Source organism: Mucilaginibacter sp., assembly GCF_964263795.1.
GTDB lineage: Bacteria > Bacteroidota > Bacteroidia > Sphingobacteriales > Sphingobacteriaceae > Mucilaginibacter.
In genome coordinates this window covers 1-41192 of the sequence record NZ_CAXVWK010000118.1, presented here as the reverse complement: position 1 = coordinate 41192, position 41192 = coordinate 1, and the positions used below count along the sequence as shown (strand labels likewise).

The 41192-nt window shown below is 44.9% G+C and carries 39 protein-coding genes; 25 read left to right on the top strand and 14 right to left on the bottom strand.

Annotated features, from left to right (window positions below):
- Positions 1-456: 456 nt before the first annotated feature.
- Positions 457-924: a DUF4293 domain-containing protein gene (locus ACE5CV_RS18640; protein WP_374951710.1), complete on the bottom strand. Its 468-nt coding sequence runs from the start codon at positions 922-924 to the stop codon at positions 457-459.
- Between the two features lie 122 nt (positions 925-1046).
- Between ACE5CV_RS18640 and truA the strand changes: the two genes are divergently transcribed.
- Positions 1047-1799, top strand: a complete 753-nt coding sequence (gene truA / locus ACE5CV_RS18635; RefSeq protein ID WP_374951709.1) for a tRNA pseudouridine(38-40) synthase TruA — start codon at positions 1047-1049, stop codon at positions 1797-1799.
- A 93-nt stretch (positions 1800-1892) separates the two neighbouring features.
- Positions 1893-3701: an ABC transporter ATP-binding protein gene (locus ACE5CV_RS18630; RefSeq protein ID WP_374951708.1), complete on the top strand. Its 1809-nt coding sequence runs from the start codon at positions 1893-1895 to the stop codon at positions 3699-3701.
- On the opposite strand, the gene ACE5CV_RS18625 is transcribed toward ACE5CV_RS18630, so the two are convergent.
- Positions 3702-3953: a hypothetical protein gene (locus ACE5CV_RS18625; protein ID WP_374951707.1), complete on the bottom strand. Its 252-nt coding sequence runs from the start codon at positions 3951-3953 to the stop codon at positions 3702-3704.
- A gap of 385 nt (positions 3954-4338) precedes the next feature.
- On the opposite strand from ACE5CV_RS18625, the gene ACE5CV_RS18620 reads away from it, so the two are divergent.
- From ACE5CV_RS18620 to ACE5CV_RS18595, 6 genes are all read left to right on the top strand, one after another.
- Positions 4339-5217 carry a cell division protein FtsX gene (locus ACE5CV_RS18620; RefSeq protein WP_374951706.1) on the top strand — a complete coding sequence of 293 codons (879 nt, stop codon included), beginning with the start codon at positions 4339-4341 and terminating at the stop codon, positions 5215-5217.
- 55 nt (positions 5218-5272) lie between these two features.
- A complete protein-coding gene (locus ACE5CV_RS18615; protein ID WP_374951705.1) occupies positions 5273-5530 on the top strand; it encodes a DUF3098 domain-containing protein in 258 nt (85 codons plus the stop codon).
- Positions 5527-6321 carry an undecaprenyl-diphosphate phosphatase gene (locus ACE5CV_RS18610; protein WP_374951704.1) on the top strand — a complete coding sequence of 265 codons (795 nt, stop codon included), beginning with the start codon at positions 5527-5529 and terminating at the stop codon, positions 6319-6321. Before ACE5CV_RS18615 ends, ACE5CV_RS18610 begins: the two co-directional genes overlap by 4 nt.
- 94 nt (positions 6322-6415) lie before the next feature.
- Positions 6416-7132 (top strand): tRNA pseudouridine(55) synthase TruB, encoded by a 717-nt coding sequence (gene truB / locus ACE5CV_RS18605; RefSeq protein WP_374951703.1) that lies wholly within the window; start codon positions 6416-6418, stop codon positions 7130-7132.
- Positions 7133-7198: 66 nt separating this feature from the next.
- Positions 7199-8149 (top strand): bifunctional riboflavin kinase/FAD synthetase, encoded by a 951-nt coding sequence (locus tag ACE5CV_RS18600; RefSeq protein WP_374951702.1) that lies wholly within the window; start codon positions 7199-7201, stop codon positions 8147-8149.
- Between the two features lie 113 nt (positions 8150-8262).
- A complete protein-coding gene (locus ACE5CV_RS18595; protein ID WP_374951701.1) occupies positions 8263-9321 on the top strand; it encodes a DUF2157 domain-containing protein in 1059 nt (352 codons plus the stop codon).
- A gap of 67 nt (positions 9322-9388) precedes the next feature.
- Here ACE5CV_RS18595 and ACE5CV_RS18590 read toward each other — a convergent pair whose 3' ends face one another.
- A complete protein-coding gene (locus ACE5CV_RS18590; protein ID WP_374951700.1) occupies positions 9389-10015 on the bottom strand; it encodes a LysE family translocator in 627 nt (208 codons plus the stop codon).
- Between the two features lie 209 nt (positions 10016-10224).
- Here ACE5CV_RS18590 and ACE5CV_RS18585 point away from each other — a divergent pair, with 209 nt between their 5' ends.
- The gene (locus ACE5CV_RS18585; RefSeq protein WP_374951699.1) at positions 10225-11151 is read left to right on the top strand and encodes a cobalamin-binding protein; all 927 of its coding nucleotides are present in this window, start codon (positions 10225-10227) and stop codon (positions 11149-11151) included.
- Between the two features lie 22 nt (positions 11152-11173).
- Here the strand turns inward: ACE5CV_RS18585 and ACE5CV_RS18580 are convergent, their stop codons facing one another.
- A complete protein-coding gene (locus tag ACE5CV_RS18580) occupies positions 11174-13258 on the bottom strand; it encodes a TonB-dependent receptor (RefSeq protein ID WP_374951698.1) in 2085 nt (694 codons plus the stop codon).
- Between the two features lie 73 nt (positions 13259-13331).
- Positions 13332-14645 carry a PQQ-dependent sugar dehydrogenase gene (locus ACE5CV_RS18575; protein ID WP_374951697.1) on the bottom strand — a complete coding sequence of 438 codons (1314 nt, stop codon included), beginning with the start codon at positions 14643-14645 and terminating at the stop codon, positions 13332-13334.
- Positions 14646-14770: 125 nt separating this feature from the next.
- Between ACE5CV_RS18575 and ACE5CV_RS18570 the strand changes: the two genes are divergently transcribed.
- On the top strand, positions 14771-16717 hold the full coding sequence (locus tag ACE5CV_RS18570; protein ID WP_374951696.1) for a gliding motility-associated C-terminal domain-containing protein: 1947 nt from the start codon (positions 14771-14773) through the stop codon (positions 16715-16717).
- A gap of 6 nt (positions 16718-16723) precedes the next feature.
- On the opposite strand, the gene ACE5CV_RS18565 is transcribed toward ACE5CV_RS18570, so the two are convergent.
- Positions 16724-17977: a hypothetical protein gene (locus tag ACE5CV_RS18565; RefSeq protein ID WP_374951695.1), complete on the bottom strand. Its 1254-nt coding sequence runs from the start codon at positions 17975-17977 to the stop codon at positions 16724-16726.
- 35 nt (positions 17978-18012) lie between these two features.
- Positions 18013-18534 (bottom strand): NADPH-dependent FMN reductase, encoded by a 522-nt coding sequence (locus tag ACE5CV_RS18560; RefSeq protein WP_374951694.1) that lies wholly within the window; start codon positions 18532-18534, stop codon positions 18013-18015.
- 256 nt (positions 18535-18790) lie between these two features.
- On the opposite strand from ACE5CV_RS18560, the gene ACE5CV_RS18555 reads away from it, so the two are divergent.
- The 5 genes from ACE5CV_RS18555 to lepB are packed head-to-tail and all read left to right on the top strand — an operon-like array spanning position 18791 to position 23181.
- Complete coding sequence (locus ACE5CV_RS18555) at positions 18791-19594, top strand: ParA family protein (RefSeq protein ID WP_374951693.1); 804 nt, start codon at positions 18791-18793, stop codon at positions 19592-19594.
- Between the two features lie 6 nt (positions 19595-19600).
- The gene (locus ACE5CV_RS18550) at positions 19601-20527 is read left to right on the top strand and encodes a ParB/RepB/Spo0J family partition protein (RefSeq protein ID WP_374951692.1); all 927 of its coding nucleotides are present in this window, start codon (positions 19601-19603) and stop codon (positions 20525-20527) included.
- Between the two features lie 2 nt (positions 20528-20529).
- Positions 20530-21246, top strand: a complete 717-nt coding sequence (locus ACE5CV_RS18545; protein WP_374951691.1) for a DUF5683 domain-containing protein — start codon at positions 20530-20532, stop codon at positions 21244-21246.
- Positions 21247-21269: 23 nt separating this feature from the next.
- Entirely contained in the window at positions 21270-22019 is a 750-nt protein-coding gene (dapB, locus tag ACE5CV_RS18540) for a 4-hydroxy-tetrahydrodipicolinate reductase (protein WP_374951690.1), read from the top strand.
- Between the two features lie 28 nt (positions 22020-22047).
- On the top strand, positions 22048-23181 hold the full coding sequence (gene lepB, locus ACE5CV_RS18535; RefSeq protein WP_374951689.1) for a signal peptidase I: 1134 nt from the start codon (positions 22048-22050) through the stop codon (positions 23179-23181).
- 136 nt (positions 23182-23317) lie between these two features.
- Here the strand turns inward: lepB and ACE5CV_RS18530 are convergent, their stop codons facing one another.
- The 5 genes from ACE5CV_RS18530 to ACE5CV_RS18510 form a co-directional block, all read right to left on the bottom strand.
- Positions 23318-24313, bottom strand: a complete 996-nt coding sequence (locus tag ACE5CV_RS18530; protein ID WP_374951688.1) for a Gfo/Idh/MocA family protein — start codon at positions 24311-24313, stop codon at positions 23318-23320.
- A gap of 121 nt (positions 24314-24434) precedes the next feature.
- Positions 24435-25502: a hypothetical protein gene (locus ACE5CV_RS18525; protein WP_374951687.1), complete on the bottom strand. Its 1068-nt coding sequence runs from the start codon at positions 25500-25502 to the stop codon at positions 24435-24437.
- Between the two features lie 99 nt (positions 25503-25601).
- Complete coding sequence (locus ACE5CV_RS18520) at positions 25602-26489, bottom strand: class I SAM-dependent methyltransferase (RefSeq protein WP_374951686.1); 888 nt, start codon at positions 26487-26489, stop codon at positions 25602-25604.
- 209 nt (positions 26490-26698) lie between these two features.
- Complete coding sequence (locus ACE5CV_RS18515; protein WP_374951685.1) at positions 26699-27451, bottom strand: ABC transporter ATP-binding protein; 753 nt, start codon at positions 27449-27451, stop codon at positions 26699-26701.
- On the bottom strand, positions 27448-28179 hold the full coding sequence (locus ACE5CV_RS18510) for an MlaE family ABC transporter permease (protein ID WP_374951684.1): 732 nt from the start codon (positions 28177-28179) through the stop codon (positions 27448-27450). Before ACE5CV_RS18510 ends, ACE5CV_RS18515 begins: the two co-directional genes overlap by 4 nt.
- Positions 28180-28340: 161 nt before the next feature.
- Here ACE5CV_RS18510 and ACE5CV_RS18505 point away from each other — a divergent pair, with 161 nt between their 5' ends.
- The 4 genes from ACE5CV_RS18505 to ACE5CV_RS18490 all read left to right on the top strand — a co-directional run bounded on the left by ACE5CV_RS18505 (position 28341) and on the right by ACE5CV_RS18490 (position 31532).
- Positions 28341-29045 (top strand): SDR family oxidoreductase, encoded by a 705-nt coding sequence (locus tag ACE5CV_RS18505; RefSeq protein ID WP_374951683.1) that lies wholly within the window; start codon positions 28341-28343, stop codon positions 29043-29045.
- A 103-nt stretch (positions 29046-29148) separates the two neighbouring features.
- Positions 29149-29775, top strand: coding sequence for a PspC domain-containing protein (locus tag ACE5CV_RS18500; protein ID WP_374951682.1), 627 nt, complete (start codon positions 29149-29151; stop codon positions 29773-29775).
- Positions 29776-29801: 26 nt separating this feature from the next.
- A complete protein-coding gene (locus ACE5CV_RS18495) occupies positions 29802-30818 on the top strand; it encodes a LiaI-LiaF-like domain-containing protein (protein WP_374951681.1) in 1017 nt (338 codons plus the stop codon).
- A 51-nt stretch (positions 30819-30869) separates the two neighbouring features.
- Positions 30870-31532, top strand: a complete 663-nt coding sequence (locus tag ACE5CV_RS18490; protein WP_374951680.1) for an RDD family protein — start codon at positions 30870-30872, stop codon at positions 31530-31532.
- Positions 31533-31720: 188 nt separating this feature from the next.
- Here ACE5CV_RS18490 and ACE5CV_RS18485 read toward each other — a convergent pair whose 3' ends face one another.
- Both ACE5CV_RS18485 and ACE5CV_RS18480 read right to left on the bottom strand, forming a co-directional pair.
- Positions 31721-32356 carry an RDD family protein gene (locus ACE5CV_RS18485; protein WP_374951679.1) on the bottom strand — a complete coding sequence of 212 codons (636 nt, stop codon included), beginning with the start codon at positions 32354-32356 and terminating at the stop codon, positions 31721-31723.
- A 41-nt stretch (positions 32357-32397) separates the two neighbouring features.
- Positions 32398-33024 (bottom strand): DUF4159 domain-containing protein, encoded by a 627-nt coding sequence (locus tag ACE5CV_RS18480; protein ID WP_374951678.1) that lies wholly within the window; start codon positions 33022-33024, stop codon positions 32398-32400.
- A gap of 184 nt (positions 33025-33208) precedes the next feature.
- Between ACE5CV_RS18480 and ACE5CV_RS18475 the strand changes: the two genes are divergently transcribed.
- The 6 genes from ACE5CV_RS18475 to ACE5CV_RS18450 all read left to right on the top strand — a co-directional run.
- A complete protein-coding gene (locus ACE5CV_RS18475) occupies positions 33209-34210 on the top strand; it encodes an AAA family ATPase (protein WP_374951711.1) in 1002 nt (333 codons plus the stop codon).
- Between the two features lie 63 nt (positions 34211-34273).
- Positions 34274-35149, top strand: a complete 876-nt coding sequence (locus ACE5CV_RS18470; protein WP_374951677.1) for a DUF58 domain-containing protein — start codon at positions 34274-34276, stop codon at positions 35147-35149.
- A gap of 5 nt (positions 35150-35154) precedes the next feature.
- The gene (locus ACE5CV_RS18465) at positions 35155-36657 is read left to right on the top strand and encodes a BatA domain-containing protein (protein WP_374951676.1); all 1503 of its coding nucleotides are present in this window, start codon (positions 35155-35157) and stop codon (positions 36655-36657) included.
- The gene (locus tag ACE5CV_RS18460; protein ID WP_374951675.1) at positions 36650-38770 is read left to right on the top strand and encodes a hypothetical protein; all 2121 of its coding nucleotides are present in this window, start codon (positions 36650-36652) and stop codon (positions 38768-38770) included. Before ACE5CV_RS18465 ends, ACE5CV_RS18460 begins: the two co-directional genes overlap by 8 nt.
- Positions 38770-40518, top strand: a complete 1749-nt coding sequence (locus ACE5CV_RS18455) for a hypothetical protein (RefSeq protein WP_374951674.1) — start codon at positions 38770-38772, stop codon at positions 40516-40518. Before ACE5CV_RS18460 ends, ACE5CV_RS18455 begins: the two co-directional genes overlap by 1 nt.
- A 222-nt stretch (positions 40519-40740) precedes the next feature.
- Positions 40741-41192, top strand: a 452-nt coding sequence (locus ACE5CV_RS18450) for a PmbA/TldA family metallopeptidase (protein ID WP_374951673.1), incomplete at its 3' end; no start/stop codon positions are given.

Below are 41192 nucleotides of genomic sequence, written 5' to 3'. Positions count from 1 at the left end.
ACCGGTCCCTGTTTGGGCTAATCCGACAAAATCGTTGCTGCCTGTTAACAATACCGGAATTGACTGTTCCTGGATTGGCGTAGGATTTTCAAATCCTAACTCAGAGATGGCATTAACAATATCATGACGGATTCCCAGATTAATAAATGGGTTCATGAATTAAAATAACGTATTTGACTACATCGTCAAATCGGCTGCAAAGGTAGCACTAATTCGCACAAAATCAAATACCTGTTTTCAATTTTATGATAATGGCAAATTTATGACAGTTTTTAAAGTTAAACGGCTGAAAATCAATGCAGGTTTAAACTTGAGTTATGATAATGGAATAAAGGGGAATGTAAGCCAAAGGCTGTTGCAGATATTTACAGTAGCAAAGAAAACCGTGGGTATAAATCATTTAATTAATCAAAAAAGGCGAATTAGATAATCCGCTGCTTAAAGTTAAACGTTGACTTACCTCAACCGATCCGCCGATCGTACCAGTTTCTCATCGCGCTGAATAGCTTTTACGGCGAAAATAATAAGCACAATGCTTAACGAGGTCAAGAACAATCCTATCCCCATGTTTTTGTATTCCAGTTTAATGTCTCCAACAACTTTTTTAACGGTCTGGGCCATCCAGAAGCTGTAACCTATTAACAATAAAATAGCGCCGTAGCATAGAGCGATCTGCTGCTTGCGGTTTTTATAAAGAAATATAATGATAAGGGGGATGATAGCGGCTACTACTGTTAAGATAGCCAGGGCCATAAAATCCTGCAGTTGTTTATCCTGGCCGTTGACGTTTTCGTAAACGCCGGTTATAGATACGTTCACCAATTTGCCATCTACATAAATATTATGCGCCAGCGGGAAAGCAAATAAACCGAAAAGTACTAATGAGGCAAACAGCAGGTATATGGATTGTATTCGTTGTAGCATAACTTGTTTGTAAAGGTTGCGGGTGTTAGTTAACCATGTAATTCGCCGTAAAAATAATCTTTATAACCTTTATAACAATAAAACCTTTAAAGCCTTTATAAAACAAAACTTAACTTTGCGCCGTGTTTGCAGCCAGCCGTTATTTTATTGAACTAAGCTACGATGGTACCAACTACCACGGCTGGCAGGTGCAGCCCAATGCCGTAACGGTACAGGAATTGCTTGATAAAGCTTTGACCACCTTGTTGCGGCAACCTATTGAAACTACCGGCTGCGGCCGCACAGATACGGGCGTTCATGCGAAAGAGTTTTTTGCACATGCAGATGTAGCAAGCATAGACGATAGACCATTGGACATAGACAAGCGCAGCCTAAACGCCCTGCTGCCGAATGATATCGCCGTCAAAAATATCATACTTGTTCAGCCTGATGCGCATGCACGATTTGATGCAACGTTGCGCTCTTACGAATACCATATCCATTTTGATAAGGATCCGTTTAAGCATGGGTACTCCTGGTTGCTGCGCGACTTGCCCAATCTGGAGTTAATGAACCAGGCGGCGGCAATTATCATGGAATATACAGATTTTAGCTGTTTTAGTAAATCTAATACGCAGGTTAAGACCAATAATTGTAAAATTGTAAATGCCGTGTGGGAGCAGACCCAAAACGGAATCGTTTTCAAGATCTCGGCCGACAGGTTTTTGCGCAATATGGTACGGGCCATAGTAGGCACCTTACTGGCAGTTGGCAAAGGCGAGATGCCGCCCGAAGCAATAAGGAAGATAATAGCAAGTAAAAACCGCAGCAAGGCAGGTACCAGTGTCCCGGCTTGCGGGTTGTATTTAACAGAGGTGAAGTATTCGTATTTGTAGTGGTTTAAATAATCAATTATACATTTAAGATCACCGCATTAACAAAGTAAAAGTAATTCCGAATTTTAACCTTCAGAATTCAAATAAAGAAGAATGGCAGAAGTAACAGGTAAAGCGCTCGATTGGAAACTGCTTGGCAGGGTTATGCATTACGTAAAGCCCTACAACCGCACTTTTATAGTGGCCGCATTCCTGACCATATTTTTAGCGGCAATAGCCGTGGCGCAGCCTATACTAATACAACTTACCCTGGATAAATACATCCTTGCAAATGATTACCATGGCCTGGTATTTATGGTTGAGCTGATGATAGGCCAGCTTATAATTGCTACGGTGGCCCAGTACTACCAAACTTACCTTACCAATTCATTAGGCCAATCGGTAATTAAGGATCTGCGGATAGATATTTTTAACCACATTACCAGCCTTCGTTTAAAATATTTTGACCGTACGCCTATAGGTATGCTCATTACCCGTACGGTATCTGACCTGGAAACCATTGCAGATATTTTTTCTGAAGGGTTGATCTCCATAATGGGCGATCTGCTACTGGTTGTGGCCGTTATTGGTATTATGCTTTACCAGGATTGGAAACTGGCGCTGATCACACTGATACCGATGCCCTTACTTTTCGCATCTACTTACGTGTTTAAAGAGGCGATCAAGTCATCCTTCCAGGAGGTGCGTACGCAGGTTGCCCAATTGAATACTTTTTTGGCCGAGCACATCAGCGGGATCAGCATCATACAATACTTTGCCCGCGAAGAGCAGGAAATGCGCAAATTCCGGTCGGTAAATCAGAAATACCGTGATGCCAATATCCGCTCTAATTGGTATTACTCCATTTTTTTCCCGGTTGTAGAAATCCTGTTTGCCATTTGTATGGCCCTGCTGGTTTGGTATGGTTGTAAACGCATCCTAAGCGATCAGCAAATGCACAGCATATCGGCCTCGCCGGGTGGCGTTACGCCGGGTGTTATTACCGGGTTCATTGTACTGTTGAATATGCTGTTTCGCCCAATACGGCAGCTGGCCGATAAATTCAATACCCTGCAAATGGGCATGGTAGGGGCCGACCGCATCTTTAAGGTACTGGATACCGACGAAGTTGCTATAGACCAGGGTACACTTGCACCTGCCGCTTTACAGGGCGATATCCAGTTCAACGACGTTTGGTTTGCCTATAATGAAGAGAATTGGGTATTAAAGGATATAAACTTCCACATCAAGCCCGGCGAAACGCTTGCTTTGGTAGGGGCAACAGGTGCCGGAAAATCATCTACTATTAATATCCTTAACCGTTTTTACGATATCGGAAAGGGCGAAGTTAAGGTAGATGGCGTTGACATCCGGCAGTATAAGACGGATTACCTGCGGTCGCGAATTGCCACCGTAATACAGGATGTATTTTTATTTACAGATACCATTGCCAATAACATCAGCCTCAATAATCCGGCTATCACCCGCGAAGAAATTATTAAAGCCGCCAAAGATGTTGGCGCGCATGATTTTATTGAGCGCTTACCGGGCGGTTACGATTATAACGTAATGGAACGCGGCGCAACCCTGTCTGCCGGGCAGGCGCAACTGATCTCTTTTATCCGCGCGCTGGTTTACAACCCTGCCATATTGGTGTTAGATGAGGCCACCTCGTCGGTTGATACTGAAACGGAATTGCTGATCCAGAACGCTATAAATAAACTGATGCAAGGCCGTACGGCTATTGTAATAGCACACAGGCTATCAACCATACAAAACGCCAACAAGATCATCGTATTGGATCATGGCGAAATAATGGAAAGCGGCACCCACCAGGAATTATTAAAAATTGAGGGCGGCTATTACCGCAAGCTGTACGATCTGCAGTTTAACTCGGCCGGTATAGCCAAGCCGATAGCCTAACTATTTAGATTCCAGGCGGCGGCTGTCGTCATCGCTCACATCAGGCTGATCCTCTTTTGGCGGATTTTTAATCGGGTTCACCGGCTGTTCCACGTTTTCGTAATAACCGGCTACATTTTCCTGCTGCGGTTCGTCGGCGTGGTATTGATTGTCCTCGCGTTTGGTAACACTTTCATGGCCGTTATCTGCAGGCCTGTTGGTAGGCGTATCAGATGGTGATGGTTTATCGTGATCGTTTGCTGGCTTTGTCATGTTTAGTTAACAGGCCACAGAACGATTTTGTTTCCTGTGGCAGGCGCCTTTCTAAATTAACAAAGCCTAAAATTGCACTATGAGAAACAACTAAAGTATTAGTTTTTATGTTAACCCGCATTTTGCACAAATAATTGACTGATAGTGATTTAAGCTGTTTTTTAACGAAAAAGTGTTAACCTTTGTTAACCTTTGTTCGTTTTTTTGGATTAATAAACGGTGGCTGTCAACCATTAAGGTATTGTGCCGATGATCGTATTGATACATTCGGTGAAGCAGACATCCGTTAATTATTGTTAATTATACAGCATAAACTTTTACCTTTAGGGCGGGTTTGTTAATTTCGCAAATTGATAATGCGTTAAGTATCTCATATCTACAATAAATGGAAGAATTTGAAGCAAGCGAATCGGTAAAAAAGGTAAAGACCATTTATATATCAACCGTTTTTGGTATTGCTATGGTATTGTTGATGATAGGCCTTTTAGGGTTAATACTGGTTCATGCCAATAACCTTTCGCGCTACGTGAAAGAAAATATCGTGTTAAATATTTTCATGGACGATTCGGCCCATGAAACGGATGTATTGCAACTGCAAAAGCAGCTGGACGGTAATGTGATGGTAAAGCAAACCACTTATGTAAGTAAGGAACTTGCCGCCCGCAACCTGCAGAAGGACCTGGGCGAAGACTTTGTGAAGTTTTTAGGTTACAACCCGCTATCGCAATCGCTGGATGTATACCTAAAGGCCGATTATGCCAATAACGCCGGCATTGATAAATTCAAGGCCGAACTGTTAAAGAACCCTTTGGTTAAAGAGGTAAAATATCAGCAATCGCTGGTAGACCAAATGAACTCCAACCTTACCTCTATCAGTTTGATCATACTGGCCTTCGCAGGTATCTTTGTTGTGTTATCGGTAGCATTAATCAACAATACTATCAGGCTGGCTATTTACTCGCAACGGTTCCTGATCAAGTCGATGCAGCTGGTTGGGGCAACAAAAGGGTTTATTCGCAAGCCGTTTTTGTTGTACGGTATATGGCACGGTTTACTTGGCGGCTTAATAGCGGTAGTTATTTTAATAGGTACCTTGTACCTGGCAAATAACCAGATACCCGACCTGGTAATTTTGCAAACCCGTACCGAATTTGCAGTTGTATTTTTAGGAGTAATAGGCCTGGGCATATTTATATCGGCCTTTAGCACCTTCCTGGCGGTTAACAAGTTTTTACGTTTAAAAATATACGATCTGTACAGATAGTAATCAATATTCACTATCCCGATAGCAATCGGGACAACAAATTATTAATCAAGACATGGCACAACAACCAATAAGACCGGCAGCCGCCACTAAAACGCAGCCAACTGCAGCACCGGTGCAATTTATATTCGGTAAAGAAAATTATCGCATCCTTATCATCAGTATTGCTATTGTGGCATTAGGCTTTTTTTTAATGAGCGGTACTACAGATATTTATAGCAATACAAAAATCGTGTTAGCACCCATAGTAGTATTGGCAGGTTTCGGATTAGGCTTTTACGCTATATTTAAAAAGCCGGCAGCTAACTCATGAATCTAATACACGTTATTGTCCTTGCTATTATCGAGGGCATCACCGAATTTTTGCCGGTATCATCAACCGGGCATATGATCATTGCATCATCTGTAATGGGTATTGCCAGCAACGATTTTGTTAAGCTGTTTACTATCGCCATACAGTTAGGCGCCATCCTATCGGTAGTGGTGCTTTACTTCAAACGCTTTTTCCAGACATTAGATTTTTACTTCAAGCTGGTAGTGGCTTTTATCCCCGCAGCGGTTTTCGGGTTGCTGTTCAGTAAGAAGATCGATGCTTTACTGGAGAGTGCATTAACTGTTGGTATCACCTTATTTGTGGGCGGTATCATTTTGCTGTTTGTTGACAAATGGTTTAACCAGCCGGATGTTAAGGAAGAAAAAGAGATCAGCTACTTAACCGCGCTGAAGATCGGTTTCTTTCAATGCCTGGCCATGATTCCCGGTACATCGCGTTCGGCCGCTACCATTGTTGGTGGTATGAGCCAGAAGCTAAGCCGCAAGGCCGCCGCCGAATTCTCTTTCTTTCTAGCGGTGCCAACCATGTTTGCAGCAACAGCAAAAAAGCTTTACGATTTTTATAAAGAAGGTCATGTTTTCACCGGTGAAGAGATCAAGCTGTTAGCCATCGGCAATGTAATTGCTTTTGTGGTAGCTTTGTTGGCTATTAAAACTTTCATCACCTTTTTAGAAAAACGCGGTTTTCAGCTTTTTGGCTGGTACCGTATTGTAGTAGGTGGGATCATTATTATCCTAATAGTTTCTGGCCATAATTTACAGGTCATCTAATACACGATTGATGGATTTAAGGATCGAATCCCGGATCTTCCAAAATCATTCCTGATTATCAGTAAATCCTTTAATCCAGTTATAACCACGGTTCATGTTCAATTCCATTCAAGATTTTGCCGACGGTCAGTTACTACTGGTTAACAAACCCTACGAGTGGACCAGCTTTGATGTGGTGGGCAAGATCCGTAATTCATTTAAGCCTCTAAAACTTAAAGTTGGCCACGCAGGCACGCTTGACCCTTTGGCTACCGGCCTGCTGATTATCTGTACCGGTAAAATGACCAAACAGATAGATACTTTTCAGGCGGAAGAGAAGGAATATACAGGTACCATGGTTTTAGGCGCTACCACGCCAACCTATGACCTGGAGAGCGAACCGGAAACCAAGTTTGAAACAAGTCATTTAACCGACGAACAGATAAAAGCCGCCACCGCCCGGTTTACCGGCGATATTCAGCAATATCCTCCCGCGCACTCCGCTATAAAGGTTGACGGCGAACGCCTGTACGAAAAAGCCCGCCGCGGCGAAGAGGTAGAGTTGAAGCTACGCAATGTTACGATCTCTGAATTTGAGATCACCCGCATCGAATTGCCCGAGGTAGACTTTAGGGTGGTTTGCAGCAAAGGCACTTACATCCGCTCGCTGGTAAACGATTTTGGCGCGGCTTTAAATAACGGTGCCTACATGTCGGCCTTGCGCCGTACGCGTAGCGGTAACTATAGTATCCGGGATGCCCATGAGGTAATGGAACTGGTAAACATCATCCGCTCGCTAAAAGAGCAACCTGCCCAACAAACCGACAGGTAATTTTACACAGCAATTAGCAAAACCTTTCGGCATTGTCCTTTGTCATCTTACCTTTGTGCCGTTACCATGAAGATATACAATAGTTTAGAAGACTTTACTCCCGTGGCTAATGCCGTGGTTACAATCGGTACCTTTGATGGCGTACACATTGGCCACCGTAAAATTATCGCCCGCATCGAAGAACTCGCGGAAGCATCGGGTGGGGAAACCGTTATCTTAACTTTTTTTCCGCATCCGCGGATGATCTTACACCCCGAAGACGAAAACATCAAGCTGATCACCACGATAGACGAAAAAGCGCAGCTGCTGTCCCAACTGGGTGTCGACCACCTGATCATCACCCCGTTTTCAAGAGATTTTTCCAATCAATCAGCAGAGGCCTATATCCGTGATGTTCTGGTGAATAAAATAGGCACCAAAAAAATTGTAATAGGGTACGATCACCGCTTTGGTAAAGACCGTAAGGGGGGGCTGCAGGACCTGCTTGCCCATGCACCACTTTACGCCTTTGAAGTGATAGAGATACCGGAGCAGGATATTAACGATGTTGCGATCAGCTCTACCCGTATCCGTAAGGCGCTTTTGGATGGCGATATTGAGATAGCCAACGAATGTCTTGGTTACCCGTTTTTTATTACCGGAAGCGTGATCCGTGGCGATCAATTAGGCCGTACACTGGGATACCCCACTGCCAACCTGATGGTGGGCGAGCAGTACAAACTTATCCCGTCGGACGGGATCTACGCCGTAAAGGTTAAAGTAGAGGGCCAGCAGCATAATGGCATGGCCTACATCGGTCACCGACCAACCGTTAACGGCATGACACGCAATATCGAAGTGAATATTTTTGATTTTAGCGCTGATATTTACAACAAAGAGTTACGTATGGAATTCCTGCATTTTGTAAGGGCAGATATCAAATTCGCGTCTCTTGATGAATTAGTTGTGCAACTGGGTAAAGACAAACAGGATGTACAGGCGCTGCTGGTAATAGACTCTCCGCAATTCAACACCTGATTAGTAACAGTTGGCTAAGTCAATGTTGCCAATGACGCGATGTATTTTTCCTGTTCTGCTTTTTACTTTTCATATAAATCAATAGATTTGATTAGACAGCTACTTATTAACCAATGGCTAAACTAAACCTGGACAGGCAGGAAAGCGAATTTCTTAATAATACCATTTCCCACTGGGAGAAACATAATTTAATTGAAGCGGCGCAGGCCGAGCAATTGCGCAACTCCTATAATGTAAAAGGTTTCGACTGGATGCGGCTGGCCAAGTATTCATTTTGGATAGCACTGATCTGTGGTGTAGTGGCTGTAGGCTCGCTAATAGTTGACGACGCCGTTATCAGATGGTTGCAAAAGCTTTACTACACGCCTGATATTGTTATCAGTATCCTATCGGGTGCTATGGCTGCAGGTTTGTTCTATATTGGCAGCCGTCGCCAAAAGCGCTTCCCCGAGCAGGTTTTCAGCAACGAGGCCGTTATATTTACCGGGGTGCTATTTACTGCCTGCTGCATTGCTTATCTGGGCAAAACGTTTGATAACGGCTCGGGGCACTATTCTTTACTATTCCTGGCATCGGTGTTTGTTTACGGCTTCCTGGCCTGGCGAATGAGTTCAAGAATGATCTGGCTGTTTGCATTGGTATCTTTAGGCAGTTGGTTCGGTACCGAAACCGGCTATCAAACCAAGTGGGCGCTATATTTTTTAGGGATGAATTATCCGCTGAGGTTTGTGGTTTTTGGCCTGGTACTGGTAGGTGCCTGCCACCTGTTGAAAGGCAAAAAGTGGTTTGCTTACTTTTGGGAACTTACCTACGTGGTGGGGATGCTTTACCTGTTTATGTCGCTTTGGCTGTTCAGCATTTTTGGCAATTACGGCAGCATCGATACCTGGTGGCAAATTAAACAGATCAGTTTGTTTTACTGGGGCATTATATCTGCGGTGGTTGCAGGGGCTTTCCTGTTGTATGGCTTAAAAAACAAGGATGTTGTTGCCCGTGAGTTTGGTATTACCTTCCTGATCATCTTTTTATATACCAAGTACTTTGAATTCTTTTGGGATCATACCAACAAAACGCTGTTCTTTTCTATCCTTGCCGCGTCGTTTTGGCTCATTGGCCGCAAAGCCGAGAAGATCTGGAATATTAACACAAAGGTAAGCCCCCCAAATTCCTAAGGTAACAGTTTAGGAGCAGTTATATGATAGGCAATATATCATGTTACCCTTTGCGGAAATCAGATACTTAATGGTGCTTAAAAAATACCAGGTAGATCTGCTTGAAAATATGGTAGGCTGCAAACCCAAAAAATAATACCGCGATACCAACGTTGATGGCCTTCGCGCTCAAAGCAAATCTATCCTGCAGGTATTTGGCAAACTTGGCGTAAAGGAATAAAGCCAGGAATGACCCGCCGGCAGAACCGATGCTGAAGATCACAAGTGCCAAACGGCCGTCCTCTATCCATTGGTGGGTGATCAGGTAAGTGCCCGTCACCATCCAAAACGGAATTTGCATAGGGTTTAAAAACCCCAAAAGGATGCCATATTTAATGCTGGCATGCTGCGAATAGGTGGTTTGCTGGGGCTTGTTACGGTTTAGCCAGGTAATTGTACCGAGCGTACCGAACAGCACTACCATCACCCAATCAATAATGGTATCCAGCTTAACCTGCCCGGATAGCCATTTTGCTGCCAGCATTATTACAAAGGTGAAAATGAACTCAATGCAGCTAAACGCGATAATAAACTGCAGGGCTTGTTTCATCCCACGGTTTATGGTGATCTGTACCAGCGTTAAATTGATATTACCGGGCGGTATATAGCCAATAAAATTAGCTATGATCCCGATAAAGAAGGTTAGGAATATCATCTGCCCAAATATATATTTTACACCGCAGAAAAAACGCAACTCTTCCGGTCTTTGTTTCGTTTATCTGCAAATGCGAGTTTAGTTAGCTAAAGGGCAGGGGTGCTTTTATCGCACAGGCGGCAACAGAGAGATAGCCAATTTACCGCTTTGCTATTTACGCAAGTCATTAATTCGCATATTTGCACATCCAAAATCTGTACGTTTAAACTATGCCTGCTTCTAAAATCATATCGTTGCTGCCCGCCGCTACCGAAATTGTTTGTGCACTTGGTTTGCAGGAAAACCTTGTTGGCCGCTCTCATGAGTGTGATTACCCGGAAGGTGTGCAGCAGCTGCCGGTATGTTCGGAAGCTAATTTCTCTGACGGGATGACTAGCGCCCAGATCGATGTAAAAGTAAAGGAGATTCTTGCAGATGCTTTATCAGTGTACACGGTTAAGCGCGATGTGATAAAAGCTTTGTCGCCCGATGTGGTGATCACCCAGGCCCAGTGCGAGGTTTGCGCGGTATCCCTGACCGAGGTAGAGCAGGCGCTGGATAATTACCTGGAAAAACCAACCAGGATCATCTCCCTACAACCCAACAGCCTGGAGGATATATTTGGCGATATCCAAACCGTAGCAAATGCCTTGAACATAACCGGCGCCGGAGAACGCCTGGTGGAAGACCTTACGGAACGTGTTGACATCATTCGCCATAAGCTAAAATTTATGGAGAACAAACCAACCGTGGCTTGCATAGAGTGGCTGGAGCCGATGATGATATCCGGCAATTGGGTGCCCGAACTGGTTGCCATTGCAGGTGGCATGGCCGTACTTGCCCAGGCGGGTAAGCATTCACCGTACATTGATTGGGCAGGGATAAGGGCGCAGGACCCTGATATTATTTTGCTGATGCCTTGTGGTTTTTCAATAGAGCGCACCATGCGCGAGATCTATATCCTGATACAGCAAGACGGTTTCAATGAACTAAAGGCCGTTCAAAACAACCGCATCTACATTGCCGACGGGAACCAGTATTTTAACCGCCCCGGCCCGCGCATCGTCGATTCAGTTGAGATCCTGGCAGAAATTATCCATCCCAAACAGTTTATCTTCGGGTACGAAGGAAACGGATGGATCAAATTTTCCCTTTAATGTTTATTTCTTATCAGCTAACTCACAACGCTACACTTATCCCTGCAAAGTAATTTCGGGGGGCAGACGGATTGTAATACCGGTTACCAACGGCGTTCAGGTCATTGCCGAGGCTGTATTTTTGATTTAGCAGATTGTCGGCCCCGGCGTAAAGTTCTAACCGCGCTTTGTTGCCCAATTTGTGCTGCCATGACGCTTTGGCTTGTAACAAATGGTATTTGTTAGCATACACCGTGTTACCATCATTAAGCGGTACGGCTGATGTATAATTATGTTGTACAAACACCGATAAATTTGCAGGCACGTTGAGTTGTATTGACGACACTAAAACCTCTTTAGGCACACCCGTGAGCGCGTTGTTTGAGTAGCTGGCACCCGCAACCTGGTAATCCCTGAATTTGAACCGGCTATAGGTAAACGATGTGTTAAATTGTAACCCGCGGATAAAGTTGCTCCTGTTCTGGCGGATCAGCCAATCTGTAAAGGCTATTTCAAAGCCCGGCTGGTTTGTGCCGCCTGCATTAATATAAAATTCTGTTTCATTTGGATTTAGCCGGCGCACAATTGCTTTGTTGAGCCGGTAATAAAATACCGATGCATCCAGCAGCATGCTTTCATCTTTATTGCGCAGGCGAAAACCCGTTTCATAATTCCATCCGTCCTGGGCTTTCAGGCTGGTGTTCACAATATTATCAGTAGGCCTCACCTCAGCAATGGTGGGGGTAGAGTAACCGCGGCTAACGGATGCCCTCCAGATAAAATCGTTGGTAACCTGGTAGGATAGCGCCAGCCTTGGCATTGGTTGTGGTGTGTAATTGCGGGGAGTAAATTGGCCTTCATTTAACGGCGATATGTTTTTGAATTTATACTGGTAATAATTCAGGCTCACAGCCGCCTCGGCATGCAGCCGTTTAAAAATATCCGCAGCATAACGGGTAAAAAAGAAATGCTGATTGGTGTTGATCTTATCTATCTTTTGCACTTTGCCCTTTTCGCCCGCGTTGTTGTCATAATTGCTGATAAGCGAGTTGGTTTGCTGCAATTCGGCCCCAATGTTCAGCTTCCAGTCGAAGTTTTTACGGGGGGTGGCTGCCAGTTCGAAATAGGTGCGGAAGCCGTAAGTATTTTCGCTGCGCTGCTCGTAATTGGTAATGAAAGGATTGGCAAAATCTACGTGGTTGCCAAAAATGGCAGCCACGTTGCGGATCCGGTTGGTGAGCCGCGCCTCATTGACCAGCCCTCCTAAGAGTATTTTGGTATCGATAGCTATCTTTTGCTGTACAGCGCCGGGTAAGGTAGCAGTTGGCAGCCTGGCCGAACGCGGATTAGCCGTTACCTGCGCCAGGTTTAAGCCGCCGGGTGTTTGGTAGTTCAGGTCAGAATACAGGGCGATGGCCCGCAGCTCATTTCCTTTACCGTAGGGTAAAGCATCCGTAGCCTGGATGTAGTTGCGGTGCATCCGGCTGTTTTCGCGGTAGCCATTATAGTTTTGGTAGGATTGGCTCAGATTGAGCCTGTTTTTGCTGTTGCCGATCTGCAGGTTAGCTTTCTGATGAAATAAGCCATACGAGCCACCATTTAACTCCGCGTTGAGGTAGGTGCTGTCGGCTTTTCCGCTAACCGGGTTTATTAAAACTACCCCGCCCGAATTTGCACCGAACAAGCTCCCGTCCGGTCCTTTCAGGATCTCGATATGCTGTATGTTGCCAATGTCCAGTGCGTTCAGATAAGTATTACCTCCCGCGTCCGTTAGGGGGATTTCGTCAAAGTAAACCTTAACATCCCTAACCCCAAACGGCGATCGCAGCAAGCTACCCCTGATAGAGAGCCGGTAACTGCCCGGCGAACGTTCCTCGGCCCGCACGCCGGGAACGGTGTTTAATGCAGATACAAAAGAATTGTCAGGCTGTACCCGCAGCCTCGCTGCCGATAATACGCTTACAGAAGCCGGCACATTTAATACACGCTGTTCGGACAGGTAAGCTTTAACAGTAACTGCCTTAAGCTGCCTCGTAGTATCCGGGCTGGTTTTAGACGGTTGATTTTGGGCAAACGTATCCAGCCCGGCCATCACCATAAAAATTACGTAAAGGAAATGTTTGATCATAAAATTCAATGAAACTAACAATAATAGCCCTTCACATTTAGTAAGGGCTATTATTTAAAAAATGATAAGTAGCTTATTTAGCGCTCACCCGCCAGATGCGGTTGCTGGCATCATCTGCAACCAGCAGCGAGCCGTCTTTGGCTATCGTAACGCCAACCGGGCGTCCGTAAACCTCATTTTTATCTGCATTGGCCACAAAGCCGGTTAAAAAGTCTTCCATTGCATTACCCGGTTTATTGTTGCTGAAGGGCACAAACCCTACTTTATATCCTGATAATTTAGAGCGGTTCCATGAGCCGTGCTGCCCTATAAAAGTACCGTTATCATACTTCGCCGGGAATTTTTTTCCGGTGTAAAAGGCAATCCCCAGGGATGCTGTATGCGCACCTAACGACAGGTCGGGTGTGATAGTTTTCTTAACCATATCCGGGCGTTTTACCTTAAGGCGCGGGTCTTCGTGCTGGCCAAAATACGCCCACGGCCATCCGTAAAAGCCGCCCTCTTTAACACTGGTAAGGTAATCGGGCACTAACTCGTCACCCAGTTCGTCGCGCTCGTTTACCACGGTGTATAAAACGCCTGTGCCAGGCTGTATAGCAATACCTGCGGGGTTACGTAAGCCGCTGGCATAAACACGTTCGCCGCTACCGTCAGGGTTTATTTCTAATACATTGGCGCGGCGTTTCTCCACATCCATTCCATGATCAGCCAGGTTAGTGCCGGATCCTACCGCTATATAAATTTTGGTGCCATTGGCATTACTAATAATGTTGCGCGTCCAGTGATTATTGTAACCGCCGGCAGGCAGCGATACGATCATTTTACCGGGCGTGATAATTTTGGTCTGGCCCGCTTTATAATCGTACTTCCACAAGCCATCAGTATTGGCTACATAAAAGGAGCTACCTAATATCAGCATCCCGTAAGGCTGGTTAAGATCGCTCAAAAATACACCTTGCATTTCGGGTTTACCGTCTCCATCCGCATCCCTGAAAATACTGATGCGGTTAGCGCTTTTACCCAGGTTTTGCGAACCTGCCGCCCCCACGATCTTAGCCCCTATTTTTTTAACACCCTTCATCTCGGTATTTGCTTCTGATACCAGGATGTCGCCGTTAGGGGCGATGTAAATATTACGCGGGTTTTTAAGGCTGTCGGCAAATAGGCTTACTGTAAAACCAGCCGGAGCAACCGGGGTTTTACCAGCGGGCCAGCCAACTACCTTGCTGTAATTTTTAACGGATTTAGTCTCGAAGGGGGCCGGCAGTTTTACATCCTGTTGTGTAGGTGTGCTAACCTCTGCTTTTTTACTTTTGTCAGGTTTATTTTGCGAGCAAGCCGTTGTTACTATGGCAATACATGTTATATAGAGTATTTGCTTAATCATTTTCATAGATGTTTGAACTTATTAAACTTAAACTGATTAGTAATTGTTTCATAAAAAGGGGATGGTTACGCTTAACACGTGTATATTTATATTTTTGATGATAAGCCGTTTATACGGATCAAATAATGCCAGTTAGCCATTTCCGGTTATTGATTTTAGTGTTTATGCTGTTGATAGGCGCCCCGGCGTTTGCACAACTGGCCGGCGGTAGCCTGGGCGATCCGGTGATCAATGAAACCTTTGGCGCGGGTACTACTTACGGTACCGGCCCTGCTTTGCCCGCCACGGTAACCAACTTTAGATACACTGCTGAAATGTGCCCCGGCGATGGTTTTTACACCATTGCCAGCGCGCTTGGCAACTGTTTCGGCGGCACCTGGCAGGTAATACCGCATGACCATACCGGCGACCCCAACGGGTACATGATGATCATCAACTCATCTTACGACCCCGGAATTTTTTACGTTCAAAAGGCCAGGGGAGATTTGCTTTGTCCCAACACTAACTACCAGTTTTCGGCATGGATCATGAACGTGATCCGCGACCAGGCCAGCACCCGTACCCATATCCGGCCTAATATTACCTTTTCTATTGAAACGGCTGATGGAACCGTACTTAAAACCTATAATACCGGCGATATTCCGCAGGGTGATTTTACCACGTTCGTACAGTATGGTACATCATTCACTACGCCATCTAACGGGGCGGATATTGTGGTAAAGATGCGTAACAACGCTCCGGGCGGTAACGGCAACGATCTGGTGCTGGATGATATCACCTTCAGCCCTTACGGCCCTACTATACAAGCCGGTTTCGGCGATGTAACATCAACCGCCGATCGCGACCTTTGCGAAGGCGAAAGCGGCACCTATACGCTAAAGGCATCGCAGGTGGGGTACGATGATCCCTACTATCAATGGCAGGTAAACAAAAACGACGGGAGCGGCTGGAAAGACCTTACCGGGCAAACGGCTACTACACTTAATGTAACACTAACCAACGCTACAGCCGGTAAAAACCAATACCGCATCGGCATCCTGAACGGTTCGGCATCGGCAATAAGCTGCAGGATCTATTCGCAGGCGTTAACAGTAAATGTAAATGCGCTGCCTGTGGTAGGGATTGCCGCTAATATAACCGTTTGCGAAACTCAAGAATTGCGCCTTACCGCAACCGGCGGCACCACCTATAGCTGGACAGGCCCAAACAGCTTTACGTCTACCGAGCAATCGCCGGTGGTAGCTTACCTGGCAGATAATAGTAAGGATGGCCTCTACACCGTAACAGTCAGTACTAAAGGCTGTATTTCTACGGCATCAACCACGGTTAAGGTTTTACCTAAAGTGAGCCCTGCGATCAGCGCCGACGTTACGATTTGCGAAGGCAGCAGCACCGAATTACAGGCCGGGGGCGGCGTAACGTATAAATGGACACCTGCCGCAGGGCTGGACCGTGATGATATTGCAAACCCCGTTGCCACACCCGCAACTACCACTACTTACCATGTGCGGATTGATAACGGCGGCTGTTTTGATGAAAGCAAGCAGGTGACCGTAACGGTTTTAAAAGCCCCGGCTGCAAACGCGGGTGCCGATATAACCATACAGGAGGGGGAATCTGTAACACTTAACGGTATTGTAACCGGTGATAATGTGCGTTACTACTGGACACCGGCAGATCATCTGGACAACCCGGCTTCGCTCACACCCATTGCTAACCCAACAAGTGATGTTACCTATACCCTGCATGCCGAATCGCAGGATAATTGCGGAATTGTTACCGATGATGTTTTTGTGCGGGTGTATAAAAAGATCAGCATCCCCAATGCCTTTTCGCCAAATGGCGATGGCGTTAACGATCTGTGGAATATCGATCAACTGATCACCTATCCGGAGAGCCTTCTTACCATTTTTACCCGCGATGGCAGGCAGGTATTTCGCAGCCGGGGTTATGCAAAAGCATGGAATGGCAATTACAACGGGCAGCCTTTACCGGCCGGCACTTACTACTACACCCTCGATCTGCAAAATAAAACAGCTATCCGCTCGGGGTGGGTATTGCTGGTTAGGTAAACTTTACTACTGGCCTAAAGTGTAGTTTATACCCACTTGAACCATTTTTTGCCTTAAGTCAAAATATTTATCTACAGACAGATCCCCGTTTGCAAGGTAAGTGCCGTAGATCTCAATCTTACGCTTAATTTGCACCCCCGCCTTATACACTGCCGCGCCTGACATTTTGTTAAAGTTTAGCGGCAGAAAACCAGTGCTTGCATCGGCACCATCGGCCTGCCGTATAAACTTTTCGTTCGAATAGAAAGCCGTTCCTAAATCATAACCTAATCCTGCATAGACTTTAAAGTTATCGGTATTATAAAAATTATACTTGATCTGTGGCCGTAATGACACTAAAATCTGATTAAAGGTATAGCTTATAGGTGTGTTAGGTGGCCTGACATTAATATAGTTTGATATATATTTCGCCATACTCACACCGGCTTCTAATGAAAACACCAGCTTACGGGTATTAGGGTTGGCGTAAGCGTTTATTCCGAATAGCACTTTTGGTAAATAGGAAGTGTAGGTTTTACCCCCGGCAGATTGATACTGCCCGTATGGTTTGGTAGTAGTTGCATTTAGTGCAGCACCCACATATACATCAACATCTTTATTGTTATCAACGGTTTTAATTTTCAGGTCCTTATTACTTAATCCGTTCATTTTTGACACAAGGCGCTGCAGCTCAAGTGCATTGTAATCAGCATGGTCCATCATATTTTGTAACTTGTCGTCCATTACGTTCGCCTTTAGGGCAATGGTGGTAAGCTGTTGAATGTAAGTATTCTCGGTAACGGTTTTGTTGCCGTTGGTATAAATCCGGTACACTAACTCATGGATTACATTATCCTCGGGGGCCCGGTAAAAATAACGGGGTTTAATGCCGTCTGTGTAACTAAAAAGGTCAATCACACGGCCGCGTTGCATTACACGTAAAAAAAAGTCGCCTGTTATAAAGCTGGTATCTCGTCCACCAATTACTCTGTCAACCATTGTTTCATCCCTGCTAATGTTGCCGGCATATTTTTGAAAGGATTCCAAATCGTTTATGCTCAGATAACTGACATCGGCAGGCGTTACGGTTTTTGCCGAAGTAGTCCCGGTCTGTTTGAAATTAATTGATTTTGGGTTAAGGTCCCATTCCCGGTAGTCGATAAAACCTTTCAATGTATCACCCTTAATGGTGACAATGTATCCTGGTTTGTAATTGCTTTGCGCAAATGAAACGATGGGGCAAAATATTGCCAGTAACAAGATGGGCTTTAACAGTTTCATTAATAAGGTTTAGAGCCCTAATATAATAAAGTAACTTAAAATTTAATAAATTTATCCATCTGCTCTCCCGTAAATTTCAGGGTATCCTCGGGAGTGATATTGCCGGCCTCATCCATCTCCTTGCGGATAGATGCAATGTGGATTTTTAAGGGCATTACATTCAGGTGCAGGTAATGGCAAACGCCTGTAAAATGGTCTATGCCGCGGATATTGCCGTACTTGCCTGATGACAAGCCCACAAGGGCAACCTTTTTATCATAAAAGCTCTCGGGGAAACTGCATGCATCTATAAAAACCTTCAGCACGCCGGGGAAACTTCCGTTATATTCAGGGATAACAAATAAGAATTTTTGGGTAGCAGTTATCAGCTGCTGTATCTTTTCAAACTCGGGGCTGCGCTGCCCGTAAAGGTCGGTTTTGATCAAATTGTCAGGGAGATCAGTCAACGGCAACAGATTGGTTTCCAACCCCCTTTTTGCTAGTTCCCTTTGATAATACTGCGCCAGTTTTAGGGTAGAGCTGCCGGGTCGGTTGGTTGATGCGATGATAGTTACCATTGTAATTAGCGAATTAAAGATCTATGAATTATTGATTGGTTCAGGAGTTGTTTAAGTGTTCAGATCACTAATTCAGTCGTTCACTAATTCAATAATTGCTCCCAATTATGTTTGTAAGTTGGCCTTTCCTGTGGATTTCGGAATTGTTAAAAACCGTATCTTTAGCGGCGGATAAATAAACATTGCAAACATAGAAATTTCTGTTTTTGTTTTTCGTTGTTATAATTCGCGTTTATAAATTTTTTGAACAGATAGAATGAGTAAAATTATTGCCTTAGCCAATCAAAAAGGTGGCGTCGGAAAAACTACATCATCAATAAACCTGGCCGCAAGTTTAGCCGTACTTGAATATAAAACACTGCTGGTTGATGCCGATCCGCAGGCCAACTCTACATCAGGCATCGGCTTCGATCCGCGTAATATCAAGAACAGTATATACGAGTGTATCATCAATGATATCGATCCGCATGATGCTATCCAAAAAACCGAAACCCCCAACCTCGACCTGCTGCCCGCGCATATCGACCTGGTGGGTGCCGAGATAGAAATGATTAACCTGACCAACCGCGAGTATAAGATGAAAGCGGTGCTGGAAAACATCAGGGATGAGTATGACTTTATTATTATCGACTGCTCTCCATCTTTAGGCTTAATTACCATTAACGCCTTAACCGCGGCCGATTCTGTTATTATCCCGGTACAGTGCGAGTACTTTGCGTTAGAAGGTTTGGGTAAGCTGCTTAATACCATAAAAATTGTACAAAGCAGGTTAAACACCACGCTTGAGATTGAAGGCATTTTGCTAACAATGTATGACGTGCGCCTGCGCTTGTCAAACCAGGTGGTTGATGAGGTAAAAACCCACTTTGAAGATATGGTGTTTGATACCATTATACAGCGCAATACCCGCTTAAGCGAAGCGCCAAGCTTTGGGATATCAGTTATTATGCACGATGCGAACTGTAAAGGCGCCGTAAATTATTTAAACCTTGCCCGCGAGATTATTCGTAAGAATGGTTTGGTAAAGGATGAAGAACTGGCCACTACAGTAACAGCGTAAACTACTATGAGCACAGAGAAAAGAAACGCGCTCGGAAAGGGGTTAAGCGCCCTGTTAAATGATTCTGACAGCGTAAATCATAATAAAGGCAGCTACAGCAATAATAAAGCTAACCGCAACAGCGATGTATCTGAAACCAACTCGCTTGGCTCGGTAAACGAGATCAAGATCAGCGAGATTGTGGTTAATCCCTATCAGCCCCGTACCGGGTTTGATGAGCAGGCCCTTGCCGATTTATCCGCCTCTATTAAATTACAGGGGCTTATACAGCCGATCACCGTTAGGCGTGTTAACGCCCATAGCTACCAGCTGATTTCGGGCGAGCGCAGGCTGCGCGCCAGTAAACTTGCCGGCCTTACGCAGATCCCCGCTTACATCCGTACCGCTAACGACCAGCAGATGCTGGAGATGGCACTGATAGAGAATATTCAGCGTGAAGACCTGAATGCTATTGAGGTTGCTTTAAGCTTTCAGCGGATGATTGAGGAACTGAGCTTGAAACAAGAAGAACTTGGCGACCGCGTAAGCAAAAACCGGTCTACAGTTACCAACTACCTCAGGCTTTTAAAACTGCCGCCAACCATACAGGCCTCCCTGCGCGATGGCGACGTTACCATGGGCCATGCCAAAGCCTTATTAGCGGTTGAAGACCCGGCTACGCAAATCTACATCCACCAGCAAATCATAAAGAACGGGCTATCTGTTCGTAAAACCGAAGAGATGGTGCGCGAAGTGCAGCAATCGCCGGTAAAAAAGGAAGGTAAGCAGCCCGAAACATTGCCCTATCAGATGCAGAAGATACAGGACGACCTGGCAAGTAAGTTCAGTACAAGGGTTAAGCTTAAAGTTAACAGCCAGGGCAATGGATCTATCGAAATACCGTTCTTGTCAGAAGATGATCTGGGCCGTATACTGGAAATGCTGGATTGGTAACTATGCTTAAACAATTTTTGGTTGTTGTAATCTTAATGCTATCCGGTTTTTGTGCCCAGGCGCAAACCCAGGACACAGTGGTACGCAAACCGGCTGATACCGTTATTATTGCACCGCCTAAAAAAGTTAATGATGCCGGCCAGCGCTTTGTACCCAAAGTAAAAAAGGACAAAGAGTACCATCCGGATACTACGCACATACCCAGCCTTGCTGTTAAACGTTCGCTCATCATCCCCGGATGGGGGCAGCTGTATAATAAAAAGGGTGCCTGGTGGAAAATACCTGCCATTTACGGTGGTTTAGGCGCCTTGGGTTATTCAATCGTAGACAGCCAGCGCGGCTACAAAAAATTCCTGGCGTTTTACAACATCAAAAACCTGGGGCGCGTACCCTTACCTACCGATAGGGAATACGAAGCTTATCAGAAGTATAAAGCCGAATATGCTATTTATGCTGGCCAGTCTACCACCTATTTTACAGAGATAGTAAGTAACTATCAGCGTAACTTTCAGATAAGCATTTTAGGTGTAGTAGCTGTATGGGGCATACAGGCAGTAGAGGCTTATGTAGAAGCCAAATTTATCAGCTCGTTTTCTGTGGATAATGACCTTTCTATAAAAGTTAGCCCCGGCTTTATTAATCAGCAGCCTACTTATGCAATGCTTACCTCAACAGATGCGTATATTCCGGGTATAAAAATTACCTTTACGCTTAAATAGTAAAGGCACCAATAAATTTATTCATGAAGATTGCATTGTTAGGTTACGGTAAAATGGGTAAGATCATCGAAAAGATAGCCCTTGACCGTAAACACGAAATTGTATTGACCATAGATCATGATACGCTGCATGAGCTAACTACCGAAAATCTTCAAAAGGCAGATGTAGCTATCGAGTTTAGTACCCCATCAACGGTACTGGGCAACATTGAAGCTTGCTTTGCTGCAGGGATACCCATTGTGGTTGGCACAACCGGTTGGCACCACGAGATGGCTCAGATAAAGGAGCAATGCAGTTATACCAAAAGTTCGCTGCTTTACGCTACCAACTTTAGTGTGGGCGTTAACATCTTTTTTCATGTAAATAAGATGCTAGCCAAGCTCATGAACGGCTACCCTTATTACGATGTACAGGTAGAGGAAATTCACCATACACAAAAGCTCGATTCACCAAGCGGAACCGCCATCACCATTGCCGAGGGCATAATCAACAACCTGGAAAGCAAAGCCGGATGGATTAATGTGCTTACTACCGATGATGCGCCGGATGAGGGTAACGTTCCTGCCGATCAGTTACTGATAGAATCTTTAAGGATAGAAAGCGTACCCGGTACCCACACCGTTATATATGACAGCGAAGTGGATAGCATTGAATTTAAACATACCGCACATAACCGCAATGGCTTTGCCCTTGGTGCCGTACTGGCAGCTGAATGGCTGAAGGACAAAAAGGGTTTTTACTCTGTCGAGGATATGTTCGACTTTAATAAATAATGATCATTACTACCCCAATAAATAACAAATGAACTGGAAATTCTGGAATAAAGATAATAACAAAGAGAAAGCTAAAAAGAAAAGCGCTACCCGCGAATGGACGGATGCGATCATCTTTGCTGTTATTGCCGCCACCCTTATCCGTACGTTGTTCATCGAAGCGTACACCATACCAACGCCTTCTATGGAGCGCTCACTTCTGGTAGGCGATTTTTTGTTTGTAAGCAAAGTCAATTATGGTGCCCGCACTCCAATGACCCCAATCGCCTTTCCGTTTGCCCATCACACCATGCCTATTTTAGGTACCAAAGCATATTGGGATGGCGTTAAATTGCCTTACTACCGCCTGCCCGGTTTAGGTGAGGTGAAAAAAGGGGATGTAGTTGTGTTCAACTACCCAATGGAAGCCGATTCGCCCTTTTATCGCCCGGTAGATAAGCGAGAAAACTATATTAAACGCTGCCAGGGTGCGCCCGGCGATACCTTAAGCCTGGTTGATGCGCAGGTTTATGTAAACGGCAAAGCTGCCCCAAACCCGCCGGGCGAACAAACCGACTATACCGTTACCACTAACGATGTAGATATGAACCCGCAAATATTGGAAGAACTGAATGTATCTAATTACGATAACATCCCTTTTCCAACCATGACCGAGGAAGCGGCAGCTAAACTAAAAGGGTACTCTAACGTGAAATCGATTGTTAAGAACATCAGGCCAAAAGGGATTGCCGATCCGTATAATTCGGTTTTCCCGGCTGCTTACCCTAAGTATAAACTAACGCCTAATAACGGCAATTTTAACTGGAACGTAGATAATTACGGCCCGATAATTATTCCTAAAAAAGGTTGGACAGTTAAGCTGGATAGTTTAACCATGCCTGTTTATGGCCGCGCCATTGAAATATACGAAGGCAACAAAGTACAGATCAACGGATCGGAAGTGATGATCAATGGTGTTAAAGCTGATAGCTATACTTTTAAAATGAACTATTATTGGATGATGGGCGATAACCGTCACGACTCTGCCGATTCACGCTATTGGGGTTTTGTACCCGAAGACCATATCGTGGGTAAGGCCCTGTTTGTTTGGATGAGCTGGGACGATAATGCATCGTTCTTCAGCAAGATCCGCTGGAGCAGGATATTCAGAGGAATAAATTAATAACAAAGGCCGGTATATCCGGCCTTTGTTATTAATAGCGTTTAGAAATATTTAAGCTGTTATTGCAAGTTTAATAGCCGCGTTTACTGCATTTAACCAGGTTCAATAATCTGCCCACGCGTTGGCATTGTTAAAATTACTCGCCGATAAATTTTAACCCAACCTGTTTGCGTGCTTCATCGATCATAGCGATCATCTGGCGCGACATTTCATGCGGAATAATAGGGCTTTCCGTTGCGCAGTTGCGGATAAGGTCGCAAAAATGGATGGTTTCGTAATTCAGCCCACCGGCAATAAAGGGCTCATTGATCTCCACACTGCGGCCATCCAGATAATCGATAGTTGCGCGGCCAGGGTTCCACCAGTTTTTGTGGATAGTAATGTGGCCAAGTGTACCACTGATCAATGCATCACCCTTGCCATGCAGATCGAACCCTGTATAAACCTGCGCATAACCGCCAGAATGTTTGGTTTGAAAGATAGCGAATGTATCAATCCCCGTAGGGCCAAAGTGGCCCATTGCCTGTACCGCCTGCGTGCTGCCCAGCCAGTCTATCGCCAAAAAGGCCTCATAGATGCCTATACCCATCAGGCTGCCGCCGGCCAGTTCGTAGCTAAAATTTGGGTGATCATTACTAATATCCGCAACGGATGAACCGGCCCTAACGTAACCCACATCGCCAATAGGGTCGCTTTTTAAATGCTTTTTCAGTTTTACGTAAAGCGGGTAAAAGGGCGGTTTCATGCCTTCCATAAAAAGCAGGCCGGTCTCTTTAACTACTGCAAGTACCTTGTCCAATTGGGGCAGGTTTATCGTAGCCGGTTTTTCGCAAAGTACGTGCTTCCCCGCATGCAATGCCCTGATGCAGTACTCGGCATGGCTATCAGGCAAGGTGGCCAGGTAAACGGCGTCGATATCGCTGGCCAGCAGTTCATCTAAACTACTGCAGGCAATGCCGCCATATTGCCCGGCAAACGCATTCACGGTTTCTGCCCTGCGCGACCATGAAGCCGCCAGGCTGGCACCCGGCACCTCGGGTAATCCCTGCATAAAACGGTGTGCAATACGCCCGCAACCGATAACGCCGAATTTTATTGGTAAGTGGTGAGTGGTGGGTTGTGAGTAGTTCATAGCGGTAGTCAAAAATGCAATTAAGTTTTAAATCTCCCAATTTAACACATAAAAAAAGCCTTAAGCTGAAACAACTTAAGGCTTGCAAGATTTTAACTCACCACTCACCACTCACTACTCACTACTGATATTGAATGTAAATAGGATAAGGTTTATATCGTGATAAAACTTCTTCGGGCGTTAGCATGTGGTGCGGCGCCTTTTTGATATCGTTTTTGTAGAACAATTTAAAGCCTGTAAATTGTACCGGCTCCTGGTTAATGAAGTAGCGGTAAGTGCCCGTTTTAAGGTCTGGTTCGCCCCATCCGTCCATGTCCATTACTACCTGCACCTCTGGGCGCAGTTTAATGTTCTTGTAGTTAGTAACCATCTTCTTAGTAAAGCGGTGTACGATCAGGATCTTTGGCGGCAAGCCGTTTTTCTTAACAATATTAGCCAGATAGCCGGATACGTAGTTAATGTCGTTAGCATCATAAGTACCTATCTTCCTGCCCGGTTTGCTGCCGTCTTTCATAGAAAATTCCGGATCCATGCCAAAGTGTACCTGTGGCATCGCCAGGTATTTTTCAAATAAAGGTAATTCTGCCTGTATGGTGCTTAGTGCTACCTGTACATCTAAAAAAACAATGGCGTGTGCTTTCTTGGCAAGGGCCAGAACACTATCTATCTGTTTGAACGGCATCCGGTAACGGAACTTGCCGTCTTTACCGCCATCGCCTTGTGCAACAACAGCAATGTAATGTAACGCCGGTTGTACAGGTGTTTTAGGGTCGGCTTTGTTCCAGGCTTTAACTTCGCCTTTTAATTTGGCCAGCATTTCGTTAGGGGGCAATTCGCCTAAGATGCCCATTTTTTTAGAGTAAAGGTTACCGTAAAACGCAACCACGCGTTTGTATGGCAATATAGCACCGCCTAACGGGTAAGGTGTGCCTTTAACAGGCCAGCGGCCGCTGGTATCGCCATGTGCATTAAACTTTAACAGGGAATCGTATTGTGCTTTATCTGTTGGCGGGTAGCTTGATTTTGCTACGCTCAGCGTATCGGGCGCATCTTCTTCAGATTTCGCGGTAGCGGTGCTGTCACCTTTTTTACCGGCTGCCGTTTTGCCGCCGCCCTGGTTGCAATTGGTTAAAAAAACTACCGTGCAAAGTACAAACAGGGCAGAGAAAATTACGCTTTTAAATTTCATAAGGTGTGATGATGTTTGTTAGTAACAGGGATATTATGCCTGCATATTTAATATTTAGCTAAATATAGTTGTTGTAAAGATAGAATTCCGGATAAGTTATCAAGACTTATTTTTATAAAATTTGCCAAATACACCGAGGGGTAGTTTTGGGCCTGCGGTTGCCTGCAAATACAATTCGCCAATTTCCAGGTTTTGTACTTTTGGGAACGCCTGTTTGATCAAATTCTCGATAATTACCGATGAAAAACCCAACGAGTAGGTGTTTAGGATCAGGAAGTGTTCGTCCGGGTCCAGCAGTTGGATCACGTCCGTCATCATTTCGTTGATGTTATCTTCCAGCTTCCATTTTTCGCCGTTGGGCCCGTTGCCATAAGCAGGAGGGTCAAGTATGATGCCGTTATAGGTTTTGCCGCGTTTAACCTCGCGTTTTACAAACTTAAGGGCGTCTTCTACCATCCAGCGGATATCTTTAATACCCGACAGTTCCTGATTTTCGTTAGCCCAGGTAACTACCTGCTTTATCGAATCAACGTGTGTGGTATCTGCACCTGCAGCTTTGGCAATAAGTGATGCGCCGCCGGTATAAGCAAACAGGTTAAGCACTTTCGGATTAGGGGTTTGGAATTTTTTAACATTATCAGAAATGTAATCCCAGTTAACAGCCTGCTCCGGGAAGATACCGAGGTGTTTGAACGATGTTAATCCCAGCCGAAATTTAATTGCAACATCATTGTTTTTATATTCAATGTGCCAGCGGTCGGGCGTTTTCTGGTCTTTCTTAACCCAGTCGCCGGCGGTAGCACTGCGGCCTTTAAATTTAATGTGATGGATCTTTTGCCACTGCGCCTCACTCAAAGCCTTACTCCAGACAGCTTGTGGCTCCGGGCGTATCAGGATCGTATCGCCAAAGCGCTCCAGTTTTTCAAAGTCGCCGCAATCAATCAGCTCGTAATCTTTCCAGTGGGTTGGTGTAAGAAGTTGGATCATTTTGTTAATGTCCGAAAGTCGGGAAGACCGAAAGTCCGGAAGAAGTTTAATGGTTTTAAAAGAAATATAAACGCCGCAAATTTACACAATCTAATTGATCATTTTATTGATGTGCGAAAGTCAATAAAGTTAGTAAGTCCGGAAGATTTTTAACCTGAAACGATAGTAGCTTCTTTCGGACTTTCGGTCATGTCAGCTTCCGACTGAAACTACAATTTCTCCTTAGCCGCCTGCATAAACTTGCTGGCAAATACAAAGTCATTAAGTTCTTTGTTATCGGTGTGGGCAATTTCTTTGTTAGATCCTTCCCAGTTCTTTTGGCCCTGGTGTAAAAATATAATGTGGTCACCAATCCCCATCACCGAGTTCATGTCATGCGTTACAATAACGGTGGTCATATCGTACTCGGTGGTCAGCTCGTTGATCAGTTCATCTATCAGGATAGATGTTTTTGGGTCGAGACCGGAGTTTGGCTCGTCCACAAATAAATATTTCGGCTGCATAGAAATAGCACGGGCAATTCCAACACGCTTTTTCATACCACCGGATAGCTCGGCCGGGTATAGTTTGTTTTTATCTTTCAGGTTTACGCGTTCAAGACAGAAGTTGGCGCGGTCTTGTTTTTCAGATTTGGACTGATCTCTGAACAAATTAAGCGGAAACATGATGTTCTCTTCCACCGTCATTGAGTCGAATAAAGCCGAGTTCTGGAACAGCATACCAATCTGGGTACGAATAGGCACCCGCTGGGTAAAATCCATTTCGGTAAAGTTCTGGTCCTCAAAAAAAACCTGTCCTTTGGTTGGTTCGTGTAAGCCTACAATACATTTGAGTAAGGTAGTTTTACCTGAACCGGAGCCGCCAATAATGAGATTGTTTTTGCCGGTTTGGAAGGTTGCAGAGATGCCTCTTAGTACATCGTTATCACCGAAGGTTTTATAAATATCTTTGATCTCGATCATAACATTAAGCTGGTTACCATTAAATCGGCAAATAAGATCCAAACACAGCTGTAAACCACGCCGGCAGTAGCACTCTGGCCCACTTCAAGCGCGCCGCCACTAGTGTAAAAACCCTGGTAAGAACACACCGACGCAATGATAAAACCGAAAACAAGGGCCTTTACAAGCGCCACGCGAATGGTTAAACCGTCAAAACCATCATTAACACCCATTATATAATCTGCAGGGCTAATAGCGCCGGTAACAAAACAAGCGATGTAGCCACCGGTAATCCCAAGCATAATAGAAATGATCACCAGCATGGGTACCATAGTAATGCCTGCGATAATTTTAGGCGATATCAAATAACCCGGGGCGTTTACGCCCATAATTTCCAACGCATCAATTTGCTCGGTAACGCGCATGGTTCCAATTTGCGATGCGAAGCTGGAGCCTACGCGGCCGGCCAAAACCAATGATGAAATGGTTGGGCTAAACTCCAGGATGTTAGAGTCGCGCGAGATGCTGCCTGCAATACTGCGCGGCACCAGCGGGCTGGATAACTGAAACGCTACCTGGATAGTAGTAGCAGCACCGATGAATAACGAAATGATGCTGATGATGCCCAGTGAGCCGATACCTACAGATACCATTTCCAGCATTACTTCGCGCCAGTAAACGCTGAATTTTTCGGGCTTTCTAAAACTCAACTGCAGTAAGAGTATGTATCTTCCTAAACTTTGAAACATTTTGCTGGTAAAAATCGGTTAAAAATACATTTTTTAATTTAAGCTTTGCAGCCTGTTAACTTCACTCAATTAAAATAAGATACTTATCAAATGAAGCCGGTTGCTGTATTTACGTAAAAACAAATGTGTTGAACGGGCTTTGAAATATAATACATGCTAACATGAAAAATGCATTAATAACCGGTGCCACCAAAGGCATAGGCCGGGCCGTAACTATCGCTTTTGCTAAACAAGGAATAAACGTGGCAATTTGTTCTCGAAACGATAAAGAATTATTTGATTTTAAAGCCGAACTGGAGGCCACGAATCCTAAAATTACTGTTGCTGCTACCGTTGCCGACTGCAGCAAGCGCGACGAATTAAAAAAATTTGCCGAATTCACCGAGAAAAAGCTGGGTTTCGTCGAGATTATTGTAAACAATGTGGGTATGTACAAGTACTCCACTATACTTAATGATAGTGATGATTCTTTCCAAAAACAGGTAGATACTAACCTGATGCCGGCCTATGAACTATACCGTTTCTTCGGTAAAAGTATGGTTTCTGTCGGTAAAGGGCACATCTTCAATATATGCTCTGTAGCAGCTATAAACCCTGTAGTAGAGGCAGGCGTGTATAGTGTAACTAAATATGCACTTTTAGGTCTTAATAAGGTAATGCGGCTCGAAATGCAGGAATACGGTGTTAAAGTAACAGCGATAATTCCGGGATCGACATTGACAGATTCATGGCGCGGCCAGGAGGTTGATGAAACCAAAATGGTAAAGCCTGAAGATATAGCATCGGCAATTGTAACCATCTTGGGAATGAGCACCGGCGCTAACGTTGATGAAATGATCATTAAACCTGCACCGGGCCAGTTATAAGCCCCACCCAACCCTCCCCGGTTGGGGAGGGCTTGAAAAAATTAAGTCTCCCCTAACCGGGGGAGATTTAGAGGGGGCTAAACACACTTAAACACTAAATAAAATGGAAAAGAAACTTTATCGCGACGAACAACGCAAAACAATTGGTGGTGTTTGCGCAGGCCTGGCAGAATATTTTAATGTAGACGTATCTGTGGTACGTGTGGTATTTGTACTATGCCTTTTACTAAAAGGAATAGGCTTTTTACCCTACATTGTTTTATGGATTGTATTGCCAAAAAAACCGTACGGTTTTACCAACCCAAATGCCGGCTTTAACCCGGGTGTAGATTATACCAACTTTAACCCCAACTTTACCAATCCGTTCAACACCGGTAAGGTAGACTATAGCGTGCCGCCGCCCTTGGCAGGCCAGGGCCAACCGTTTGCACCGGCGCCGCCAAAAAAATCTGCCGCAGGCCTTATCTTCGGAGTGGTGCTGATTGTACTGGGTGGGATATTTTTATTGGATGAGTTTGACATTTTCCCGGATTTTGATTTTGAAAAAACCTGGCCTGTTATATTAGTTGCCATTGGTGCCATGCTGATATTTACCGGACAGAAAAAAGAAGCATGCCAAAAACACGGATGGAAAACCCCTGCAGATGCTGATGGCAAAGTAACCGATGCTACAGTTGAAGGCAGCGACGTGGACAAAAAAGACGACCATACTAATTCAACAACTTTATAAGTAAACAACACTTTAAACTTACTAAGATGAGAAGCGATAAAATGATACCGGGTTTAATCCTGGTGGCAATAGGAGCCATATTCCTGCTTAACAATTATAATGTAATTGATTTTCATTGGGGCAACCTGCTCCGCTTATGGCCAATATTTTTGATAATGGGCGGTGTAAACCTGGTGTTTGCAAATAACCGCTCTACCTGGGCAACCGTTTTAAAACTAAGCGTGGTTGTAGCCGGCTTTGCACTGCTGATTTTTGCACACGTAGATAACAACTACTTCTTTCCCCGCTACAGTTGGAACCATAACGGCTGGCACCATAATGATCGTGATAACGATGGCAGTGATGATAATGACGACGACGATGATGATGACAACGGCCGCGACAATAACTCGAGAGGGATTGTCAAGGTAGAAGGCAGCAGTACTTACAGCCAGCCTTACACACCGGCAGCTACATCTGCTATTCTGAATATTAGCGGCGGCGGTACATCATACACCCTTAAAGATACTACCACCGAACTGTTCAGCGCAGTTACCCGCGAGTTTTACAACAAATTTCAGTTTGAGCACAGCATGAATGGCAATGTGCCGGTACTGGGCCTGCACATGAAAAAGAAGAATGGTAACAACTTTAACTGGGATAGCGATAAATCAAACTCGGCAGACATTAAACTTAATACCCGCCCCGAGTGGGAAATGAATGTAGATGCCGGTGCAACCAAGCTTGATTTCGATTTGAGTAAATTAAAAATCAAACAGTTAAAAATAAGCGGCGGCGCAGCATCATTTGATATCAAAATGGGCCAGCCGTTAACTACAACCAATATCGATGTATCTACGGGTGTATCTGAAGTAAATATCAAAGTACCAACCAATGCGGCGGTTCGTATTGAATCGAATTCCGGGTTATCATCTACAGATTATGATGGCTTTGTTAAAAATGGTGATGGCACTTATCAAACCGCGGGTTTTAGTACCGCGCCAAACAAAATGTACATCCATATGAAAGGCGGCGTATCCGACTTTAAAGTAACCCGTTATTAATAATTACATCACCCGGAGGGTTTAATATAATTATCTGTTATTTTTGATGATATGGCGCCCTCCGGTTTAAATGTTCCTCCAGATCAGGATCAATACATATTAGTGGTCGACGGTAAACCCGCCGGCCCTTTTAGCGTTGAAGAGCTCCGCGCAAAAAATATCAAATCCGGCGATTTTGTTAAGACGCCCCAAATGGATGATTATAAAGAGGCGCATGAGCTGGCAGCGTTGCGTGAGCTTTTCGGCTTTGCCAAACGGGCGCTACCTATACAGTATTTTGGTAGTTTTGATCAAAGGGCCATTGCTTCTGTTATCGACTGGCTGATCGTTCTAGGTGTATTTGTCGGTATAGCAATCGCGGTGGCAATAATCGCATCGGTAGTATTTACATCCAATGAAAAGTCTGGCCAGATACTAACTGCTGTTATCAGCTTTGGCGTAATGGCTTTAACGCCAGTTGGAAAGTTAATTTACCATGTGAAAATGGAAACATCAGACAAGCAGGCTACCTACGGCAAACAACTGATGCACGTGAGGGTGACCGACCTTATGGGTGCCCCAATTGACCGGTCTAAAGCTGTCGCCCGTAACCTTGCCAAACTACTGTCAACCGCGCCCTTTTTCTTAGGTTACCTTACCTGTTTCTTTAACAAAAAGCAACAATGCCTGCATGATATGGTAGCCGATACGCTGGTAATAAAGGATAGGTTGTGAAAACCACCAGTTTCATTCCGGGGGAAGCACAGCGGCGAGGAATCTTCTGCGTTGAGAATAATTTTCCTGGACTTTTTGGTGACAGTAGTTTGTCACCATTGATTTTTTAAGGGATTTGATTATCAGTTGTTTACAATTTAAGTGAGCGTTCACGGCAGTGAACGTGAACACTTTGACTAAGTGGCCGCTTACTCAGGCTTCAACACGTAAGTGCGGGCAATCTGGTCATGCCACGCCTGGCGGTGCTCATCCCACAGGATATTCAGGTAACCGATGCACAGCGCTGCTCCCGATATAAATTTAGTTACGTTGCGGATAAATGCCTTGCCTATACTCAGGCGCATGCCGTCGGCATCAACTACCACAATTTTGCAAAGCTTTTTACCAATACTTCCGCGCATAGGTGTAGCTTCAAATATGGTGTTATAAACCACAGAAAGTGCAAAGCCAATTAAATTGAGCTTAAGTTGGGTCATTGAATTTTTGGTGTCTAAGCCTTCCAGGTACTCTTTAAGGCCATCGGTGGGTGCAAACGTAACGATGATCACCATTACAAACGTCAGGATGATGTAGATGGCCACCATATCTAACAGGTAAGCTACGAGGCGCCACCAAAACGTAGCCAAATTATCATCAGTAGGGAAAATATGCCCTTTAGCGTAAAAATATTCGTAAAAATCCGGAACGTCGGACGCGTTCTCCCAGTTACTGCCATTGGCAGGTGTAACCCGGGTGCCGGTATCTAAACCACGATCAATTAATTCCTCGAAGGTAAAAGGGCCGGTTTTTACGCCGTCTATCAGGATGTAGTAGCTGTCTGTCATTCAAAAAGAAAGTAAGGTTGCAAAGGTAACCCCAAAACGCCTTAAGAGTTCATAGCGTATACAATTATGTTTACACCGAATTTAGTGTTATCCTCGGCCAGGAAGCGTTTGTTACGGAAATCGTAATCCCATTCACAACCGTAATCCTTACTGCTGTATAAAACGGCTATTCGGCCGTTTATTTCAATAGCCTTTAAATAATCATGTACCAGGTCATCGCCCCAACCATTTAATTCAAATGCGGTAGTAGGCGGGCCTTTATCGAATTTAAAGAACGAACTGTACAGTTTATGATTATTCGGGATCTTCTTCAACGCCGCCGGCCCGAACAAAGCAGCCATCTGCGCCTCGAAAGATTTGGCGAACAGTCCGTCGATGTCGTGGTTGCAATCGTCAACAAATACAAAACCTCCGTTCTGCACGTATTTTTTAAAGTTAGCTTTCTCGATAGTATCGAACTGCACCAATTTATGGCCGCTCAGGTAAAGAAATGGCGCAGTAAAGATGTCTTCACTACTAAGCGGAATTATTTTTTCATGCGGATCAATAGGTATGGTAGTATACTCAACCAATGAATTAAGCAAATTAGACGGCATCCGCTGGTCGGTATCCCAATCGCCGCTATGGTAGCTTAACCTGGTGAAAGTAAATTTTGCGCCTTGAGCCATTTTCTTATAAACTTTAAAATTAAGACAAATATTTTGTCTGCATTGTCTTAAAACTGCACAACTTGTAAAGTTTTAGATACTTTATTGAATTTTTTATAAAAAAATAACAGAAATAGTTAAAAGGATAATATCTTGTGAAAGGAATATTACAACTAACCGTTACCGTTAAACAGCATTAAAGTATATCGCATTGGAACTTACTGAAGATCAAATAAAGGCGCTGCTTGCCAAACTGCCACAGTTAAAAACCGAGATACAAAAAGTTATTGTGGGGCAAGATCATATTCTGGACGAACTGTTAGTGGCTTTTTTAGCAGGCGGGCATTGCCTGCTGGAGGGGGTACCCGGCCTGGCTAAAACGCTTATTGTTAAAACCATGTCGCAGGCACTGCACCTGGCTTTCAGGCGCATCCAGTTTACACCCGATTTAATGCCGACCGATATTGTTGGCACCGAAATACTGGAAGAAGACCATGTAACTGGTAAGCGCTTTTTTAAGTTTAATAAAGGGCCATTGTTTGCTAATATTATCCTGGCTGATGAGATAAACCGCACGCCGCCAAAAACACAATCGGCTTTATTAGAGGCCATGCAAGAATTTGAGGTGACTTATGGCGGACAAACATATCCGCTGGACAAGCCATTTTTTATCCTGGCTACACAAAACCCTATAGAACAGGCAGGTACTTATCCACTGCCTGAAGCACAACTTGACAGGTTTTTGTTGTTAATAAAAATTGGCTATCCAACCGAGCAGGAGGAATTTGCCATATTGAACCGTACTACCGGAGCCAAAAAGGCCGATGTACAGGCCGTTATAACCGCCGAAGAGATTATCCAGGCGCAGGAGTTGGTAAGGCAGGTGTCTATCAATGAAGATCTGACACGCTATGTGAGCAGTATCATCCGCGCTACCCGGCCCGATACCACCACCGTTAGCTACGTAAAGGAATGGGTTCGCTGGGGCGCCGGCCCGCGCGCGGGCCAGGCGCTTATACTTACTGCTAAAGCCAGGGCGTTGCTAAAAGGCCGATACACCGTGCTAATGGAAGATATTCATGCAATGGCACCGGCTGTTTTAAGGCATCGTATCCTGATGAATTTTAAAGCAGAGGCAGAGGGTATTAATTCTGACCGGGTGACTGAGGAATTGATCAGGGTGATAGAACGAAAAGGCGGCCTGTAGGTATATCCTTGTCTGAAGTAATTACAACTAATCTTTGTTTAACAAATATCTAAACCCTACGCATTGCTGAATCCTAAAGTATTAATGACCATTAAGGATTTGCCGTTACTGGCAAAAACGGTTATTGACGGCTTTATGAACGGGTTTAATAAAAGCACCGTTAAAGGGCCCGGGCTGGAATTTAGTCAGTACCGAAGCTATCAGCCTGGCGACGATCTTCGCTGGCTTGACTGGCGAATGTTTGCCCGCAGCGACCGGTACTACATTCGCGAATCGGAGGTAGAAACCAGTATATCTGTGAGGTTTTTGGTGGACGCCAGCGCATCTATGAACCACGATGATAATGGCATTAAGAAGATAGATTACGCGCGTTTTTTAGGGGCATCACTGGCATACCTCGCTAATCTGCAGGGCGATTCGGTAGCGTTGAATATATTTAAGGATGGCGATTTGTTTTCGCTGCCATCTAAGCCTGATCCCCAGCATTTACAGCGGTTACTGTATCACCTGGCGCATGTTGATCCTGCGGGGACCTTTACCAAACCCGCTCACTATAAAGAATTATTTGCAGGCAATGGCCGAAAAGAACTTTTGGTGTTTATTACCGATTTTTATCAGGCCGATAGCGAGATCAGTAATCTGCTTAATACTCTGGCGGCCCTTGGGCATGAAATAATCGTTTTTCATTTGATGGGCCAAAATGAATTGGATTTTGATTTTAAAGGCTTCGCAACATTGGAAGACCTGGAAACCGGCGAAACCATTCAGGTGAATACCCAGCAGGCCAAAGAAGCCTACCAGCAGCGTTTACAGCAACATTTGGCAGCCATTAAAAGTAATCTGTTGGCCAGGCGCATTTCTTATAAAATGCTCAGCACTGCCCGGCCACTTGATGAAGCACTGCGAGAATTCCTGGTACAACGTAAAAAAGGATTTTGAAGGATATGCACTTTTTAACTCCCGTATGGTTTTTTGCGATGGCAGCGGTAAGCATCCCGGTTGTGATACACCTATGGAATACCCGGCCGGGTAAAAGCCTCAAGATCGGAAGTATTGCGCTAATTACCGAAGCGTCAAAAAGTAATCGCCGTAGTTTTAAACTACTTGATATTTTACTTTTTATTTTACGGTGCTCGTTATTAACGGTGTTAGCTTTTCTTTTAGCAGTCCCTGTTTGGGAGCATGTAAAACCTGCCGAAAAAGTGAAAGGCTGGGTACTCATTTCAAAGGCAAATATGCGGGAGGCCTATGAAATATTTAAACCTAAGATAGACTCTTTGACAAGGGTGGGCTATCAGTTTCACTATTTTAATGCGGGCTTTGCCAAAGGTGATCTGCCTAAGATCCTGGCCGATTCTACCTTAAAAGACGGTCCATCTTCATATAACTACTGGAATTTGGTGCGACAGCTAAACAGCAAAGTATCTTCCGAACTGCCTTTGCAAGTGTTCACCCCGAGTGGAATTAGGCACTTCGTTGGAATTAAACCTGCAAGTCCGTTAAAGTTGGTTTGGAATGTTTACAATCAAGGTGATAGCGTTGCCAGATGGATAGCAGATGCCTCACTCGCCCCTAACGGTGCCGTTAGGGTAATCATAGGCAACAGCAGCCCCGAAGGGGTGGTTTACACTAACCAAGTCATAAGTAATGAGGGGAATGCCGATGTAGCTATTAGCGTAAAAAACGGCCAGCCTATCGCAAATTTAAAAGGAACGGAGTTCAACCTGCCGGTTGATACGACGACTTTAAAGATCGCTATCTATACTGGCAAATACTCGTTGGATGCCGGCTATTTAAAGGCGGCGCTTACTGCTGCTGCAAATTTTACCGGCCGTAAGGTTATTATTAATCAATATCTTAATCCTAATACGATAGCTGAAAATCAAACCTGGTTGTTTTGGTTGTCTGACAAACCGGCGGGCGAAAAGCAGGCCGGCATCAGTCGTAACATATTTCAATATGCGCGGGGAAAAGTAGTTGCTGTAAAATCTTGGATTGATACAGAAAAAGGACTGATCCGTTCGGGGAAAAAAGTGGCTTTAACTAAGATGATCATTGCCACTAACAACGGCGAACCGGTTTGGGTCAACGGATTTGGATCCCCGGTTTTGGAAAAAAAGGTGAATAAAAAAGCTACTTTTTTTAACTTTTATACCCATTTTAATCCAGCTTTTACTGATTTAACATGGAATGAAGCGTTCCCAAAACTACTGCTGGACCTGATGATTGAAAAGCAATATCAGCTGCCATCAAAATTTGACAAACGCATTTTATCCAAGCGCGAAATTCAGCCAGATAAAATAGACGGAACTACCAAAGTGGAAACAATTGCCGGCCCGGCAGAGCAAACAGATTTATCCCGGTATTTTTGGTTATTGCTTGTAATACTATTTGCTGCCGAGCGTTGGCTGTCAAACCAAACTAAAACTGTAACCGCAAATGGCTGATCAGGGCTTAGATAAAATACAAAGCTTGCGCCGCCGGTGGATAACATATCAGCTATTTGCCGATGTAGCGCTTGCCGTGGCTATTGCGTTAAGTGTAGGTGGCGTATTTTATTACGTGCTTCAACTTCCGGCAGTTTGGGTGGTGGTTATTTTTATGATCGCGTTAGTCGGGCTGCTAATTATACACAAACCCTGGTTGGTAACTGATCAGGCCATCGCCGGGTTTTTGAATAAAGAATATCCCGACATGCAGGAAAGTACCGACCTGGTGCTGCTACCATCTGACGGGATGAACACTTTGCAATTGCTTGCGCGGTCAAATGCCGCTGCTACATTAGGTAATTTGCAAGTACGCCATCAGTACTTTGCAAAACCACTTCTCAAGTCGTTACTTTATCTTGCAGGGTCGCTGGCCCTGGTATGGATGTTGAGTAAAACAGTAAAGCACAACAAGGCGGGTGTTATTTGGGCCAACAACACCGAAGCTAGCAGCAGCGCTGCGCCGCCCGAAAAAGTGCTGCCACAAATACAGAAGGTAGCCCTGATCATTACGCCGCCGGCTTATACAGGCAAAGCCAAACACACGCAGGATAGGTTCAATATGATTGTTGAGGAGGGCGCTACCGTTAGCTGGACTATTAAAACAAACATCGCTGTAAAACACACTTATTTAATATTTAACGATAAAGAACGCATCGCATTGCGGAATGTTGAAGATCATACCAAATGGTCTGCGGCGCGAATGTTAAACAAGTCTGGCTTTTACCAGGTGAGTATCGACGATAAACTTTCTGATCTGTACCAGGTACAGGTGGTTAAAGACGCGCCGCCGGTGCTTCATGTGAAAACACCCAAGCAATATACGTACATTGATGCTGGCGAGGCTCAGCGGGTCAATATCAATGCATCATTAAACGACGATTACGGCATTGCCAATGCGCTTATTGTGGCAACTGTTGCGAAGGGCCGCGGCGAAGGAGTGAAATTCACCGAATATAAACTGAACTTTGGCACATCGTTTAGTGAGCACCGTGGGCAGTATAATGTGCAAAAACTGATTGACCTCCCGGCCCTTAAAATGGAGCCTGGCGACGAGTTGTATTTTTACGTGCAGGCGCAGGATACCCACCGGCAGCAAAGCCGTACCGATGTATTCACGGTGTCTATACAGGACACTGCTGAGCTGTTAAGCATGGATGGCGTGCTCTCTGGGGGTAACGTGAAGCCCGAGTTTTTTAGAAGTGAGCGCCAGATCATTATAGATGCCGAGAAGTTACTGAAGGATAAGGACAGTATAACCGTTGAAAAATTCAATGCGCGTAGTAATGATCTGGGCATAGACCAAAAACTGCTACGCCTGCGGTACGGCAAGTTTTTAGGTGAGGAAGACGAAACGCAGGAGGGCCCGAAAGGAAGCGATGAACTAAGCACCCCCGAAGATTTTAGCAACGCCGACAAAATACTGAAAGCGTATACCGACGACCACGACAAGGCTGCCGATGCCCAATTTTTTGAACCGGCCATAAAAGCGCAGCTTAAAGCTACCCTCACCGAGATGTGGAAGGCCGAACTACAACTGCGTTTATACAAACCGCAGGCAGCGTTGCCTTTTGCCTACAAAGCGTTAAGGCTATTGAAAGACCTGCAGCAAAAGTCGCGCTCCTATGTGGCCAAAACATCTTATAACCCGCCCCCGCTTAAGCCAGAGAAACGGCTTGCCGGCGAACTTGACAAGATTATCCAGCCGGTTAATAAACAAGAGATCAAGACCCCTATTGATAACCAATTAATGTTGAAGAATGCCGTTGCTGTGTTAGAGGGATTAAAATTGAAGCCGTTTTTAGCTTCCGCAGATCACCGCACTTTACAGCTGGCCAACCAGCGTTTAAGTGAGATCGCATCGGCACAGCCCGGCGTTTATTTACCTGCTTTAAGCGCCATGCGGCGAATTTTATCTGCGCAAAAAGTAAGCCTGGCTGATGTTAACCTGGTAGAACAAGCTATTCAAAAAACCTTGACTGCCGCTAAAATAACACCTCAGGCAGCTGCAAGCGCTAATGATATGGGCTTATCTAAAAGCTATTTTAAAAACCTTAAAAAAGTTAACAGGTAATGGAAGCCAACTGGATGTACATCGTTGTTGCCATTTGCATAGTGCTTGCTGCGGGGTTGGTATGGCTGGAGGTAAGGCGGCAAAACAAGCATTGGTTACCGTGGCGTATAGCAGCAGTATTAATTGCCTGTGCGGCGCTTGGTTGCATTATCCTTCCGCTTAGTTATCAGAAAGTGATAAAACCAACAGATAAGCAAGTAATACTGCTAACCGCGGGATTCGATATAGATAGCATACCATCTAATACGAAATTGTTTACGCTGGATGCGGCTGTAAAAGCAGAGGTGCGCAAAGCACAATTAATTACGCCTGAAGAACTTGCACATAACGGTCAGCTTCACATTTATGGTTATGGGCTTAATGATTATGAACTGGAGCAGTTGGGCGGGCGGGCCATCGCTTTTCATCCCGTTCAATATCCGTCCGGGGTCACCTCGTTAAGCTATAATTCTTCGCCCAAAGTTGGCGAAGCATTATATGTGCAGGGCCAATACCATAACAGCAATAAGCAGCCGGTTAAACTGGTGCTAAAAGGCTTAAATACCGGGTTAGATTCTGTTATCATCCCGGCGGTTTCTACATCAAGTTTCACTTTGAAAACTATCCCTAAGGTTATCGGCAGGGCCGTTTATGAACTATTTGCCGATGATAGAATTCAGGGGAATTTACCCATACAAGTGCAGCCGGCCAAATCACAGCGTGTGTTGATGCTTTCAGCCTCGCCCGATTTCGAAACGAAATTTTTGAAGAATTGGCTAAGCAGTAACGGCTTTTCCGTTGCGTTACGATCGGCTATCAGTAAAGACAAGTTTAATACCGAATTTATTAACCTGCCGCAATTTAACATGGGAAGACTGCAAGCGGCAACTTTAAATAAGTTTGATGTAGTTATTGGCGAGTTATCTGTACTTAACAACCTTAATGGGGCAGAAAGCAGTGCTTTAAAACAAGCCGTTAGCGACGGGGGCCTTGGCATAATTGCCAAAGCAGATAGTACAGGTAAACAGGGATGGCTGCAGCGGTCATTTCCGGTCGACAGGCCCTTGGGTAAAGATCCGGCGCCGGGTCAGTTGATCATTAGTGGTGAAAAAAGTTTTGGTAAACTCAATACAGGATTGGCGCACATTATATTGCAAAACGGCACCCAACCGGTTGTTACCAATGCGCAAAACGCAGTTTTAGCTAACAGTACCTTGATAGGCGCAGGCAAGGTAGTATTTACTACGCTCAATAATACATTCAGTTGGATGCTGGCGGGCAACAAGCAGGACTATACCCGTTTATGGTCCGCGTTGATCAATGCGGCTGCTCGCCGGAATAACAATTTTGCAGTTGGATTGTCCAGTGCACCTTTACCTTTTACCGGGCAACCAGTAAAGTTGATGCTGCAAACTCCCAATGCATCGTCGGTGATGGTTAATGGCCAAAACGTTGCTGTAATGCAAAATCCATATGTGCCTTTTGAGTGGCAGGTGCTATACCGTCCTCTTGCTGCCGGCTGGCAATCAGTACTAGCTAACAACCGGTTAAGCTATTCGTATACCTATCCCAAAACTGACTGGCAAGGCATCCGGGCGTTGGAAAAGATTGGCAAAACGAAAGATTACGAAAAAAAGTATTCTAAACTATCTATTGTAACAAAACAGATACATAAATTTATGCGTATTGATGTGCCAAAAATATATTTTTATATCCTGCTGCTTGCAGCTTGCACATTCTTGTGGATAGAAACCAAGATATCCGGATAGATCATTTCGTAAGTAAAAGTATAGTTCTTTTATTTATAGTATAGGGCGACAGGCCTCAATACAACATTAAGCGACCGATACAACGGTGTCGCAGTCAAGAATCGGTACATAACGATGTGCCGCTGCCGAACTAACAGAATACCGGAGATATTTCATCTCAACGAATTAAATAAACATTGCTTTCCCAAGCCGGGATGGCTTAAACAAATTGGAGGATAAACTTTGAGAAGAAGAGACTTTATTTATTTAACCGGGATGGGCGCAAGCGCATTAATGCTGCCAGGTATGCCTGGTTTCGGCAAAAGTATCGATCCGCAGGAAGCGCTTAACCCCGTTGATGCCAAGATCAAAAAAGAATTGGCAGATGCCGGATTAACCGCCGCAAAAGGGGCGGGTGCCAGCTACGCAGATGTGCGGATTGGCCGTTACCTTAATCAGTTTGTGATAACCCGTGAGAACCGGGTGCTCAACGTGGCCAATACCGAATCGTACGGCGTTGGTGTGCGTGTAATTGCAAACGGTTGCTGGGGTTTTGCTGCAACAAACGAGGTTACTAAAGAGGGTATTGCCAAAGCCGCAAAGCGCGCTGTGGCAGTTGCAAAGGCCAATGCTAAGATTGGAAGCCCTCCTGTACAGCTAGCACCTCAGAAGGGGTACGGCGAGGTTAGCTGGAA

Excerpts from the sequence above, each read along its gene's own strand:
- ACE5CV_RS18640 (WP_374951710.1), bottom strand. The coding sequence starts at position 924 with ATGCTACAACGAATACAATCCATATACCTGCTGTTTGCCTCATTAGTA.
- ACE5CV_RS18630 (WP_374951708.1), top strand. The coding sequence starts at position 1,893 with ATGGCAGAAGTAACAGGTAAAGCGCTCGATTGGAAACTGCTTGGCAGG.
- ACE5CV_RS18625 (WP_374951707.1), bottom strand. The coding sequence starts at position 3,953 with ATGACAAAGCCAGCAAACGATCACGATAAACCATCACCATCTGATACG.
- ACE5CV_RS18620 (WP_374951706.1), top strand. The coding sequence starts at position 4,339 with ATGGAAGAATTTGAAGCAAGCGAATCGGTAAAAAAGGTAAAGACCATT.
- ACE5CV_RS18615 (WP_374951705.1), top strand. The coding sequence starts at position 5,273 with ATGGCACAACAACCAATAAGACCGGCAGCCGCCACTAAAACGCAGCCA.
- ACE5CV_RS18610 (WP_374951704.1), top strand. The coding sequence starts at position 5,527 with ATGAATCTAATACACGTTATTGTCCTTGCTATTATCGAGGGCATCACC.
- truB (WP_374951703.1), top strand. The coding sequence starts at position 6,416 with ATGTTCAATTCCATTCAAGATTTTGCCGACGGTCAGTTACTACTGGTT.
- ACE5CV_RS18600 (WP_374951702.1), top strand. The coding sequence starts at position 7,199 with ATGAAGATATACAATAGTTTAGAAGACTTTACTCCCGTGGCTAATGCC.
- ACE5CV_RS18595 (WP_374951701.1), top strand. The coding sequence starts at position 8,263 with ATGGCTAAACTAAACCTGGACAGGCAGGAAAGCGAATTTCTTAATAAT.
- ACE5CV_RS18590 (WP_374951700.1), bottom strand. The coding sequence starts at position 10,015 with ATGATATTCCTAACCTTCTTTATCGGGATCATAGCTAATTTTATTGGC.
- ACE5CV_RS18585 (WP_374951699.1), top strand. The coding sequence starts at position 10,225 with ATGCCTGCTTCTAAAATCATATCGTTGCTGCCCGCCGCTACCGAAATT.
- ACE5CV_RS18580 (WP_374951698.1), bottom strand. The coding sequence starts at position 13,258 with ATGATCAAACATTTCCTTTACGTAATTTTTATGGTGATGGCCGGGCTG.
- ACE5CV_RS18575 (WP_374951697.1), bottom strand. The coding sequence starts at position 14,645 with ATGATTAAGCAAATACTCTATATAACATGTATTGCCATAGTAACAACG.
- ACE5CV_RS18570 (WP_374951696.1), top strand. The coding sequence starts at position 14,771 with ATGCCAGTTAGCCATTTCCGGTTATTGATTTTAGTGTTTATGCTGTTG.
- ACE5CV_RS18565 (WP_374951695.1), bottom strand. The coding sequence starts at position 17,977 with ATGAAACTGTTAAAGCCCATCTTGTTACTGGCAATATTTTGCCCCATC.
- ACE5CV_RS18560 (WP_374951694.1), bottom strand. The coding sequence starts at position 18,534 with ATGGTAACTATCATCGCATCAACCAACCGACCCGGCAGCTCTACCCTA.
- ACE5CV_RS18555 (WP_374951693.1), top strand. The coding sequence starts at position 18,791 with ATGAGTAAAATTATTGCCTTAGCCAATCAAAAAGGTGGCGTCGGAAAA.
- ACE5CV_RS18550 (WP_374951692.1), top strand. The coding sequence starts at position 19,601 with ATGAGCACAGAGAAAAGAAACGCGCTCGGAAAGGGGTTAAGCGCCCTG.
- ACE5CV_RS18545 (WP_374951691.1), top strand. The coding sequence starts at position 20,530 with ATGCTTAAACAATTTTTGGTTGTTGTAATCTTAATGCTATCCGGTTTT.
- dapB (WP_374951690.1), top strand. The coding sequence starts at position 21,270 with ATGAAGATTGCATTGTTAGGTTACGGTAAAATGGGTAAGATCATCGAA.
- lepB (WP_374951689.1), top strand. The coding sequence starts at position 22,048 with ATGAACTGGAAATTCTGGAATAAAGATAATAACAAAGAGAAAGCTAAA.
- ACE5CV_RS18530 (WP_374951688.1), bottom strand. The coding sequence starts at position 24,313 with ATGAACTACTCACAACCCACCACTCACCACTTACCAATAAAATTCGGC.
- ACE5CV_RS18525 (WP_374951687.1), bottom strand. The coding sequence starts at position 25,502 with ATGAAATTTAAAAGCGTAATTTTCTCTGCCCTGTTTGTACTTTGCACG.
- ACE5CV_RS18520 (WP_374951686.1), bottom strand. The coding sequence starts at position 26,489 with ATGATCCAACTTCTTACACCAACCCACTGGAAAGATTACGAGCTGATT.
- ACE5CV_RS18515 (WP_374951685.1), bottom strand. The coding sequence starts at position 27,451 with ATGATCGAGATCAAAGATATTTATAAAACCTTCGGTGATAACGATGTA.
- ACE5CV_RS18510 (WP_374951684.1), bottom strand. The coding sequence starts at position 28,179 with ATGTTTCAAAGTTTAGGAAGATACATACTCTTACTGCAGTTGAGTTTT.
- ACE5CV_RS18505 (WP_374951683.1), top strand. The coding sequence starts at position 28,341 with ATGAAAAATGCATTAATAACCGGTGCCACCAAAGGCATAGGCCGGGCC.
- ACE5CV_RS18500 (WP_374951682.1), top strand. The coding sequence starts at position 29,149 with ATGGAAAAGAAACTTTATCGCGACGAACAACGCAAAACAATTGGTGGT.
- ACE5CV_RS18495 (WP_374951681.1), top strand. The coding sequence starts at position 29,802 with ATGAGAAGCGATAAAATGATACCGGGTTTAATCCTGGTGGCAATAGGA.
- ACE5CV_RS18490 (WP_374951680.1), top strand. The coding sequence starts at position 30,870 with ATGGCGCCCTCCGGTTTAAATGTTCCTCCAGATCAGGATCAATACATA.
- ACE5CV_RS18485 (WP_374951679.1), bottom strand. The coding sequence starts at position 32,356 with ATGACAGACAGCTACTACATCCTGATAGACGGCGTAAAAACCGGCCCT.
- ACE5CV_RS18480 (WP_374951678.1), bottom strand. The coding sequence starts at position 33,024 with ATGGCTCAAGGCGCAAAATTTACTTTCACCAGGTTAAGCTACCATAGC.
- ACE5CV_RS18465 (WP_374951676.1), top strand. The coding sequence starts at position 35,155 with ATGCACTTTTTAACTCCCGTATGGTTTTTTGCGATGGCAGCGGTAAGC.
- ACE5CV_RS18460 (WP_374951675.1), top strand. The coding sequence starts at position 36,650 with ATGGCTGATCAGGGCTTAGATAAAATACAAAGCTTGCGCCGCCGGTGG.
- ACE5CV_RS18455 (WP_374951674.1), top strand. The coding sequence starts at position 38,770 with ATGGAAGCCAACTGGATGTACATCGTTGTTGCCATTTGCATAGTGCTT.